This window comes from Verrucosispora sp. ts21, assembly GCF_002879555.1.
Classification (GTDB): Bacteria; Actinomycetota; Actinomycetes; order Mycobacteriales; family Micromonosporaceae; genus Micromonospora; species Micromonospora gifhornensis.
In genome coordinates this window covers 1-55,564 of the sequence record NZ_PNOZ01000016.1, presented here as the reverse complement: position 1 = coordinate 55,564, position 55,564 = coordinate 1, and the positions used below count along the sequence as shown (strand labels likewise).

The following is a 55,564-nucleotide window of genomic DNA, read 5'->3' as shown; positions in this document are numbered from 1 at the left end:
TCCATGCGACGTTGGTGGCAGCGCTACCAACGGCTACCGGCGGCGTTACCAGGAACAGCACGCTCCGGCGCTATCTGCCGTACGGAACAGCCGTTGCCGCCGTTCCCTGTTCCATCGCCATCCGGGTCAGCTTGTTCCCGCTGCCGATCCCTATTCCATCCCGGCTGGTAGCCGCCGGCCAGGCGTACCCGCTGTTCTCCGGTTGCACCGCGAAACGCACAGCGACGGATGCGGCGTTGCCGGCTACCGCTGCCCTGTGTGCGAACGATGAACGGCGGCGCGAACGCAGGGAGCGATCGGAGTCAAGCGGCGGACTCAGAGCACGGTGAACGGAGTCTCCTGCCGGCCATCCTTACCGACCGGTCGGTCGCCGTGGCTGTCCGCGAGAGGACAGCCAGGGAACAAGCAGGCCCCACCGGGCTGGCCCCAATGCACGGAGGGCTCCCGCCTCACCAGGTCAGTTACCTCCTGATCCAGGTTGCTCACCCTCATCGGACCCGGCCGACGACAAGCAGTGCTCGACGGAATGCGGATGACGCGGGTGCCACCAAGGCGACACAACGGGGTTTGGAGCAGGAAGGGCCACCAGATTAGGGAACGGTTCTCGATCCGCCGAACCTCCTGATGGCTACCGGTCGATACGGGCCAGCGAACAGCCCGCGACCAGGATCGGGACGTCCACGCGGTAGCCATCCGGCAGCGCCTGCTTCCGAGCCTTGATCGCGGTGCGGCGGTCAGGGAGAGCCGGCGTCGGCGGAGGTGACGGAACGATGAGGCAGACCGAGGCCAGGGGTGAGTGTTCCGCTGGCGAGTGTCGGGGAACAGGGAGCGGTCTCGACGCGCTGGGTGGTTGGGTGCTCGACGTGGGGGCGCTGATCGCGTTCGCGAAGGCCGACACCTTCGTCGGAGCCATGGTGACCTCGTGCCGTCGACGCGGGCAGACCGTGCTGATCTGCGACACAAGCTTCGCCTTGGCGGCCGAGGCTGTCCCGCAGCACACCGACCGCCTTTTGGATCTCGTTCAGGATGCGAACACGTGGCTCGCCGAACTCGCGGCTGCCGAAGGGGTTGCTGTTGACGCTCTTCTTCCGCGTGCTGGCGGAGACCTCAGTCTTGCCCATCTCGTCTACGAGGCGGCACGGCGGGGGTACGCGGTGCTGTCCGACCGGCGGGCGGATGTTCTGGCGGTCGACGGGAAGCTTCTCGTTGAGGCCGCGTGACTGGCGGATTCCTAGCTTGCTTTACCTGACCGGCACCGACAACTGTTTGGTGCACGTATCCGAGGACGGGCGCGACGGGCCTCGTCGGTTATCCACAGGGCTTCGCTGCCGATGTGGACACAGTTCTGGGCCGTGGAAAGGATCCGGGAATGGACTACATCGCAGCGTTACAGCAGGCCATCGCTCGTCTTGAGGAGCGGGGAGTGACCGACGAGACGGAGGCGCAAGCCGGGCTGCGACTCGCCTGCATGGCCTTCGACTCACCGGATGTGCCGTCTCAGCAGTGGGCACTGCTCGGGTTCGAGTTGCTCAACGCGCTCGCCGAGCTGTACCCCGAACCCGCACCGATCGCCATCACTGCCACCACGGCACGGTCTTCAATCACCTCCACCGCAACGCAACGGACCCTGATCCGTTTCGTCTCCATCCTTGGGGACGGCTACGACCAGGCGAGTCAGCAGCCGGAGGTGTCGGCCCAGCGCTGCTTCGCCTACGCCGCGACAGCCGAGCGGCTGAACGCCGCAGTGCGAGGTCTGGTGTGACGTACGGAGAGTGGCTGTCGCGGGCGCATGACGAGCTGACTCAGGCGCAAGGACGCCTACCATCCGATCCGGCGGTCACCCTCGATGACGTCGGAGCGACCGTCGTAGCCCGACATCGGATCTATGCCCGGCTGGCCAAACTCGTGGAGCTGGTCGTCGGCGGTCAACCGGCTCGCGGCGACATCGACCGCGATACCGTCGAGGTCGCCTTGCGGATGCAGGCAGGGAATCACACGACACGGCTCTACCTGGGACTCACCGCTGCGGCTCGCATCGGCTGGCGGACTGTTTCCTCCACGGTGCCGATCTGCCGAGTCGGCCGCCATCTGGAGTCGGCGGCGGAGGCGGTCGCGGTGGCGGGAGAGATCCTGACCGGCCACGCGCCGCCGGCCCGGGAGCCGCTGACTCCAGAAGGCGTGGCGATTCGTGCCGGTGCCGGAGGGAGAGCCGGCCTGGCCGACATCGCCCGGCTGACCAAGGACATGTTGGCCATCGATGCAGGGCTACCTGAGTGGCTGTCGAACAGCCATCGGCTCGCGTATGGAGCCTTCGCGGCGGTGGCGGATGAGGCCCGCTGGACCAGCAACGGTTACCTGGCCGGGGTCGTGCACCAGGTGATGTCGGACGTGGGCGACGCTCCATCGCTGCTGCACCTGCTCGAACCGCCACCGGTCCTGGCCGGCCACCGGGCGATCAGCGATGGCGCGTCGGCCCTGCGCTCGCTGGTCGCGGTGCGCGACTGGATGCACCGCAACCCCGGCGAGGTGCGTGCCAAGCACTTGGCCAAGGCAACCCAAGCGGCACTCGCGATCAGCGCGCTCGCCTCATCCGGTGCACCTGGAGCGGACTGGCGTTCGTGGAGCGCAGCGGCGCACGCCGCCGGTCAGCTGCATGGCACGCCGCCGCACGGCCCGGCAGTTTATATGGCTCGTGAGCTTGACCTGGTAACGGGATGGGTCCGCCCACGGCCGCCGCGACCAGGCCAGCTCACCGCCCGCGGCTCCCGACTCAACACGATCGACAAGCTAGCCGCGGTGTTGCCGTCACTGTCGGAGGTTCTGAGTGCGGCAACCCAGAGGACAGCTGGAAACGGTCACTTCTTCGTCCTTGGCCGGCGGGAACTCGAACGCCTGCCCAGGTCGCTGGTGTATCACGCGGTGGCGCGGTGGTGCGTTGCGCAGCCAGACGACGAGCAGGTCTACCAGTTGAGGTCGGCGCTCGCCGCTGTGGGTGCGTCCGCACTCGCCTCGGCGTCGCCGCAGGTACCCCGCGCCGCACCACGCCTGGCCAAGCTCGCCTTCGCGGCGACCGCTGGCCACCGTCCCGAGCTCAGGAACCACACAGATGGTGGAACCCATCAGCCGGAAGGGTGGCCCCTTCCTGCCCGACACGAACGCGACCGACCCCAACGTGGGCGCTGAACGTGCCCACCACTGAATGATCAAGCGAAGAGGTGAGCTGAGGAGCCCGGCCGGGTGGTAACGGCTGGTCGCGCTGGCGGCAACCGTTGCCGGCTACCCTGGGCGGTGCGGACCGTCTGGCGGTCGCATCGGGCTCCATCGGGTTGTAGCGGCCCGGAGCCCCGGCGCTGGCCCACTGACCGCTGTCGCGTGGGCCAGCGCCGTCACCGGCATTAGGCCGGCAACTCCATCTCGTGCTGCGAGAGCAGTTGCTGACCGAGCCAGGCCCGGACGCGGTACCGGCGGACGGCCGCCGGGCCGGACAGCAGGGTGGTTTCCACGTCGACGGGCACCAGGGCGTCAACGACGCGGGTGTATGCGGCGACGAATGCGCCCGGAGCGCCGGCGCCGTCGACCAACCGGGCTTGTTCGGCGGCGGCGATGGCGCTGATGCCACCGAACACGGTCCCAGAGGTCGGGGTCTGCGTGGTCAAGATGATGTAGAACGCCTGCTGGCGAGTCGGTGTCAGGTTCTCCGCCGGCACCCACCCGGGGCCGGACACTTGCCGGTTGCCGGGGGCGGTGGTGTCGCCCATGTGCACCTCCTGGGCACGGGCAGCCAGGGCCGGGAGCGGCGCGACGGCCGTTCCCGCCGTGAGCTGCGACTGTCAGGGGTGCCGTCCGGGGCACTCGGCGGTGTGGTGGCGAGGGTCGTCACCGTGGGTGCAGTAGAGACCGTCCTGGTTGGCCTCGGTCAGCCCGTAGGTGTAGACCGGCGGGTAGGCCCGGTCGGTGTCGGCGTAGACCAGGACCCGCAACCGGTCGACGTCCAGCGGGTACGCCTGCCGCAGCGCGACGTCCCGCGCGAGCTGCTGCGCCGGCCCGACGGCCGTGCCGTGGGAGACCGTCTGCCACGCGGTGCGTTCGCGGCCCACCTGCACCGCGTACGCCCGCTCCACCACCGCGTCCTGCGGCGCCGCAGTCTCGGCCGGCACCTGGTTCGGGATGTCGCGGCGGCGGGGGATGCCCCGGTCGTAGGCCAGGCACAGCGCGGTGCCCCACGGCCGCGAGTAGGTGCGGCTGCGGTCCTCGGCGGTCAGGCCGATCACTTTGGCGTACCAGCGGTGGTCACGAGGGTGACCGGGGTGGGTGCACTGGAACGCGGCGATGTCGAGGATGTGTAGGTCGGCACCGTATTCGAGGATGACGTCGCCGACCTGGAGGTCCAACCGGCCGACCATGTCGTAGGTGTAGCCGCCGTGCGTGATCGGCCGGGCGTAGTCGGGGTGCACCCGGGGGCCGTCGGGGTGGAACTGAACCCACCCGCGCGGAGCGTCCTCCGGCAGTACGTCGTTGAGGTGCGCGAAGACGCCCTTGTCGCGCAGTTCCTCGAAGCCGCTGATCGCCAGCCGGCACCAGGTCTCGTCACCGCGGGCGAAGGGACCGGCGACGGCGTCGATGACACCGCGCTGTGCCTCGTCCATCGTGTCGTCGGCGTTCTCGACGCCAGCGGCGACACATGCCCGGAACTCCGGCGTGCTGGCCGTCTGCTCGATCTCCTTCCACCGCTGCACCGAGGTGACCGAGGCCGGTCCCGCGTCCTCGGGGGCCAGCAGGAACGTCTGCGAACCGCTGAGGTTCGGCACGGTGCCGGCGTCGGTGACGACGTCGTAGCGCGTCCGCCGGCCCGCGATGCTGTCGAGGTGGCTGACCGTTGCGGTCGTGGCGCCGGTCTTGACCCGGCTCGGGTGCCACCGGCCGCCGGTGCGCGTGGACGCCTTGCTCAGGTCGTCGATGATGAGGATGCGGTCGCCGGGACGCAGCCTGGCGGTGGTCTTCTTACCCTTCGCGGTCACGATGGGTCCTTCCGTCTGGCGCTTGGTTGGAGGCGGATCCCGGGTGGTAGCGACACCGGGGAACCGCAGGTGGTGCGAGAAGAAGCGGGTGGTAGACGGGGATTGCCGGGGGTGCTCGGGGCCGGGCGAGATGGAACGGCGCTGGTGAGATCACCGTTCGTCGTCCGAGAACGGCGTGTGCCGCCGGCCGACGACGAAGCCCGTGTCCTGGCTGAAGATGCGCCCGCAGGAGGTGCAGACGTTGGTCTGCCCGTCCCAGCCGTGCGATGTCGGCTCCACCGGACGGCCGTCAGCGTCACTCGGCGTGAAGCCGTACATGTGCGGCTCGTTGCCACACAGGCACTCCCACCAGCCCTCGGCGATACCGGCGATCTGTTCCGGCAGAGCAGGAAAGTCAGCAGACGAAGACAGCATGGGCAAGGCCCTCCATTCCGTGTCGTGATGTGCAGGGCGCTGAGTCAGAATCCGGCGAATAAATCGAGTTGCTCGCCGTGGTCGGCCGGACGGCACGCCCTCCAGATGGCCAGCCCGGCGGCGGCGCACGCCTCATCGATGTCCCGCCACTCGACCCCGAACGGCGGTCCGGCGCAGGACCGGCGTCGTTGCATCGCCACGGCGCACTGCTCGATCAGATCCCGGGAGACCGGGCGGGCGAAGAAGACCGCCGCGACCTCCGACCAGGACACCTTCAGCGGCCTGACCAGGTCGCCATCCCTTACCAGCGCACCACCCGTGCGTGAGTAGTCCAGCCAGCGTCCGCGCGGCAGGGAACAGTCGCCGCCATCTCCGGGGCACAGCGCCAACGGATCGCCAGTGCGCGACAACATCAGCGGGCACATCGCGTGCGACGACTCGAACACCCCGACCGCCCACGCCAGCGTCGGACGGTGTGTGCCCTCGTGCGCGGTCGTCAGGATCTCGCGCGCCTGCCCACGAAGCTGCCGGTCAGCGTCCACCGGTCACCTCGCCACGCTCCGGCCCGACCTGAGACACGTCCTGCCAGTCCTGCCCGCCCCAGATCTGCCACGTACCGTCCCGATCCGGCGGCGACTCCCGTACGGCAGCGACCGCGACACCGAGGCGTGCCGACGGGTCGGCCGGAGCCGGGATACCCCGAAAGGCGCTCGGGTAGCGGCTCCGCGAACCCGGTAGCGCCGTGAGCAACCGTGCGGGGATGCAGTTCCACCGGAGGTACCCCCGGACGATGGCCTCGCCGTCGTGCTCGTGGGCCAGGGCTTCCAGGACGGCTTCCACCTCAACCGACTCACCCTCGTCGGTGCGGCATGTCGTCGCGAACGCCCGCAGTTCGCTTTTCCCCGAAGCCCTGGTCGGGCAGTGGGCGGAAGAACGTCTCTCCGCCCTGTCCGTCGTTCTCGATCCGGCCGACCAACTGACCGTCGCGCAGGAGTGTGGCGGTCCACGCCACACCGCCGCCGACGGCCACCTGCTTGAGGCTCGTCGCCCGCAGCCGCCGATCCGGCATCTGGAGGCCACTGTGCGGAAGGCGCACGAGTTTCGACGGATCCGGGCTGGACTCAGGTTCCGGGGCGGGCTTGGCCTCGATGGTCGCGGCCGGAGTGTCCATGACCAGGCGAGACAGATCAGCCCAGGCCGTCCGCATGTAGCCGGTGCCCTCGCCGTTGAGACGGTCGGAACCGTCCTTCTTCACGACGACACCCCGGATCATCGCGGACCGCTCGCCCTCGCGATGGCTGACATCGGTGACGCGCAGCCGGTACTCCGCCCGACGGCCGGGGTCGGCACCCGACGGGACGATGATCAAGTCGTCCGGGACGACGAGGCACAGCCCGATCACGGAACCAACGTGCGCGTTCTGCTCGTGCGTCGGCAGCCCGGCGAGTGGGTTGACGCCGGCCCGGCGACCGTGAGCCGTGACCATGACGACAGGCCACCCGCCTGCCCGCGTGCACCGGTCGACGTACTCGTACACCCGGAAGTACGCCACACGGGCAGCCGAGTGCCCGTCGGTCTCCCAGTCGTGCAGAACACCACGGGTCGTCCGCTGATAGGTCCGAACAGCATCCCGAAACGTCTCCGCCCAACACGCATCGCCCTGTGCGCTGCTGCTGATATCGAGCAGATCGTGATTCTCGGTGAACGCCTGAATCAGGTACTCGGGCATGTGGGTCGCCTCCGGGAACTTAGGGGGTCCGTCGGTGCTTATATAATGATACCCCCAAACAGCGCCAGGAGCTGTTGCTTCTATCACTTCTCATGCGCTTTTAGCGTGATTTTAGATGTCCGGACATCGATTGCTTGACGCCGACGATCGGGTTGAAGGCCCGGATGGGCGGCCTGTCTTGGCTGCCCTCGCTGTGAACGCCGGTGCCCTGTACGGGGCACCGGCGAGACTGCTTATTGAGATGGGCGGCGCAAGAGGAGACTCAATACCTTGCGGGCGGCGCGGCGGCGGTGCGGACTACGGGCCAGGACGGCTACCAGGGCTGTGGTCGTGATGGTGGCGCTGTAGATCAGAGCGGCGGCGCCACCGGCGAGGCCGCCGGCGTGGAGCAGGGTGAGCAAGCTGGGCATTCGCTGGCACCTTCCGGTGGTGTCGGGTTGGTGCCGTTGGTTCTGCTCGTCCGGCCGGTTTCCGGCGATCGGTCGGTTCGGCTACGGTGCCAGAATGTCGAGGTCACGCCGGGTGATAGCGGGCTTTCCGAGCCTCATCCGGTCCGGAACCGGGATCGGAACCGGGGTGGTGCTGTGACGCGAGGAGCCGCAGCCGAACGGTTCGCGGACGAGTTAGGCCGACTACATGAGGCCGCCGGCAGACCACCCTTGAAGTCACTCGTTCACCAAGCTGAACAGCAGCTGCCGCCAGTCAAGCTGACCGACTCCGGAATCAGTGACTGGCTCAATGGTCGTACGGTTCCCAGCAGCAGGGCGGCGTTGCGGTTCCTGATCGGCTACCTCCAGGCCGCTGCACCCCTCGATTACCCACGACACCCGGACACTTGGTGGGAGGCTCGGCGACGCGAGGCGTGGGCGGAGAAGCACCGCAACCGTGGTGGCCGACCTACGGTGAAACGACCAGGTGCTTTCCTGGCCGACGGCAATCCGCCGTTGGGGTCTGTCATCGGCGACCTAGACGAGGCAGCCGCTTTGACCTTGGAGGTCCATCGCGCCGTCGCCACCGACTACACCGATTTGCCGCTGCTGCCGCCGTACCTAACCCGCGCTCACGACGACCTCCTCCGTGCCGAGTTGGCGCGGGCAGAGCAGGGGTCACAGGTGGTGATGCTCATCGGCGCCTCGTCCACGGGAAAGACGCGTGCGTGCTGGGAAGCCATCCGCGCGGTGTTGCCTCGGTGGCGGGTGTGGCAGCCTCTCACCCCTGAGCGTCCGCAGGCCGTCGTTGAAGCACTTGCCGATGGTCGGGTCGCGCCGCGCACGGTGATCTGGCTCAACGAGGCTCAGATGTACCTGCAACCTCCTGGCGTCGGCGCCCAGGTAGCGACCGCGCTGCAACAGCTACTGCACGCCCCCACAGGCCCGATTCTGGTGCTCGGCTCGATGTGGCCACAGTACTGGGCTACGTTGACAGACGTTCGCTTGCAGGAGCACGCCGCCGCCCGGGTACTGCTGGGCCGCGGCGTTGATATCAGCGTTCCCACTGGGTTCTCTGACGCCGACCTCGCCCGCCTCAAAGTGCAGATCGCCGCCGATCCGCGGCTGCGGACCGCTGCCGAACACGGCGGTAGGCGCATCACGCAGCATCTAGCCGGGGTGCCAGAGCTGATCCGCCGTTATGAGCAAGCTGATGATCATGCCCGAGCTGTGCTGTGGGCAGCCATGGACGCCCGTCGCCTCAGCCGCTGGCTTTACCTGCCACGCCAGCTTCTATACCAGGCCGCGCCCGGCTACCTCGACCCAGAGATCTGGGACCAGACCCCAGACGACGAAACGTGGCTTAGTGAAGCCTTGACCTATCTCACCGAACCTTGCCACGGCACGCCCGGGCCGCTCAGGCGTCACAAGCCGCTACCTGGCGATACGACCCTAATCGGCGACGCGTATCGACTCGCCGACTATCTCGAACAAACCGGCCGCACGCAGCGCGCCGAGATCTTCCCACCCGCCACATTCTGGAACGCCGTCACAGCTTGCGCCGACCCTGAAATCCTTGCCGATCTTGCCGACGCCGCTCATTGTCGAGGCCGGCTTCGCCGGGCCGACCAGCTATTCCGACAGGCTGCCGACCATGGCAGCAGAATCGCGCTGCTGAGTTTGGCAAGGCAATGGGAGGACGCTGGCGACCGTGCTGGCGTCGAAGCGCTGTATTGGCAGGCCGCCGACCGTGGCGACACATTGGCGCTGCTGGCACTGGGCCGCATGCGGGAGGAGGTGGGTGATCGTGCGGGCGCCGAGGCGCTGTATTGGCAGGCCGCCGACCTTGGTAACACATGGGCGCTGAAGGACCTGGCCCAGACGCGGGAACACGTCGGTGATCGTGCGGGCGCCGAGGCGCTGTATCGGCAGGCCGCCGACCTTGGTGACATATCGGCGCTGAAGGACCTGGCCCAGATGCGGGAACGCGTCGGCGATCGCGATGGCGCCGAGGCAGCGGCGTCGCAGGCCGCTGATCGTGGGGACACTAGTGCAATGCGTGAGCTGTGCCGGCTACGGGAACGTGGGGGTGATCGTGCTGGCGCAGAGGGGCTGTATTGGCAGGCCGCCGAGCGTGGCGGCACATGGGCGCTGAGGGACTTAGCCAGGATGCGGGAACGTGCGGGTGACCCCGCAGGGGCAGAGGCAGTGGCGGCGGAGGCATCTAACCGTGGCGAGGTAGGCGCGCTGCGGGACTTGGCCCAGCTCCGGGAACAGGCTGGTGACCACGGTGTCGCCGATCGGCTGTACCGGCAGGCTGTAGACCGCGGCGACACGGGTGCGCTGTGGGACCTGGCTCGGATGCGGCAGCAGGTTGGTGATCAGGATGCCGCCGAGCGGCTGTACTTGCAGGCGGCGCACCTCGGTGATACCGCAGCGCTGGGGGTCCTGACGGGATTGCGGGAACGTTCCGGCAACCCTGCTGGAGCGGAAGCTGCCGCAGTCCTCGCCGCCGACCGGGGTGACACCGAGGCGCTGCGGGACCTAGCTGCGCTGCGGGATGAGGCCGGCGACTGCCACGGCGCCGAAGCTACTGCCGCGCTGGCTGCCGAGCGTGGTGACACCGGGGCACTGCGGGACCTGGCTGCGCTGCGGGAGGAGCGTGGCGACCGCGTTGGCGCCGAGGTTCTGTACCGGCAGGCTGCTGACCGGGGCGACAGCGATGCACTCATCGAGTTGGCCGAACTACTTGCGGAGGCCGGTGATCGTGCCGGGGCCGAGGCTCTTTACCGACAGGCCGCCGACGCCGGCGTCAGCGAAGCGCTGTCAGCCCTTGCCCTGCTGTGGAGACGCAGCGGCGACCTGATAGGCGCTAAGCGCCTGCTCCGTCTGGGCTTGACCGACGATGGTAAACCCTGCGAACTCGACTGGACGGGCGGCGACAACGACCAGTCGTCGAACCGGTAGCTCGATTGAGAGGCGGCGGTTGCAGCAAGATATGCCGATTGCTTATCAATCTGCGACCGAGCGCGGTCGCAGATTGGCATTGGGAGCGGCCGGGCGGCCTTCCGGTAGGCCGGCGCCGCTGCGGCGGTAACGCCTCCGAGGCAGGATCCGCAAGGGCGATCCGGTCGGATCAGCTTCAGCTCTCACCTGCCGGCACAACAGGCAGGTATCGATTCGACGGAGCGAGGAGTTGGCGATGCATCGGAGAGACTACGAAGAGGTTGCCATGCCGTCTCGTCGGGAGTTGCTCGGCTAGAAGAAGCGCTGAGCAGCGGTGCGGTCGGACCAATGGACGAGGCGCAGGCCAGACGCATGGTCGCCGTCGTAATCGGTGGTATGGCGGAATACTTCTCCGATCAAAATCTGATTTTCAACTCCGAGGCGTTCTTAATCGCTGCCGGCCTGCGCGATGATGTCATGGCCCTGGCCCCGGATAAGCCCTCACGCCATCCCGGCGGCCCCATCGACTTCGAGCACGTACGCGTTGGTGACTCTCTGTCCTACGTCACGTCTGGTGGTCACCGCCGCATCGGCGATGTCGTGAAGACGAGTGACCTGACCATCACTGTCGACCCTGTGTGGGACCTGGAGTGGGGCGAGAAGGTCCCAGGGGCAACCCGGCTACGGCGGTCTAACTGGTCGCGTCACCACGTGCACCTGGCGGAGCACGCTGACCCGATCGGGGCGGCCAGCCAGCTCGGACAGCGAGGCCCCAATGTTGCAGCCCAAGGGTTCCCAAACCCACCCAGGACAGGCAGCCGCTCACCAGATGCCGAGGCGGTCGCGGCGCAAGATCGGACTTCGTCTGAGGCGGAAAGGCCGGAGCGACCGTTGCGGTAACTGGCTCGTGCGGCAACGCCACGGCTCACGCTCCCGGTAACGCCCCAGACGCAAGGTGGGCGGCGATGGACGAGCACCAGAAGCGTGCAATACCCGCGGCCAGGCACCGCACGCACAGCCGACCGGGTCGCCCTCACGCGATCCTGATTCGGCTCTCAGACGACGAAAAGCGGCTCCTAGAGGTCGCCGCAGAGTCGGCTGGGTTAACCCCGACCGGCTACGCCGCGAAGATGGCTGTCGAGGCCGCAACAGGGCAAGAATCGAACGCCGCCAGCGGGGACCTTCGCGAGCTGCAACGCGAGCTGTTTGCCGCTCGACGGGCAGTCAACATGTTCGGAAGCAACGTCAACCAGGTCGCTGCTGCCTGGCATTCGACGGGCGAGTTGCCTGAGTGGGCGGCTGAGGCGGTCCGGCTGTGCGCGCGGGCTGTTGACCGGCTCGACCAGTTGACCGCGCGGATCCACCGGCGATTGCGATGATCTCGCGGGTCCATCCCCGAGGGCGCCGGGTCGCCGGGCTGCTTCGGTACCTGTATGGGCCGGGGCGGCGTGAGGAGCATCGGAATCCGCGCTTGGTGGCGGCGTGGGACGGCGCCGGGGACCTCCAATCTCTGGAGCCCCGCCGCACCGCTGCGGGTAAGCGGGACTTTCGTCGGCTGGTCACGTTGCTCGAAGAGCCCGTCCGGCGCATCGAGCGTCCGCCGAAGCGGTACGTGTGGCACACCTCGATGCGACTGGCGCCCGAAGACCGCGACCGCACCTTCTCCGATGAAGCGTGGGGGCACATGGCCCGTGAGATGCTGCGCGAGGTCGGCGTGGCGACGCCGGCTGACGACGACGGACTGCGGTGGGTGGTGGTTCGCCACGGCGACGATCACGTGCACATCGTGGCGACGCTGGTACGCGAAGACGGCCGCATCAGCTGGCTGAGGAACGACTACCCGCGCACCGTGGCGGCGACCTACGACGTGGCCCGCCGGTACGGGTTGCGTCGTGCGGTCGCTCCGGCGGACCGTACCGCGCATCGCCGGCCGAGCGCGGCGGAGTTGAACAAGTCCGCCCGGCGTGGCCGGCGTGAGACACCGCGCGACGAGCTGCGGCGGCGGGTCCGGACGGCGGTGGCGGGTGCCGCAACGGAGACCGAGTTCTTCGACCGTCTGCGTGGTGCGGGGCTTCTTCTTCGCCTGCGTCACAGCACGACGGCGTCCGGCCAGGTCACCGGGTATGCCGTCGCGCTGCCTGCGGACCTCACTGCGGACGGCATGCCGGTGTACTACGGCGGCGGCAAGCTGGCGGCGGACCTGGCCCTGCCGAAACTGCGCCGACGGTGGGCAAGCCCGGCATCGACTGACGTGCCGCCGGTCGGCCGGGCCGAACGTACAGCGGCGCTCGCCGACGCGGCACGAGTGACGCGGGCGGCGGCCGACGAGATCCGGCAGGCGGCATACGCCGATCCGGCACGGGCTCAGGCGGCAGCGTTGGCCGCCTCTGACCTGCTCACCGCGCTGGCGTACGCGGTCGAGGGCGATCGGCGGGGCAACCTGACCCTGGTGGCCGAGACGTTCGACCGGGCGGCCCGGGACATCCGGGGCCGGGTGGTACGGCACACCGGTCGGTCGTACGAGCTGCGGGCGATGTCGCGTCTCGTCGCCCTGATGGGGCGCGTATCGGGCGACGACGACATGCTCGCCGCGCTGGCCCTGATGATGGATTTCGCCCGCCTGGCGGATGCCATGGAGCATCTCCGCGACGCTCAACGCCGCCTCCACCAGGCACAAGCCGCTCGATCGGCCACCGTCGCGCTCCGGGAACTCGCCGATAGGCCAGGCATGCCAGCGGGATCAAGCCTTACGCCCACGCCGGCCACCGGCCCGAGCATGGCTACCACCCGCCGCACCGACGTGAGCAGGTGACCCGCCGGGCTGACTACCGCGAACGCAGCGGTAACGCATGAATGTGCCTGGTAACGCCGCCGCTCACGCCACCACCAACGCCTCCTGCTGAGACTCAGCATACCGCCGCTGTGCAGCGGCGGCGGAGCACGGGAGGTGCGGTGCAACCACAGCAGCACGACGATCCGGTAATCGATGTACGTCATCAACTCATCCAAGGGCTCAGCGTGCTGGCGACGCTGGGAGAGGCCGGAGCACGGATGGGAGCAGTCGGCATCCAGCGACGCGCGGCGGAGGCCGAACAGGCCGCCGCCCGCGACCGCGCGACCAATGCCGTTCAGCGTCAGGCGCAGCGCCAGGCCGAAAGGCTGGCGGCGGCCGTGATGGAGGAACGCGAGCGGCTTGCCCGTTCGTTGGATGGATCCTGGCTGACCGAGAAGGCGAGCTTCGTCGAAGCCGCGACGGTATGGCGTACCGCCGCAGCCCACGCTGCCGGCGGCGATCCGGTTGCCGTTGAAGCAGTCCGCCTCGCGCAGGACCGGATCCGCCAGATCCACCCCCCGTTCATGGCCACCTACGACCGGCTACGCGCGACCGGGAAGACCATGGAAGAAGCCATGCGGTCCGCCGCCTACGACGTGTGGGAAACCGAGGCGAAGGCGACGCAGCCCCACCCCGCGGCACGCCCACATGGCACTCGCGAGCGGGAGACCCTGCGTGCAGGCGCGAACGGGCGGGCGTTACCTCCGAGTGGCGCGCGTCTCGACGAGCTTGACGCGGCGGTGCGTGCCGAGGCGGTGAAGCTGGCCGAACACGTCAGCCCCGAGGCGCTGGACCGGCTGCAACGTGCCTACCGGTCCGGCGGCAAAACTCCGGCTGCCGACGCCGCTGGACTCCTCCGCCATTACGCGCGAGACGCGGCGGCAGAGGGCCTGCTTCCTGACGCCGTCGCCGAGGCCACGCGGCGACAACTCGATGCCTACGCGTCCCGGCAGCGCGCCGAAGCCACTACGGCATCCGGAACGGCGGACCTTCCCCGGACCGACCCCGACGAGCACACCGAAGGCCAGGAGAGTGCGGCCGTAGCGAGCGGACGATCCGCGCACGACCAGGCCGGAGCGGAGGCGCAGCGCGCGAGATGGGGCCGCACCTTCGCACCCCTGACCGTCGGCGTACCCACCACGTTGGCGAACAAGCAGCCCGCCAACGCTGCCGCCGCGACCCCGAGGAGGAGCCGATGACCGACACGACGACCCCGGCTACCGCCAACGGCAGCGAAGACTTCCGGCTCATGACACTCGCCGCCCAGGTCGCGCAACTGACCGAGCTGGTGCGCGAGCAGCAGCAGATCAACAAGGAGCGGACCGCTGACGGCGACACCGCAGGGCAGCAGCCTGTGTACGCCACCGTCGAGGAATGGGTCCGGGACTACCTCCTGCCGACCTTCGCCCGCCCCGTCGGCGAGGTCGGCATGATCCGCTGGCACTGGTGCGAACAGTGGTGGCGCCACGACGAGGCCGTCACCCGACTGACCGCACTCTGGTACGGGTGGGAACACGCGCGACTGGAAATGACCGGAATGCTCGGCTGGCTGCGCGAACTGGACCACCACCTGCCGCTACTGTGCGGCGAGGACGGACCCTTCCGCGACTGCGCCGTCGGATCGGGTCTGCACGGCGTCGCCCGACACCAGATGCCCACCATCGCCCCAGTACAGACAGCTCCCTCCAACTGGTGGGACTGGTGGGACTGATCACCAGTCGAGCAGCATGAGCCACGGCGTCGTGAAGCACCTCAGACCGGTCCGTCGTGGCGTGACCGTACGAGCGAGACTTATGATCCGCAAGAAAGTACCTAGTCCGGGATGTTCCAGGCGCTCACTTCGATCGTGGTCGCTCCGTCGTTCGCCACCCCGACCACCTCGACCAGGACCATCCGCCAGTCGTCACCGGCGGCCTTCGCCGCGCGGTAGTTGGTCGTGACGCAGAGCACGCTGCCCTTGCGGGCCGGAATGCGGGCGTTCTGCGCGATGAGTGCCAAGCGGATCTGCGTGGCGCACTCCTGCGGGGTCATGCCGGGTCGCCCGGCCTCGCTCCCCTCCACTCCGTCCATGAGCCGGAACGCCGTGGGTTCGTTGCCGCATCCGGCGATGAACCTCAGTTCGGTACCGGCCGACTCGTTCCTGGCGCGCGGTTCGTCCAGGTCGGCGTACATGGAGCTGCTGCACGTCGCTTTCAGTACCAGCGACTGCTTCTGGTACTTGGGCTGATAGAGGGTCTGTTCGGTCAACTCCGGCACTTCGTCGGGGGACCGCGGCGGCGGGTCACCGGCCGGGACTCCGCTGGTGGCCGGGGCGTCGGTGGCGACTGGGGGTGCGCCGGGATCGGTCGGCGGCGAGGCGGACGACACTCTACCCGGACCGGCGAGCGCGATCGCCTTCGCGTCCTTGGCCTGGTCGATGGCGCGCCAGGCGAACAGGGCCGAGCCGCCGGCGAGCACCAGGGCCAGCACCGCGACGACCAACGCCACCAAAGCGAACCGGCCGCCGGAGGCGGGTCGGCTGGGCGGCGCGACGCCGCGCCCGGCCGGCGGCGGAGCGGGCGGGGTGGCTGCCGGGCCTGGTGGAGGGTTGTTGCCGGGCGACTGGCTCACGGGGTACCTCCAGGCTTGGGTCGACTGTGGAAGACCGCCGGAGATTTATGCCAGAGATTGCCGCGGCCGGCTATCACATAGGCGACAGCTGATCAGACGGGGCGGCGCATCGGCCCGGCCGATGATAGAAATCGACACCTTGTCCGGCACCACACCACAGGAGCGACGTGGCGACGCGTGACAATGCCCCATCGGCGGACACCGACGGCGACAACACCGGCGGACGGCCGGGACGCGGCCGACAGGTCGTGCTGGCGCTGACGGCGCTCGGCGTCCTGATCGGCGGGGTCGCCCTGGCCCGCGACTACTTCGACGTGACCTGGCCCGGCGCGGGGCAGGAGCGGACCGAGGCCGGCCTGCCGTCCGCGCCGCCGCCTGGACCGGGACCGACCGCACCGGCCACTGGAGCGAGCGCCAGCGACAGCACCCCGCCCGCCCCGTCGGGCGTTCCCCTCGACACGCTCCCGGTGCGCGAGGGCGGCGCGAACCTGGTGCCGCTGCCCCGGGCCCTGGCCGACCAGCCCGGCTACGACCGCCCGGTCAGCGTCTCCTGCCCCCACAACACCAGCGCGGACAAGCACCGGGAGGTTGTCTATCCGCTGCTGCGCCGCTACCTCGACCTCACCACCACGGTGCGTCCCTGGTCCCCCGACGACCCGCAGGCGAAGGCGTACGTCACGGTGTTCGTCAACGTCACCCAGGCTGACGGGACGATTCAGCGCCTCAACCGCGCCGTCGGCGGAGGCGACCCGCGCAGTGCCACGCCACTCACGGCGGTCATCGAGGGCGCCGACGAGTTGGTGTTGCGGGTGCAGTGCGACTCGCCGACTGGCATCGTGGTGCTCACCGGCTCCCGGCTTGTCTCGGGCTGACGCCACGACCGCTCGCCCCGGCCACCGACACGGCACGGGCCGCCGGTCACCCCGGCTGCCCGTTCGGGGGATCGACCAGACGCCGACGGGGCGACCAGTCACGTGGGTCTTGACCGCTGCCCTGCGTTGGCCCTTGATCAGCTCGGATCAGCGCAGGTTCTAACAACCACCTTGTGTGCGTCCGATGCGGTCCCGGCGTCCGAAAGGACGTTCGCCTGCTGTGGCGCGCGCATCAGTCCGGTGCGTTGTCCCGACCATCCGAAGTGTCGGAAAGGCCAGGATCGCCGCACTTGGTGACCGGTGGATTGGATGCATCGGTGGGGGGCGGCCAAGGGCAGCTTGTTCGAGCGCGGTGCCGGCGTCGTGGAGGGACCTGTCGACGTGTTCGGCCATCGCGATGGCAACGGTGTCGAGGCCGACTCCGAGCCGTTCGGTGACTCTGGTTGCCAGCTCGGTTGCCTGCGCACCGTTGACTGCGTCGAACAGTAGGGGCACGACCGCTCGGACCGCAGCGCATCGGCCGGCGACGTCCTCAAGGAGCCGTGGGTGTCGGGTGGTGAGCTTGGTGAGGCGGTGGTCGATCACGGCTTGTACGAGCGGGTACGCCCGACCCTGTACTGCGTTCCGTACCGCCGCGCGGCCACCATCGGATCCCAGGAGGTCGGCGGGGTCGCCTCCGGCGAGTTCGGCGGCGAGCAGTGGGCCGGGGGGAACGGCGTTGCGTAGCACTGACCACGCGCGTTCGGTGGCCGTGTGCCCGGCGGGGTCGTCGTCGTAAGCGACGACGATGCCGTTCCCGGCGCCGGGCATGCTGCACAGGATCGTGGCTTGGGCGTGGGTGAGCGTGGTGCCGCAGGAGGCGACACCGATGGCTCCGCTGCGGCCGTGGGACGTGTGGGACAGCCAGATGGCGATGGCGTCGATGGGGCCCTCGACCACGACGGGGCGCCAGCCTGCCTGTAACCGGTCCTGCTGTTCGGCGACACCGAACAGCACCGTGCCCTTGCGGTAGAGGGCGGTTTCGGGAGTGTTCAGGTACTTCGGGACGGCCGGGCCGGCGACGGGGGCGGCCCGGCCGATGAACCCGAGCGGGTGTCCTGCTGGGTCGCGGATGGGAAACATCAGGCGGTCGCGGAAGCGGTCGATGAGTCGTTGGTTGCGGGTTCGCACCGATAGTCCTGCCGTGACGAGTTCCTGATCCGTGAAGCCCTCGGCCCGCAGTTGGTGGGTGAGCGCGGTCCAGGCGCGCGGCGCGTAGCCGACGAGCCACCGCGCCGGACCGTCGTCGCTGTCGTGTCGAGCGAGTGTGGCGAGACCTCGGTTTCTCAGGTAGCCGCGTACGCCGCGGGCGTGCTCTCCGCCGAGCTGTTCGCGGTAGAAGGCCACGGCGGCGCGGTTCGCTGCGCGCAGTCGTCGGGGATCCGGCGGTGCTGGCTGGTCGGGGGTCGGAGTCGGGTGGGCGATGGCCATCGCGACCTCCTCGCGCCAGGTGGTCGATCAGGGGTGGCCGGCGTGGGTCTTGGCCTGTGCGGATGTCTTCATCGCTTCGGTGGAGGCCGCTACCGCTTGCGTCAGCCGGGCGGCGAGGGGGCCTTCAAACCAGGGCTGGAGGGTGATCAGCGCTGCCCGCATGCCGGTGGCCAGCAGTAAGGCGGTGCCTTTGGGCAGGGCGCGTACGTGCGCGGCGTCGAGGATGCGTTGCCGCCGGGTGCTCGTCTGCCACGAGTCGTGCCCGGCGCTGCCCCGGGTTCGGGACGCCACCGCGACGTCGTGGTCACCGACGAGCCGCGACAGGTCTTCGGCGAACCGCGCGTCGTCGATGCCCGCACCGACTAGCTTGCAGGTGGCGGCGCTCCACAGGGCGTCCATGCCGCGTTCGCCCCAGACTCGGGTGCCTTGCCGGTAGGACTGCAAGATCGTGATGGCGACGACGCCCCGACTTCCGAGGTGCGAGTACTGGTCCGGTAGGTCGCGGATCTTGCAGATGTTGGCGGCTTCGTCGAGGCAGGCGATGAGTGGTGGGTCGAGCCGGCCGCCGGCTACCTCGGCTGCTTGCACTGCGGCGCGCAGGATCTGGTCGGTCAGGCCGGCCACCAGCGGTGCGGCGTTGCCGGCGCCGTCTTTGGACAGCAGGTAGACGGTGTCGGAGGTGCGTGCGAATCCGGCGATGTCGAGCGCCGGTATGGGTCGTGTTGGTGGGGTGACCCACGCCATGATCGCGGGGTTGGCCAGGCAGGCGGCGGCGGTGCGGGCGGTTTCGTAGATGCCCTCGCGCGTCTCGGGGGCGCCGGCTTGGCGGCCGGTGAGGGCTCGGGCGGAGGCGAGGTATCCGGCGTCGTGCAGGATTCCGGCGGGGACGCGGCTGGTGGAGTCGGACAGCCAGCGTTGCACGTCGAGCAGCGTCCCGCCGCTGGTGGCGGCGGCGAGGATCAGGGAGGTCAGCAGGTCCAGGGCGCCCATGGACCAGAAGTCGTCGCCTTGGTGTTCGTTGCGGATCTGCTGGATGAAGTGGTCGGCGAGCCGGTGGGCGCTTTCCACGTCGCGGACGACCGTGAGGGGGTTCCACCACCATTCCTGGGCGACGTGGGCGATCTGCTGTGGGTCGAAGACCCACACGCGGCCGTGTTCGGCGCGCAGGGCGGCTGTTGTGGCCCACAGGTCTGATTTGTTGCTGGTGGCGATGGCCGCTCCGGGGGCGTGGAGTACCGCGGGCACCGCGAGCGCGGTCGTCTTCGCGGCGCGGGGCGCCATCACCGCGAGGACGACGTCTTCCCACGAGGCGTAGAGGGCGGGGGGCCGTCCGGTTCGGCGGCGCAGCGTGCCGAGGGCTACGCCGGCCGATTCGGGGTCGATGTGCTTGCCCGCCTCGTGGGCGAGGCTGGGCCGCAGGCGTCGGGCCTTGCTGGTAACGGCTGGCAGCGTCAGCGCCTCGACGTCGCGGGGCGTTGCCAGCGACCGCAGCGGGTCGTCGGCGGAGGGACGTCGGGCGAGCCACCACAGCCAGCCACCGAGGGTGGGGAGTAGGACTACCGCCAGGGTGAGCCCGTAGACGGCCGTGATCAGTGGTGGCGGCACGTCCGGCCACAGCGCGGCCCAGTCGCCCCGCAGCAGCCCTTGCACGAAAGCGCCACCGAACGGCGGCCCGGTGTCCCACGGCCGTCCGGTGAGCACGGCGGCGATCCGTCCGGACAGCCAGGCCAGCCACACCATTCCGATTGCCGCCCAGGCGATTCCTAGCAGGACGTACGGGGTCAACGGGCCACCGGCGTTGCCGCGTGGTTCGACGGGCCGGGTACTCATGGCCGGTCCTCGCGCACGGCGGCGTCGGTGTCGTAGAGGCGCCATTCGTCGCCGACCAGGGTTAGTGACACCGGAAGTCCGGGGCGTTCTCCCGTCTTGACGAGGTATCGGCCCCGGCCGGGGTGGACGCTGCCGGGAATCCAGGCTTCGGGGGCGGCCCAACTGGCGACCAGTTCCCGTTCCGGGCCGGACAGTCGCACGACCTCGTTGACGCGGGCCAGTTCCCGGGGCGGTAGCCCGGCCAGGATCTTGATTGCGGAGCGTTCGATGAAGCCTTGGGCTTTGCTGCGGTCCTCCGTGGTGGGTAGCGCGTCGAGGTCGGCGAGTGAGTGCGTCACCATGACGCTGGCCATGCCGCGTTGCCGGTTCAGGCGGGTCAACGCGTCGGCGTGCTCGACGAGTCCGGACGCGCCGCGCAATGCCCGCCAGAGTTCGTCCATGACGGCGAGGAACTGTCGCCGGGGGGCGAGGCCCTTGTCCGCGAGGACGGCGGCGGCGTCGACCACCCCGAACGCGTACGCCCAGACCGAGAGCATGGCGGCGCTGACGAGTTGGTCACCGGCGGCGGCGACGTGGCTGATGTCGACGGAGACAGCGGGTGCGTCCAGGTCAATGGGCGTGCTCGTCGGGGCGTCGAACACGCCGCGCAGCGATCCCTCCAGCAGCAGGGCGAGGGTGGGGATGAGTTCGTCGACCCGGCGTCGGTACTCGCCCTCGGTGCGGGCGCGGGCGGCAGCGCGCAGCTCGTCGCTGCCGTCTTCGATGAGCTTCAGCACGTCGGGCACGGTCGGGTCGTGGTCGAGGCGTTCGGCGAGAACGTCGATGGCTCTGCCGAGGACGACTTCCTCGGGATTGGTGATCGGTCGCCCGCGGACCAGGGCACACAGGGCGAGCAGCAGCGCCATCCGCCGGCCACGAATTTCGAGCCGGAGTTGCCGTTGTTCGAGGCCGCTCATCCGGGTGAGCGCGGCACCGAGTGGTCCCGAGTCCAACGGGTTCAGTCGGTCCAGGCCCCGGCCGATGGTGATGACCTGGCCGCCCAGGTGTTCCACGAGGGGGGTGTAGTCAGGTTTGGTGTCGCCCAGGATCAGGGCGTGGGTGCCGCAGGCGACCATGCCGGTGATCAGGCGTTTCACGATGGTGCTCTTGCCGGCGCCGGGCTGGCCCAGGACGAACATTCCGGGGTTGGTGATTAGTCCGGCGCGCAGCCACTCCAGCGGGTCGAGGCAGACGACCTCGCCCCACAGCTGGTGCCGGCCGATCGGGACACCCAGCGTCGGTGCGCCGCTGCCGGCAACGTAGGGGTAGAGGCCGCAGAGCTGCACGGTGGTGCCCTGGTACTCCATTCCTGGATGGACGTGGCTGGCGCGGCCGGCGCCCGGGGCGCGTACGCCCCAGGCGGGGGCGAGCCCAGCGGCGTCCCCGACGGCGGTACGGATGCGTGACATCGCAGCGTGCTCCTTCAGACGAGCGGTGGAATCAGCGCGGACAGGGGATCGCCCGCCCCGCCGCGACGGCCGCGACGAGGGCGAGTAGGCGCGACGGTCAGCGGGGCCAGTGACGGGCGAGTTGCGGCGGGCAGATGCCGCACGGCAACGTCGCGGCGAAGCCGGCGGATTGACTGGCCCGTAGCCGCCGGAGTCGGATCTTGGCGGTGTCGGCTCGGCTTTCGATGTCGGCGACGGCGCGGCCGAGCTGCTCGTTGTCCAGGACGGTGACGGTGGTGAAGAGGCTAAAGAAGCCCACGCCGGAGCCGGTGGCCTCTTCACGGGCCGCGCGCAACGCCCGCTCCCGGTCGGCCAGGTCGCGTGCCGACTCGTCGCGGCGCTGGGAGCGGTGGTATGCCTGCCGGAACTGGGCGGCGTTGACCTCGGCTTCGACGATGCGCGCGGCTTCCCCGGCGGGCAGCGGACGGTAGAAGATGGTGACCCGCTTGGGATGCGGGCCGGGCGCGAGCAGCCTCGCCAGCACGTCGGCGTGTACCTGCTGGCGCGGTGCCTCGTGCAGGGCCCAGGACACGGAGACTCCCGAGTCGTGCACGTACCGGTCGAGGTGTTCTTCGGCCATGACAGGTCCGGCGGTTTCCCAGTCCAGCCAGCGACTCATGTCGACGCCCTGCTGGCTGGACAGGCGGGAGACCTCGCCGCGGATCGCGGGGTCGAAAGCGACGCGGACGGTGGCCGCGAGGTGGGCGGCGGTGGCGCGGCCGAGCACCGTGACGCCGCAGCCGCCGAGCGAGTCTTGGAGCCCTGGTAGCGCCCGGCTGATCTCGTCCAACGCCTCGTCAACGGTGCGTGGCTTCGCGGGCGACGCGGCGGGGTTGAACGTGATGGAGAGCCTGGTTTCCACGTCGGCCGCAGCGGCGGGGGAGACCTCCACGAGACGCTGGAGAACGCGACGTGCGCTGGCCGGGGCGTTGGGCGCGATCCGCCGGCTGACGTAGTCGGTCAGCCGGGACCCCGGGTCGGGCGCGGTGTCCACCGTGACCGCCACCCACCGTACAACCGGCAGGTAACCGAGGTTCGCCATCCAGGAGCCCCAGTTCGCGACCCACGTGGCGGTCGTGTCGGGGTCCGCGAGCCAGGTGGACGTCGCCGCACAGCGCAGGGTCACGGTCATCGTGCCGAGCCGCCGGTTGTAGACGACACCGAAGTCACCGCCGTGCTCGTCGGCCACATCGAGCAGGACGGTGGGGGCGAGCAGGCCCGGCAGTTGCCAGGCGTGCTCGCCCGCGACCATCACCCCGGAGCGGTACGAGGTGTAGCCCCGGGTGGTGCCGATCGCCCAGCGCACCCGTTGGGCGATGCCGGCCGACAGCGGCATGCCGTCCCACCGCAGCACGATGAGACCGATGGTGATCAGGCATGGTGCCGCGACGACGGCGAGGATCCGGAGCCCGACGGACCCGGAGATGATCAGGACGGTGATCGCGGCGAGCACGACCCCGGTCTGCATCGGACCGAGCCCGAGCAACCCCATGCCCCGAGACCGGCGCCACCCGCCGTAGGTACGCACGTGCGGCTGGTCGGAGGCCATCTCAGCGTCCTTCCTGCATCGTCGCGCTGGTGGTGTTCGCCGCGGACTTAGCGGCCTGCGTGCCCGCCTGCGCCGCTGCCACTCCGGCGATGACGATCGGCGCTGCCGGACCCGTTGCGGCTCCCGCCGCTGCTGCGCCGCCCGACGCTGCGGTTGTTCCGGCCGGGACGGTCGTCGCCGCGTTGCTGGCGGCGGTGGCGGTGCTGGCGTGCCCGTTGATCACGGTCGGGCCGGGTGAAGGGGGAGGAGACGGCGGGGCGGGCGCCGCGCCGCTCGGGCCGTTACCACCCGATTGGGGAAGGGCGGTGTCGATGTAGCGGGCATGGTCGGACGCGCTGCTGCCACCGACCGCCCGCAGCGACGACGCCGCGTGCAGGCCCGCCGCCACACCGGCGCCGAGCATCCCGATGCTGTTGCCACCGCCGGAGCTGAGCGTGCCGGTGAACAGCTGGAAGAACTTGGCCATGGCCGGCAGAGCGATGATCGACAGCAGCAGCATCGCCAGGCCCATGATGAAGTCGCGGCCGTTGCCGCCCATCATCGTGAACGAGGTGGCGTACACCGTTGCCGCCGCAGCCTTGTACGTCGCGAGCGTCAGTGCCCACGACAGCACCTTGGGCAGCCACGACGAGGTTCCCTGGGTGATCTTGCCGGCCGCCGCGAGTTGCAGGAGGCCGGCGAGAACGACGACGGAACCCTCGCGGAAGACCATCAGGACCGTTTGCAGCAGGGTCGCCAGCAGCACCACCATGCCCACGACGAGCGTGATGAACGGGGCGGTCGCCGCCGCAGGTAGCAGCACCGCGGCCATCGCGGCGCTCATCGCCTCGTTCGGTGGTTGCGCCGAGTCCTTCAGCACCGCCTCGTTCAGCAGCCAATGGGCGTAGCTGTCGCCGGCCTTGAGGACCATGTGGGTGCCGGCGATACCGACGGCACCCCACAGGCCAGCCGTCCAGATACCGCGAACGGCCTGGAGCAGCGGCTCACCCTTGCGCGTGATGGTCATCGTGATCCCCTGCCACACCAGACCGGCCACCAACACCAGGACCGTGATCGGAAACAGGTAGCCACGGAGCTGCTGCGCCGGTCCGGCGGCGGTGTTGCACTGGGCGACCCAGTCGCCGGGAGCAGTACCCGCCGGGCAGAGGTTGGTGCTGGGCACCAGCAGCCACGACGCCAGGACTGTCACCATCCACGTGACAGCCTCCTCGACCGCCCCGGCGAGCCCGCTCACGACCTGGTCGACCATGGAGTCGCGGATCTGTCCCGGAGCGGTGACGACGGCGGCGCCCCCGGCGATCACACCTGGGCAGGTAATCGGCATGAACGGGTTACACATCGCTGACTCACCTGCCGCCCGGGAACACCGTGAACCCGCTGGCGTCGGTGACCAGCCACACGCTGGCGTCGAAGCTGCCACCCGCCGGGGCGATCAGCGCCCAGTCCGACCCGGTCCAGCTCATCTGGACCGCAGACGCGGCCAGAACGCGCCGATCGCTGTCGGTGACCGACTCCGTCAGCAGCTCCACCGACGCCTCACCCGGCGTGTACGCCGTGATCCGGTAGCCGCGCAGCGCCGTGTGTAGTTCCCCGACCGGCCCGCCGTAGCCGGCCTGTTCCTGGCCGCGCAGGTCGTCGTACTCCTGCGACACCCGCGCCCGCATCGCCGCAACGTCCGGCCCGACGACCTGTGCGGCTAGCGTCGGGTTGAAGATGTCCGCGCCGACCTGCGGTGCGACCCGCAGCACGATGTGCACGGCCGCGAGGACCGCGCCGCCGCGGTCGTGGGAGAAGCCACGGGCTAGGCCGGCTGAGGTGTCGGACGGGCCGCCCTGGGTCGAGGCCGGCACGGCGACCCCCGCAACATCAACCCAGCGCAGGTCGTCCGGTAGATCGTTCTCGGCGCTGCTGCTGCCGGTCCGGGGTTGCGACGACTGCGGAGCGGGGGACGCCGGGGGTGCCGGGGTGGGCCGTGCGCGGGAGATGAAGACGACCCCGGCGGCGGCGAGCAGCAGCGTCGCGGTGACGGCACCAACAGCGGTCAGCCGTCGGGCTGTGGTGCGCCGGGTACGGGCGATCACGTCGTCGGTCACGGCTCACATCACCGCCCCAACGATCAGCGCGGCGACGGCGCCGAGGGTGAGGCCACCGAGCACCCACGGAATCCCGGCCGCGCCGTCGGCCGCGAAGGAACTGCGGTTGCGCCGGCCAACGGTCATCATGATCCCGCAGGCCAGCAGGCCGCCGACGCCGCCGACGATCAGGATCCACTTCATCCAGCCGATGAACAGGTTTCCCAGCTCGCCGAGGCCGTCGGGCGCCACGGGGGCGGGGTTCGGGATGGCCGGGTCCGGGGTGGGTGCCGCGACGACGATGTCGGCGGCCAAAGCGAGGTAGTGAGCGAGCACGTCGTCCTCCGAGTCAGTGGTGACGACGCGCGGTGTGCGCGTCTGCCAATGACGCTGATCTCGCGGCGCTGACGGGCAGTTGCCGTCGCAGTTGGCGGCGGCGTTACCGCCACTGCCTGCACGGTTGGCAGCGGTAACGCCACCGGTGGCCGGCGAGCGTCGGGGCATGTATGCGCGAACAGGACACCGAACACGGGCAGCGGCGCTGACGCTCACCCTCGTGTCGCTCGTCGCCGGCTGCGGCCGACAGCCAGCCGAACACCCCGACGACAACCCGGGCACCCAGACCCTGCCCGCACCCATCCGCCCCGCCGTGCCGGTTGCGCCGCCCACGGCCGCCGGATTCGACTACGCCGATCCCGGCCGGGTGTGCCGCGCGTTCGTGGCCGCGTTGTTCAGCGCGGACACCAACCGCGACCCGGGACCAGGCGCGGCCTACCAGCGGGCCACCGCGTTCATGGACGGTGCGCTCGCCGCGCAGAGCCCGGCAGCGCAGCGAGACGGTCGATGGGCAACCTGGGTCGCGCACCACGCCCGGCTGACCGTCGAGCAGACGGAGCACGCCGACATCCACCGGCCCCCGGACAGCAGCGTCGAGGCATACCGCGCCCAGCGGGCCACGGTCACGCCGGTCGGCATCGACGGCTGGCGCGGGTGGACCGAGCACAGCACGGTGTACTGCACGCTGCGTCGTACCGACGCGGGCTGGCGGGTGGCGCACTACGACCTGGTCCCGGCGAGGCCGTGATGTCCGCCAAGACCCGCAGCCTCCTGGTCCTCGCCGTCACCACCTTCGTGCTCGTCCCGCTGGCCCTGGTCGCCGTCACCGCGGTCGTGACGTCGTCGACCCCGGCGTACGCCTGCACCAGCGGCCCTGCCACACCCTCAGCCAGCCCATCCGGGGCGACGCCGGCAGCCACCTCCACACCGCCGGCATGGCCGGCGGAAGGGTCGTGGGACAGCGCGCAGGTCGGCAACGCCGCCGTCATCGTCGACGTCGGCGCGCAGCTCAACGTCCCCAGCTTCGGCTGGGTGATCGCCGTGGCCACCGCGATGCAGGAGTCGTCGCTGCGGAACCTGCCCGGCGGTGACCGCGACTCCCTCGGGCTGTTCCAGCAGCGGCCCAGCCAGGGATGGGGAAGCCCGGAGCAGATTCTCGACCCCCGCTACGCGGCGACGAAGTTCTACGAGAAGCTCGTGCGCGTTCCCGGCTGGCAGGGCATGTCGTTGACCGCCGCCGCGCAGGCCGTGCAGATCTCCGCCTTCCCCGACGCGTACGCCAAGTGGCAATCCGACGCGCAGCGCCTCGTGGCCCTGATCACCGCCCGGCTCGGGATCACCTGCACCGTCGGCGCCAGCGGCCCGTGGCAGCTCCCGCTGCCGAAGGGCAGCTACGCGTTCGTCTCGCCGTACGGAATGCGGTGGGGCCGGATGCACCGTGGTGTCGACCTCGCCGCGCCCACCGGCACCCCGATCCTCGCCGCCGCCGCCGGCACCGTCACAAGCGCCGAATGCACAAGCCCCTACTGCGACCGGCCTGGAAGTCGGAACACACCCGGTTGTGGGCTGACGGTGGAGATCGACCACGGCGGCGGCGTGGGCACCACCTACTGCCACGCCAGCTCCCTCAATGTCCGGGCCGGTGACCGTGTCACCGCTGGCCAGCAGATCGGGCGGGTCGGATCGACCGGCCACTCCAGTGGCCCTCACCTGCATTTCCAGGTGCACCAGCCGGCTCCGCCCATCTCGAACGCCACGACCATCGACCCGGTCCCGTACATGCGTGGCGTTGGTGTGGATCTGCAAGGAACAGGCTGAATCGCAGGCTTTGTGGTGCTTCCCGGTGTCCGGTCGGCCCCCGAGCGCTTCCAGGCCAGCACCTGACCGGGCGATCTCCCACTTCCCCCTCTTCTCCGCACGGCCGGCACCGGTGGTCGAGCGACGTGCTGAAACCCAAGGAGTTTGGCGATGGACGAGCGCACGGCAGCCATAGCGCTGCGGGCGATGGCCCCGCGCCTGATGGGCGCACCGACCGACACGCTCGCGGCAGCGGCGGCATCCGCCTGGAACGCCCACCGCGACGGCACCATCATGCAGGTTCCGGCCATGCGCGCGGTCGTCGACGTGGCCTGGCGGCCGGGCCACCGCGCGGGCGTGCAGCGTGGACAGCAGGTAACCGGCGCTTTCCTGGCCACCGCGATCCTGCGCCGTGCCGAACCGGCCCAGCCGGGGATGACCGGGTTCCACCGCCTTGTCGCCAACTGGCTGCACGCAGCCCGGGTGGAGCCGCAGAGCCTGCGCGATTATCTGACCCGCGCGGGTTGGCAGCAGACCGCGACGAAGCCGGGGGGCGACGTCTTCGCCCGCGAGGCGCGGCACCACGGCAGCCCGCACCGGCCCGAGATCACCGTGCCGCAAGCTCGGCGCGAGGACCACGAGCTGGTGGTGCTCACCGCCGCCACCCTTCTCGCCGGGCTGGAGCAGCGCGAGGTCGCTCAGGTACTCGAAGACCTCGCCCCTACCCAACCGGCTCGCGCGCCGATGAGCCCGCAGGCGCTCGACCTGCTCCGCATGGCGTATCAGGTGACCAAGGAAGCCACCCTCGCCGCCCCCACCGTGCTAGACCAGGGGCCGCACCACAACGACTACCGGGTAGCGCTCGGGGACTGGACCGACGACACCGAGGCCGGCCGCCTCGCAGCGGCCGTCCGGGTGGGATACGTCCACGGCTTCCGCGACGGGCACAGCGACGCGAGCTGGTCGGTGGCGGGCCGGATGCTCACCGCAGTCGACAACCTGGTTCCCGAGCACATCCAGCGTGCTGTCCTCATCGACGGTCGCAGCGGATTCGACTGGTTGCGCGCCGCCGAGGTGGACGCGCGGTGGGCGGCGGAAGCAGACATGCTCGGCCGCGTCTCCAACCCCGGGTACCACAGCCCGCCCGGTGCGGCCCCGCTCATCTCCTTCCCGGCAGCCGCGCCCAGCACCTTCCATGCCGCCGCAGCCACCACACATCGCGCCCCCGCAGCCCGGTTGGCTTTCGGCCCGCTGCGCGTCGATCCGGCAGGGCAGAACCCCACGTCCACCTCCGGGCATCTGCCCGATGCGCCACACCGGCTACCGCCCACCCCGCGGAACGTCCGATGACCAGCCCGTCGAACCACCGAGAAAACCCGGCGACGGATTTGACGGACGGCCCCGACGCCGCGCCACACTATGAGTACGCAGCGGAGGAGCCCAAGGATGCTGAACCTGTACGGAGCCCAGGCCAAGGAGCACTGGACGCAGACCTGGCCGGACCGGGTTCGGGAGATGGAGGACCCGGAGGCGTTCTTCGCCCGACTGGGCCAGGACATCGAGGCGGCGATCGAGACGACGACGCGGACGCTCGCGGGCCCGGCCCCGGCCGGGGAGGGCTACCTGAGCAGGCTCCAGCGGCTCAACACCGCCCGCCACGAGGCGGAGAGCCACGTGATGCGGCGAATGGTCTACCTGGAACCCGACGAGACGCAGTAGACCCGGACCGCCTCCGATTCCGGCCGAACGGGCAGCGTGACCTTGCGCCGTCGGGGGAACGCGAACGGGTCGAGGCCAACCTCGCCGCCGTCCGGATCCTGCGTGCCCTGCGGGCCGAGCAGCGGCCCGCGACGGCGGCCGAGCAGGCACAGCTCGCCCGGTGGTCCGGGTGGGGCGCCACCCCGCAGCTCTTCGACGAGCGGGACAAGTACGCGCACCGGTTCGCCGACGAGCGCGCCGAGCTGCGCGAGCTGCTCGGCGACGACGGCTACCAGGCGGCCAGGACCACGACGCTCAACGCCCACTACACCGACGCGGCCTACGTCGCCGCGATGTGGGATGCCCTGCGCGCCCTCGGCCTGACCAGCGGCAGGGTCCTCGAACCCGGCTGTGGCAGCGGCAACATGATCGGCCTGGCACCTGAGGGCATGCAGATGGTCGGGGTGGAACTGGACCCGACCACCGCGGCGATCGCTCAGGCGTTGTACCCGGACGCCCGGATCCTCGCCGAGTCGTTCGCCGACACCCGCATCAGCGAAGGCGCCTTCGACGCCGCGATCGGAAACGTCCCCTTCGGCAGCCACAAGCCCCACGACCCGCAGTACAACCCGGACCGCCGGCACTCCATCCACAACCACTTCCTGCTCAAGTCACTGCACCTGGTACGGCCCGGTGGCATCGTCGCCCTGATCACCTCCCGCTACACGATGGATGGCACCGACGACGCCCACCAGCAGGCCCGCGCACAGATGGCGGACCTGGCTGACCTCGTCGGCGCCGTCCGGCTACCCGCCACTGCGCACGCCGTGGCGGCCGGCACCGAGGTCGTCACCGACCTACTGATCCTGCGCCGCCGCTCGCCCGAGGCCACCCCCACGCCTGCCACCTGGCTGACCGCCCGTGTGACCGAGTGGCCCGGCGCCCGCGAGGGAATCGCGCCGGCCAGCATCCCGGTCAACGAGTACTTCCTCGCCCACCCCGACCTGGTGCTGGGAGAAACCCTCGTCGACAGCAGCCGGCACGGGCCCGCGCTCACCGTCCGGGGCATCGGGTCGACCGGTCCGGCACTCGTCGAGGCGCTGCGTCACATCACCACCGACGCACGCAGCCGCGGTCTCGTCGCCACCCCCGCTGCCCCGGCTGTCGAGGACCAGCCCGACGTGGTGTTCCACAGCGACCTCCAACAGCAGGAAGGGCTTTTCCAGGATCTCGGCGACGGACGATTCACCCAGATCCGCAACGGCCGCCCGGCCCGCCACGACCCACCCAAGACCCAGATCGCGGAACTGCGGTCGCTGATCCGACTACGCGAAACCGTGGTCGCACTGCTCGACGAAGAGGCCGCGCATCGCGAGGACACCCCCACGATGGCCAGGCTGCGCGCCGACCTTAACCGCTACTACGACACCTACGTCGCCGGCGGTGAGGACTCCATGCTCGCCCGCGAACTGATCGACGACGCCATCACCCGCAACCGGGTTCGACCCGAAGTCCTGCACGCCGACCGGGGCTCGTCGATGACCTCGAAACCCGTCGCCGAACTCCTCGCCGACCTCGACGTCACCCGCTCCTACTCCCGACCACGGGTATCGAACGACAACCCGTACTCCGAAGCGCAGTTCAAGACGTTGAAATACTGCCCCGCGTTCCCCGACCGGTTCACCTCACTCGAACACGCCCGCGAGTTCTGCACCGAGTTCTTCACCTACTACAACCACGAACACCGCCACAACGGGATCGGCCTGCACACCCCCGCCTCAGTGCACTACGACACCGCCGCCGACGTGCACGACCAACGGCAGGCCACCCTCGACACCGCCTGGCACACCCACCCCGACCGGTTCACCCGCCGCCCCCGACCCCCAGCCCTACCGACCACCGTGTGGATCAACAAACCAGCAGCTCAACCCGCAAATCTACAGAACACCTAACCACGAAAACGTCTCACTTGACTTGACAGGTTCCGAGACGGCTCGTGGCGGTCAGTGATTCGGATATCTCGGCGGCGCTCTCGGCCTACCTGGAGTGCTATCCGGACGAAGCGGCGTCACTGTCCGAGCTGGCTAGGCTCCTGGCTCAAGGAACGGGTTTCGCCTCACGACGCAACTTCTCGGTGCACGTAACTGTCGGTGCGCTTTTGGTGCGCGGCGGGGACGTGCTTCTTGTCGATCACCGCGCCTACGGAATCCTCTTGCAGCCTGGTGGACATGTCGAGCCGACTGATTCCGCACTGATCGGTGCGGCCGTGCGGGAGTTGGTGGAGGAGACTGGTGTTGATCCCAGCGGTCTCGTACTAGCCTCTCAGATTCCGGTGTATGTCGAGTACGGGAGGGTTCCGGCGCGGCCGGCGAAGGACGAGCCGGAGCACTTCCATCTTGACCTAGGTTATTCGTTCGTGACAACGCAGGCGGACGTGGGGTGCATCCAGGAGTCGGAGGTGCGAGCCGCAGCCTGGTATCCGCTTTCTGTGGCAGAGCGGCTTGTCGGACATCGCATCGCGCGGGCGGTAACGGTGCCAGCGTGAGGCCTTTGCGCGGGGCCTAGGAGGCGTGTTTCGGGTCGAGCCATGTACCGGCTGCCTGTGTGGACAGGTCCGTTTCACCGTGACAACTGCGCGGGCGCGGTGTTGAAGGACACGCAACGACAAATGACGCGTACTGCTGGTCAGCAGCCACAGCACGTGTACACCTGGCCAAGTGACGGTGCATGAGTCACGGCGACGGCATGAGGTGTATCGACGGCGCACGCGCCTTCTCCGCATACGTGGGCTGCGGGCCAGCAGCCGTTGCCCGCCAACTGCAGGTCCTGGGTGGCGCTGTCGCCGACGATCAGGCAGATTTGCCGCCCGTGTAGGGATCGTCCGACTTCCGTTGCGAACCGGGGATCAGCTTTGCTTACCCCGATCTCACCTGAGATCAGAACCTGCTCGAAAAGCCGTTCCAGCCCGGTTGCTGCGATCTTCATGCGCTGATGGGCGGGCAGCCCGTTGGTCGCAACCCATAGCTGATGCTCGCGCCCGAGCCGCTCCAATCCGGACTCAACGCCCGGCAATAACCGGAGGGCGCGACGACGGAGGGCTCGAAAGGTACGGGCCACCTCAACCGCCTGCCCCGGATCACCTCGCAGCGATTCGATGATCGTTTCCCATACCCGGAGTTCGTGGGTGTGCAGCGAATCCGCGACTGCCGTAGGAAGTCCAGAGCCGGTCGTCGGCAGCCATAGGGCGTCCCACCCACTGACGGAGGTAAGTGGGCCGTGGTGGCGATGGGGGTGACGTGACCATGACTTGCGGATGTGTGACATCGCCTTATCTACTGCCGTGGAGTCGGCAGGCAGGTCTATTGAGCCAAGCGCCTCGGCCAAGGATTCTCGGCTGGCGCGAGTGTCGTCAATGAGCGTGTCATCAAGGTCCAGAACGAGCACATTCATGGCCGGGCTCCCGGGGAGTGTTATCGACTAGTTGTGCCTCGATGGCTGAATCGGTAGTCTTTCACCAATCCACCTTGTTGGTGACCTGGCCTCCAGGTGCCTCCACGCATTAACAAACCAAGTCAGGAGCCTCATGAAAGTAGACATCGTGCATCCGGGGTACCTGCCTGTGCAGCCTTCTGATCTGGAAAACAAGGGCCTGGGGGGCAATGAGACCGCACTCGTTCTTGCTGCTCGCGGACTCGCCGCTAGGGGGCATGAGGTCCGGGTTTTCGCCGACTGTCCCCGAGTTGAGGACCAGGGCGTTAACTGGCACCCCCTGCCAGGCTTGCAGGAAGGCGAATACCGGGATGTGGTGATTTTTTGGGTGCGCACGAAGAGAGTTGAACCCAGAAGGTTTAACGCGCCTGTCAGGGTGGCGAAGCTTGGGTTGAAAACACCGAACGACAGCCTTCTCGATCAGGTCCTGAACGATGAAATCAACGTCCTGATCGCGTTCTCTGATTTTCAGCGACGCCTTTACCTGGACAACTTTGGCTATCCTGAAGCGGCGAACTGGGTCGTCACCGCTGACGGGTTAGACATATCGCACTATGCCCGGAGGTTGCCGAAGGTGCCGGGGAGGTTTTTGCACGCCGCGAACCCGAAGCGAGGGCTGGAGCCGCTGCTCGACATGTGGCCGACCATTCGTGGGGTGTACCCGGGCGCGGAGTTGTTCGTCGCGTCGAGCCACCTGCTGCGAGGGATCACCGCAGACGAGGATGAGCGGCGCGCGGGAGACCTGTACCGGCGCGCGGCTGCGATGTCGGCGGACGGCGTGCGCTTCCTGGGGCGGGTCGCGAAGCCTGACCTGATCGAGTTGCAGCTGACCGCGCAGTTTTACCTGTATCCGACCACGTACCCGGAGACCTGTTGCATCGCGGCGTTGGAGGCCGCAGCTGCGGGTGATGTGATCGTGTGTTCGCCGGCGGGTGCGCTGCCGGACCGGGTGGTGGATGGGGTGACGGGTTTCCTGATCGAGGGGGACCCGGCGGACGCTGCGGTGGCCTGGCGTTTTGCCGACCGGGTCGCGCTGCTGCGCGAGGATCCTTCGCGCCTGGAGAGGATGGCGCAGGCGGCTCGGGATCTTGCTGCGACTCACGACTATGCGCATGTGTTGCCCATCTGGGAGGAGGCGTTCGCGCGGACCATGAAGTCCGCGCGAACGCGGCCGGCCGAGTCTTGAGGGCCGAGGTCAGGCGTAGGGGTTGGCGCTGCTGTAGAGCATCTCTACGCGCTCGTGCTGGGCGGTGAACTCTGCGCGCCGTCGGTCGCGCTGTTTCCACAGGATCGCTAGCCATCGCAGGGCGCAGGTGCGTTGGTTCGCGGCGAACTGGTGTCGGTTGGTGTCGGTGACGCCGAGGTCGGGCAGCAGCTGCGTCCAGATGCTGTCTGGGACCGCGCGGCCGGAGATGTGCTCGATGAGGTCGGCGGCGTCGAAGGCTACAGTGCTGAACCCGGCGTACTCGAAGTCGACGCAGGCCGCAGTGCCGTCGTTGGTCATCATCCAGTTGAGCAGGTTCGCATCACCGCGGGACAGTACCGGTGCGGCTGGCGCCGTGACCAGGTCCGCGTCTCCGCTGCTCTGCCAGACCGCCAGCAGGCGCTGCATGGCGGGGGTGAGGGGGTCGTCGGGCTGGCCGGCCAGCAGCTCCGGCCAAGCCTGCGTCAGTCGGATCATGTAGTGCTCGCCTGTGTCGATCCGGGGAAGTTCGGCCAGTAGACCGGTCAGGGGCACGGCCTGCAGCTGCGTGGTGGTGTGCGCAAGGGCGCGCAGGGCGGAAAGCTGGTCCTCGGCCTCGATCAGCGGCTGGCCGTGGAGCCGGGTCATGCCGATCGCGGGCTCGACCGGTGTCTCGTCGAGCCACAGCGGGGCGGGGACGGTGCCGAGGCCGTGCGGGGCGAGCAAGGTCAGGGCCGCCCATTCCCTCTGCACGCGCTGCCGGTCGGTCTTGACGTACAGCTTGATTACCGCGTCGTCGCTGTGCGGGGATGTCCACAGGTAGAGGTCGTTTTGCATGCCTCCCGTGAGGGGGCGCAGACCCATCGCCGACAGCGCGGCGTCGCGATCGTCGTCGGCACCGGCGCGCACGCGGCGGAGCTCGGCGAGCAGGTCGGCGGGAAGGTCGATGAGCGGCACAGGCATGGGATCTTCGGCTCCAGGTCGATGGAACGAAACGGACTGTAGGGGACCGACGGTAGTGGCTGGGCTCTGGCCCGGGGCGCACGACGCGGGCAGGTCGTCACGAGGTGGCGGACAAGGCGACGGCGGTGACGGGCAGGTCGGTGACGGCGGCGAGTACCGCCTGATGCGTGTCGTCCGTGCCGAGTCCGCTGACGTCAATGACACGTAGGTCGGGGTCGGTCTCGGCGAGGGCGGTGTAGGCGTCGTGGACGTAGCGCAGGAAGGCGCGCTGCTCGTCGGTGTACGGGTGGCCCTGCCGCTGCTCGGCGCGGGCGATGGCGTCGTCGGGGGGAAGGCGCAGCCACAGCGACCGGTCGGCGGCTGGGCCGGTGAGTGTGCCGACTTGCTGTAGCCAGGTGATCGCCTCGGCGGGCGGGGTCTGGTGTTTCTGCAGCAGCGCGGCGAGGCTGTAGGAGTAGAGGGTGTGGAGGCCGCGGTCTTCGATGGCGGCGGTGTCGGCGGCGAGTGCCTCGGCGATGTGGGTGGCGTAGGTGTCGGCGCGGATCGCGGCAGCGAGGTAGGTGTCGGTGAGCACGCTGCTGTGCCGGGAGAACGGGTCGCCGGAGTCGAACAGGTCCAGCAGGGTCCGGCCGAGCGGTTCGGCGTCGCGCGTGAGGTTGTCGGGTAGGTATGCCACGGCGGTGCCGCGCTGGGCCAGGTGCGTGGCGAGGGCGCGGGATTGGGTGGTTTTCCCGGCGCCGGGCAGGCCCTCGAAGGCGATCAGCACGGCGTCCTCCTGTCGTATTGAGTTCCGGTGGTGGCGGTGGCCAGGATGTGCAGGACGGACGCGGTGAGCCCGGGTGCGGTGGCGATCGTGGTGCGCGACCTGCTGTCGTGCGGGCTGCCGTCGGTGTCGGTGACGGCCGCGCCCGCCGCGCGGGCGATCGCGACGCCGGCGGCCATGTCCCAGTCCCGGTTTCCCAGGGTGATGCTGGCGTCGAGGGTGCCGTCCGCGACGAGCGCGAGGTCAACGGCCGCCGAGCCGAGCATGCGGACCTTTCCCGCGACTGGCGCGAGCGCGGTGTGCAGGGCGATGGCGACGGCGTTGCGTTGTGGCGCGTCGTCGCCGGTGCCGTAGTCACCGATCGCGATCATCGCCTCTGGCAGGCCGCTGACGGTGGATGGTGCGATCGGGTTCCCGTTACACCAGGCGCCGATGCCGGGTGCTGCGCAGTAGGTGCGGTCGAGGGCGGGCAGGCTGATCACGCCGAGCAGTGGCCGGATGCCGTCGGTCAGTGCCAGGGAGACGCCGTAGAGCGGCAGGCCGTGGACGAGGTTGAGGGTGCCGTCGATCGGGTCCAGGACCCACCGGTGCGGGGTGGTCGGGTTGCCGCCGGACTCCTCACCGAACCGGTCGATGTCGGGGGTGCGCTCCGCGAGGAAGGCAAGGATCTCGCGTTCGATGGTGTGGTCGAGGTCGGTGGCCACGTCCCTGTCGCCCTTGGCGGTGACCTGCTGGACGGCCTGGGTCTTCAGCCGGCGGGTGCCGTGGTGCACGGCGTCGCGTGCGATGTCCAGCATGACGGTGAGGTTGATCGTCATCTGACGGCTCCTTCCACCCGGGCGGAGGTGGTAGCTATGTCGTGGAGGTAGCCGACGGCGGCGGCGAGGATCCGCTCCACTGCCGTGTCGGTGCGCAGGTGCAGCGCCGGGACGGTGATGGGGTCCGCGGTCGCCTGTAGCCGCCGGTAGAGGGCGAAGCTACGGTCGGCGGCCGGGTGCTGGCCGTGCTGGCAATCGGCGTCGAGGCGGGCTCGCGCGACCGGAGCGGGGCACCAGCACCTGATGAGCGCCAGCGGTTGGTGCAGCCCGGCTGCGAGCTGGACCACGTCGTCGATTTGGTAGCGGCGGGTGCAGGTGCGCTCAAGGATCACGGTGGCGTTCGGCTGCCGGGTTAGGTGTTCGCGGGCGGCCTGGTGCAGCAGAGAGACGACGAAGTCGTCCTGGTCGCGGGTGTAGGTGACCTGGTCGCTGGCCGCGTAGAGCGCGGCGCGGACGTGGTCCTTGTCGAGCACCAGGCAGCCGTGGCCGAGCTGGGCGCGCAGCGCATCGGCCAGCGAGCTCTTGCCCGTGCCGGGCAGCCCGGCCAACTGCACGATCATCGCTGGCCTCCAACTGTGGGCTGGCCAGGAGTGATGCCGCCGGCATCACCGGCTCCTGCCTCGGACAGCGGCGGCCGTTTGGGCAGCTGTGGCCAGCAGGAGCGCAGCAGCTGCCAGCCCGTCTGCGCCGACGTGGGCACCACGGTGGCGGCAGCCGTCGTGGTGGTGGGGTGGGTGCTGTAGCGCAGCGCGTCGGCCAGTGCTGGCCAGCGGCGTTGCGCGGCGACGCGGGCCAGCGTGTGTAGGAACCCGTCATCGCGGCTCAGGATCGGCAACGGTTCCAGATCCGCCGCATGCTGCGGCGCGGATATACGGCGGGCGAGGATCCCCGCGATGTCGGCGGGGTCGCTGGTGTGCGCCAGCCGTGTGCTCAGGTCGAGGGTGAGGCCGGGGACCACCGGATCGTCGAAGTCGCGGTGCAGGGCGGTGGACCGTCGCCCGGTGGCGTAGTAGCCGCAGCCGGTCAGGGCGTTCACGGCGTCGGCGGCGGCCTCGGCGGGGATGAGGATGTCGACGTCGCTGGACTGGCGGGATCCGTCGCCGTGGTAGAGCAGGCTCGCGTGCGCGATCCCGTTGATCGCGGCGGCCGGGATACCGCGGTCGGCGAGGACGGTGATGACGCGGGCGGCCTCCCGGTGGTGCATACGCCAGCGGTGGGTGTTGAGTCGCCGCTGCCCGCGCAAGAACTGCTGCATCGGCCGAGCCAGGCTCGCCGTGTGGCCGTGGCGGTCGAGCCAGTCGGCGAACAGGCAGAGCATCTTGGCGACGATGGTGTACTCCAGCACGTCGCCTAGCGGGCCCCGAATGTCCTCGTCGACGTCGGTTGGGGTGCCGGGGGGTCCGCAGGCGGCGCGTAGCAGCCGGTACGCCCGTGGGCAGTCGGTGGTGTCGGGAAAGAATGTGGCGGGCGCGGCGGTCATCGGGACTCTCCGGCGTCGAGGAGTGCACCGACGGCGGCGGCTAGGGCGGCCGGGTCGGCACCGGCGTGGATGCGGTAGCAGGGCCGCGTGGCCAGGGCGGCGGCGGTGCGGCGGAGGTGGGCGTCGGTGACCTCGTCGGCCGGGCCGGGCACGAGCCACTGGTTGATGTGGGCGCTGGTGCCACGGGCGGGGTCGTGCATGAACATGCGGGTGTCGAGCAACGTCTGGTGGACCTCGTCGGGGTCGACGCGCTCGACGCTGACACCGGTGCGGCTGGGGTCCAGGCGCGGCCAGATCATCACCGACGGGGTCATCTGGCTGGCGACCGTTCCGCCGTGGTGCAGCAGGCCGGAGAAGTCGTCTGGCTCGATGACGACCTTGTCAGGGAAGACCCATTTCTGTTCCGTCGTCAGCGGGCGCTGGCCGGCGGGAAGACGGTGGCGCAGGTGCGGCAGTGCGGCGAGCGTGCCGATCCCGGCGCGCAGCGGCATCGGCCAGGGGTAACCGTGTAGCCGGGTGTCGCTGGCGTGCAGCATCAGCCGGTCGTTGGTCACGTAGTCGCCGCCGAGGTGGTGTAGCCCGGTCAGCAGGGTGGTTGTCTTCCCGCGTCCGCGGTGGCCGGCAATCAGGATGCCGCGCTCGCGCACGGTGAACGCGGCGGCGTGGGCGTAGATCATTCCCTCGGCCAGCAGTTGCCCGGTCATCGCCTGGCGCACCAGTCGCGGTGCCCACGGTCCGATCGCCTCCGTCGTGGCGCACCGGACCACGACCTTCCTTGCCTCCTGGTCGGCGTGCAGCAGCGTGCTCCGGTCGGGCACCCAGAACACGCTGGACGACTCGGCCGCGCGTTCGTAGGCGTAGGTCTGCGGTCCGATGTCGAAGCGTCGCCCGTCGGTCGTGGCGTTCGCGCTGCTGGCCACATCCGGGTCGAGGGTGAGGTAGATGTGCCAGGTCGCGGGTCCGGCGGGTTGCTCGTCGTAGGCGTACAGGATGCGCCGGGCCTCGGCCAGCGCGTAGGCGCTGTCGGTGTGGAGGGTGACGGCGGCGTTGCCACACCGGAACGTCGCGGCGTAGCCGCTGGAGGCGACGGCGGCCGGGCCGGTTGCTGCGGGGTCGGTCATCGGCTCTCCGTTTCGCGTTGGTGCGGCGTGTGCGCGGGCAGATGGCGGTGGGCGAGCCGAATCAGGGCGGTGAACGCGGCCCGGTCCGCGGTGCGGTAGAACTCCGGCAGGGTCACGTCGCCGAGGGCCTGCCGCAACCAGGTGGGCTCGACGGACTGCTGTGCGGTGCCCCACACGGCAAGTCCGGGGCCGGTGAGCTGGAATCCGGCGCGGGCCCGGGCGGCGGTGATCTCGACGGCCGGGGCGCGTTGGTACTTGTCGGCGTCGAGGTGGACCCGATCTGCGGGCGGGTGTCCGGCGGTGGGTAGGTCGGTGTAGAGGTTGAACACTTTGGCCGGGCCGTCGAGCGTGAGGGTGAGGTGCCAGGCGCCGAACGGGATCACGGCCAGTGCGCCGGCGGGGCACTCCTGATAGCGCAGAGCCGGCTGTCCGGTGGCGGTCCGCCAGGCGGTGATGATCAGGGTCCGGCCGGTCAGGGTCTGGAAGACCTCCAGCTGCGCCGGGGTGTTCCAGTGCCCGGTCGAGCGGTGCAGTTCCCCGCCGGGCAGGACGCCGGGCTGGTATTCGACCAGGTCGGCGAACCAGTCGGTGCCGAGCGCATGCCGGCGCGGCAGGACGTCGCGGTGAGCGGTGTAGAGCAGCGGGTCGTCTGCGGTCTCGTGGTGTAGGACGGCGTCGCTGACGAAGACCGTGTTTCCGCCGTCGCGGTGACGGGCCAGGAGGTCGGACAGGCGGAAGTCGGCACCGGCGGAGTGCTCAGGCAGCACGGTCAACGTGGCAGCCGATGCGGTCGTGGTCATCGTGGCTCCGAGCAGGACAGGGCGGCGGCCGGCAGGCAAGTGGCGGACACCGCGTCAACGATTTGGTCGAGAGCGGTGATGGCGAGGACACCAGGTCGGGCCGGCCGGCCGGTCGGCCGGTAGTGCACGGCCCGGCAGCCGGCGTTCAGCGCGCCCCGGACATCGGTGAGCCAGTCGTCGCCGACATGCACCACGTTCTCCGGCGCGGTGTGCGCGCGTTCGGCGACTGTGGCGAAGACCTCCGGTCGTGGTTTCGCGATGCCGAGCTCCGCGGAGAACAGAATGTCGGCGAAGAACGGCGACAGCTCAAGGTCGTCAAGCAGCAGCCGGTGGACCTGGGCAGAGGTCGACAAGGTGTTTGAGGTCAACACGAGCCGCGCACCAGTTGCCACCAGCGCCCGCAACGCGCCTACCGCGCCGTCGACCGGGCGCGGGCATCCGCGCAGACTCGCATGGGTATGCACGACTTCGAGGACCGACAGCATGTCCGCCGTCGCCTGGACGTCGAGTGGGTCGAGGATCCCGGCCAGCAGCTCGCCGACGGTAGGCTGCGTGCCCTCATGGCGCTGCCGGTGAAGGGCAAGGCGATCGGCGGCAGTCACCGCGTGGCGGATCTGGGTCTCGGTTCTGGCGCACCCGAACGCGTCCAGGATCCGGGTGAACTCAGCTACCCGCCACTCCGTCACGGCCGCCCGGTCGCCGTGCACGATCAGGGTGCCCCACAGGTCGAGGCTGACCGTCCAGCCCGACAGGTCAGGTGAGGTGGTCATCGTGGGGCCTGCCTTTCGGGTGATGCCGGCGGCATCGGTTGGTGGGTGCGGATCCATGCGGCGGTGCCGGGCAGGTCGCCGCTGGCCCACAGCAACGATCCGGGGACCACACCGGTGGCGCCGGCAGCGGCAAGCGACGCGACGGTGTCCTGGCGGATGCCGCCGTCGGCAATGATCGGGATATGCCGCTGCTCGGCGTCCAGCAGCCGCCGCATCGCGGTGATCCTGGTCAAGGCGGCGGGATGCATGGTGGTGCCCTTGGTGCCCAGCGGGGTGCCGATCAGGACGATCGCGTCGGCCGCAGGGAGCAGTCCGCGGACGTCCACGGGGTCGGTGTCGAGCATCAGCGCGATCCCCGCCGGTAGCCCGGCGTCGTGGATAGCCCGAACGGCGTCGGCCGCGCCGGTGGCTTCGGCGTGCACCGTGATCAGGTCGGCACCGGCCTCAGCGAACGCGCATGCGAGCCGGGCCGGCCGGTGCGCCATCAGATGCACGTGCAACGGCCGATCGGTGTGCGGTCGGACCGCGCGCACGAGATCGGGGAAGAACAGCGGCTCCGGAACGAACTGGGTGTCGGAGGCGTCGATGTGCAACAGGTCGGCGTGCGGGCTGATCCGGGCGGCCTCGGCCCCGAGCGCGGACAGGTCGGCCGACCACAGAGACACATCCAGCAGCAGCCGATCACGCGGCAACGCGTCGAGCAGCGACGGCATACTCATCTCCTCCCCGGTGCGGTCGTGGACAGCGGTGCGGCCCGCAGCGTGCCGAGCAGCCGGCTGGTGATCTCGTCGGCGACCGCGCCGGCGGTGCGCAGCCCGACCCGCACGCGGACCACCCGGTCGTCGTGGCCGGCGAGGACCTGCCGGTAGGCGGCGGTGTAGCGGGGCAGGAACAGCAGCCGTTCGATCGCTGCGGGATCGCCGCCGCCGCGACCGCGGGCGATCGCGCGTTCCCGGGCCAGCGGCCACGGCGTGTCGAGGAGCACCGGAACGTCGGGCTCGCAGAACCAGGGCGCGACGACGGCACGTAGCCGCCTCAGCGTGTGGGCCGGATCGGTGTCGGGCGCGGTCTCGGTCAGCACTGCCAGAGCCCAGGCGAGCTTGGAGTAGACGCCGTGGTCGACGAGCACCACGTCGTTGACAGCCAGGGCGGGCCGGAAGCAGTGAATGTGGTGATGGGCCTCGCGGCACAGGCGTAGCAGCACATCGACGGTGCTGTGATGCGGCAAGGCGTACCCCCCGAGGCCGGTCCGCGCGCGCAGCGGGGAGCGTTCGAGGAACGCTGACAGCCGGCCGATGCTGCCGGGCTCCCCGCCGTAGTGGACGACCTCGACGGTGAACCCGGCCCGTCGCAGCTTCGCACCGACGAGCTGGGCAGCGGTGGTCTTGCCCGCGCCCCAGACCCCTTCGATCGTGACCAGGCGTCCCCGGGGCGGCGCAAGCTGCCACGACGGCGCGGCCGGCGCGTCGGCTGCTGGGCTGGTGGTGTGTGGCATTCCTGTTTCCGCCCGTGTCATCGGGCCGACCGCAGGGCCGGCAGCCAGCCGTAGTCGACGGCGGGATCACGGGTCGGTTCGTACTCCAGTCCGATCCAGCCGTCGTACCCGATGTCCTGGAGAGCGGCGAAGTAGGCCGGGTAGTCCAGCGCGCCCGAGCCGGGACGGCCCCGGCCAGGGTCGTCGGCGACCTGGACGTGCGCGATGCGGGCCGCGTGCCGGTGCAGCAGCGCGGGCACGTCCTCCCCGGAGCGACCGTGGTGGTAGAGGTCGCAAAGGACAGCGGTGTTGGTCAGGCCGGTCACGGCGTTGACCGCGTCGGCGGCCGTCACCGCCGCGTCGACGTCGCCAAGCGGGTAGTCCGGGGCCTCCTGAACACTGATCGCCTCCAGCACCACGGTGGCGCCGATCGTGGCGGCGGCGGTGGCGGCTGCGGCGAGACTTTCGAGAGCCAGTTGGTCCTGGAAGGCAGGATCGACGTCGGGTTCCCGGTTGCCGTACAGCGCGTTGAGGATCCGGCAGCCGGTGCGTGTGGCGAGCCCCAGGGCGGTGTCGATACCCGCCCGGAAGTCGCCGTGGCGGCGTGGGCTCGACAGCAGCCCGCGGTCACCGGATCGCATGTCACCTTCCACGAGGTTCATAGCGATCAGGCGCACTCCGGCGTCGTTGAGTGCGGCGGCGAAAGCGTCGGTCTCCCGATCGTCGGGCACGGGCCGGGAGAACGGCCACCAACACTCGACGGCGTCGAAGCCATCGGCTGCCGCCGCAGCCGGCCGGTCCAGCAGGGGCAGGTGCCCGTAGAGGATGGATATGTTCGCGGCGAACCGCAGGCCGGAGACGTTCACTGCTGCTCCCAGGTCGTCAGGGGGTCGTCGGATTGGTGATGCCGGCGGCATCGGCCACTGGGTGAGGTGCGATCGGCGGCTCATCGAAGGTGGCTAGGGGAGTGCGCCGACGGTGGCCATCGCGCAGCGGAACTCCTCGACGCGGTGTGGCGGGTAGCCACCACTGGCCATCGCCGGCAGGTAGTAGGTGCGGATCCGGTCCCAGGTCCACGGTGGGGAGGCGAAGTGGCCGGTGATGTCGTTGTTGGTCAGCGCTATCCACCGGCGCAAGCAGCTCGGACACCGGCCGCAGTGCGTGAACGCGGTGCCCGGCGTCGCGCAGGAGAACGTCTGCAACAGGTCGTCGACGGGCAGACCAGCCTTGAGGTACCAGGCCACGATGTCCGATTTCGTCATGTCCCAGAACGGGCTGTCGACCCGGATCGGTCGGCCAGCGAACGTGGTCAGCATCTCGCTCATCCGCGCGAACGCCTCAGAGCTCTTGTCGGCGGTGTGGTCACCCTTGACGCCCACGCACCAGATCACGTCGGCGCGGAACGCGGCGAGCATCGCGAACAGCACGTTCCGGAACGGGATCAAGTCTCCCTGCGGGGTGGCCCGGCCGGACAGGTCAAGCTCGCTGCTGATCTCCAGGTCCATCCCATGTGCGGCAGCGAGCGCCCGCACGGTGTCGATCTCCTGCTGCCGACCGAAGTGTCCGCTGTCGAAGTACAAGGTCCGGGGCTTGCCCAGGTAGTGCCAAGCAGGGAAGGAATCCAGCCCTGCGGAAAAGAGCAGGATCTCGCTCATTGGGTCACTCCTCGTGTCAGGTGCCGCTGCGATGCCGGCGGCATCACCTCGTGACTGGCCGGCACTGGCGGGCCCTGCTCCCGGGTGGGGTGCTCGCGGCTGCCGGCTGACGTCGCAGGTCATGATCTCCATCGGCGGGCCTCCTCCGAGATCGTCTGCGCGTACCCGGTGAGGCGCTGCTCGCTGTCGTGGTCGGTGAGGGCGACGGCGAGAGTCCGGTCGACAACCGCAGCCGCGTGGGGACACGGCGCGGTGGTGAACGGGGCGAGCGCGGGGCGCTGATCGGCGGGGACCAGACCGAACGTGCCGACGCTGTTCGGTACTCCGCGACGGGCAAGGTGCTCGCAGAACGCACGGGGCTGGTCCAGGGTCACAGTTGCCAGGAAGCTGTAGCCGTTCCAGCCCCGACGAGCCGGCACATCGGTCACGTCGATGCCGGGGGTACCGGTCAGCAAATCGGCGAGCAGGCAGACCTGGTGTCGACGGCGGGCGGCCAGCGTGTGGGAGCGGGCAAGGTTGGCGCGGGCGATGAGCGCGAGCGGCTCGGCGAGCCGGTAGTTGTAGCCGACCTCGGCCGGATGACCGTTGCCGGGCGGTGGCGGCTGCTTGTGGGAGCGGAAGGATCGTGCCCGTTGTGCGATGTCGTCACGGTCGGTGAGGAGATATCCGCCCTCTCCGGACCAAAGCACCTTGCCATCTTTGAGACTGAAGCAGCCCACGTCGCCGGTAGTGCCGGCAAGTCGGCCGCCCGCGCAGCTGCCCTGTGCCTGGCAGGCATCCTCCACGACGGCCAGGCCGTGCTCCGCCGCCGTGCGGGCGAGCCGGGCCGGGTCGCCGGGCCGGCCCCACAGGTACACGGGCAGGATCGCCTTGGCCGAGGGCGTGATCTTGCGGTCGAGGTCGTCGTAGTCGAGGTCGGTGCCGGTGGGATCGCAGTCGACGAAGACCGGCTGGGCGCCCGCGTAGATGATCGGGGCGACCGACATGATCACCGACAGCGCCGGGACAAGGACGTCGTCGCCTGGGCCGATGTGTAGCGCGCGTAGCGCGGTGTGCAGCGCTGCGGTACCGGAGGACACCGCGACCGCGTGCCGTACCCCAGCGGTCATGGCCAGTTCCCGTTCCAATGCCTCGGCGTGCGCACTCCCGGCGGGGTCGGGCATCCGGGCGAGCAGCCGCGCAAGGTCCGCGACGATGGCCTGGTCAATTCCGGCGGTGTCCGGCGGCGCAGCGCGACGCAGATTGTCGGGCATCATGACGGCCCACCGGGGGGCAGGAACTGGGCGAAGCCCATCAGCGGCCACATGTTGACGCAGTCGCTGGAGAACAGGTGGCAGTCGGCGCAGGTGCCGCCGGGGCCGAACAGCGCGGCGGCGGTCGCGCTGCGGATCGAGCGCCGACCGTCGCCCGCTGCGGTGGCGCGGATCTTCAACGTGGAGGGACAGTCCCAGACGCTGCCGTCGGGCTCGATGAAGAACAGGTCGGTACCGCCGAAGCAGCCGAGCACGAAGCCGGGACGCTCGGCGGTGACCGCGTCGATGACCTGGCCGGCGTAGCTCGGCGCGGGAAGGTGCACCGGCGGCGCGTCGTACAACTGGGCGAACGCGGCGGTCAGCGCTTTGGTGTCGGACGGTGTGAGCGACAGCTGCTGGTGCAGCGCGTGCTCCGGTTCAAGGGCGATCGGCTGCGGCACGAAGTAGTCGCAGCCGAGCCGAGCGGCCAAGGCCGCGGTCTCGGTGACCGCGTCGATGTTCTGCCGGGTAATCACCGAGTAGATGCCCACGCGTGGCATCCGGTCGGCGCCCCGGGCGGTGATCAGGGCCTGGATGCCGGCCACGACGTCTCGGTGGCCGTGCACACCGTTGCGGGCCGGACGCCACCGGTCGTTGTAGCCGGCGTCGGCGGAGTCGAGCGAGACGGACACGGCGTCGACCCCGGTAGCGAGGATCGCCTCGACAACCTCCGGCCGGTTGAGCGGGATGCCGTTGGTGCACAGCACCACCTGCACCCCGGCGGCCTTGATCCCGGCGACCACGTCCATGATCGGCGGCCAGATGAGCGGCTCGCCCCCGGCGAGAAAGATCCGCTCGACGCGCGATGCGGGCAGGGTCTGCACGAACGCCGCGATGGTAGCCAGGTCCAGATCGGTGCGCGCCAGGTGCGACAGCGCCCCCGGCTGGGCCGGCATGGCGTCCCGGTGCTCCTCAATGGTGCCGAAGTAGCAGTAACGGCAGCCCAGGTTGCACGGCGAACGCAGGGCCCATAACAGGGATACACCGGTCATCCCGTTCTCCCTTCCGAATTGAGTGCCAGCCGGTGTGCTGTGGCCGCCGCGACCGGCCCTCGGCGGTAAGGGCGCCGGGACTGGACGGTCGCCCCGGTCACGGGCGCTCCCACGGGAAGACCACCCAGCCGTCGACGGCGGTCCCGATGTAGGTCAGCGCCTGCTCGGGTTTCTGTGGCCGCCGCCAGTTGCCGACGTTGACCACGAAGATCGCGGTGCGTACCCGGACGGCCCCGGCAGCCACCACCAGTTCCACGGTGCGTGCGATGGTGTCGCCGCTGCCGGCGACATCATCGACGATGAGGACGTTCGCGCCGGTCAGGTCGCCGAGGCTGGCCGCGTTGGCGACCTGCGGGGCGGACGACTTCACCGCGTCGACGCCATCGGCGGTGGTGTGCAGCACCTCCACGGCGCGCAAGGAGCGCACGCCGAGGGCGTGCGCGAGCAGCACGGCCGGGATGACGCCACCGCGCAGCACGCCCACCACGACGTCGGGCACCGTGTGGGCGCGGATCTCGCTCGCGATCCGGTCGGCGGTGGCGGTGATGTCGTCCCAGCCGAGCATCGTGGGGGTGCGGTCATCGGCCACGTTTGTCACCCCAGATCAGCACGTGCTGGCGGGTCGTGAGGTGCCAGCCGTGGGTCAGCGCGACGTCGGCCAGCCACCGCATCCGGTCGATGACCACATCGGCACTGGTGCCCTCCGGGGATAGCCACACCTCCGTGAGCCCGAATTCCTGCTGAAGGTCGGCGATTTCCCGCACGTCATTGGGGCCGGTCACCACGAACTTCCACCGGGCCCGTCCGCTGCTCTGCAGCTGTTCGATGACCTGCGGCTTGATCCGCTTGCCGCGCGGAACCGCGCTGCTTGCCAGCTTCAGGCCGGCGTTGAAGTGCGCGCCTGCTTCGATCAGCGCGGCGCCCGGAGCGATGGTCGCGTTCGTCTCGATCTCCAGGGACCTGCCCGAGGCGGATGCGCGCTGGGCGAGGGCAGTGACGATGTCAGGGTGCAGCAGCGGCTCGCCTCCGGAGACGACGATCAGATCCACCGGTGCCAGGCCTGGGTTGTCGGTGCTCGGGTCGAGCCTCGCCAGTTGGTCCCAGATTTCCGTGGCGCTCATCGTCGGCACGGCTTGCAGGTCGTGCTCGGCCGTGTTCCAGGTGTGCTCGGTGTCGCAGACCATCGCGCCGAGGGCGCTTACCTCCGCCGTGCGAGGCAGCCTCGGATATCCGCAGGTCAGGTTGCACTTCATGAGGCGTACGAACAGGGCGCGGCGGCCGAGATTCACTCCTTCTCCCTGGAAGGAGTAAAAAATCTCGGCGACCCCAACCTGCGTGCCGGTCCGGCCGGTCGCGGAGGTGACCTTGGGTGACAAGATGACGTTCCCTTTCCTATGCAGGGATGTCTTGGCGGTACTCCGCCCAACTGGTCGCGGTTTCCCGCACACGCACGGCCTCGACGAACGCACCGTCCGGCAGGGGGAGATGGGTCACGCACCAGTCGAACAGCAGCCGCGCCAGGTTTTCGCTGGTCGGCTCCACGTCGATGACGTCGTTCAGGAGCCGGTGGTCGAACTCGCCGTCCAGATGCCGCTTCAGCGGGTCGAGCTTCGCGAAATCAACCACGAAGCCGGGTCCGGCCAGCCGCGTCGAGGCGAGTGTGACTTCCACGGTGTACCCGTGCCCGTGCAACCGGCCGCACTTGTGCCCCTCGGGCAGCCCGCCCAGCTGGTGCGCCCCATGGAACTCGAAGGTCTTGCCGATCCGATAGATCCCGGACGCGGTGGCCGTGGCGCCGGCCGAGCCTGTCGACGCGGACTCGCTCATGCGGCCCTGCTCGACCGAAGGGCCAACTGGATGAACTCGGCGCGTGCGCCGTGGTCTTTCTGCAAGCGACCGCGGGTGGCGACCGTGACCGTGTCGGCGCCGGCGGCGCGGACACCTCGGCCGGTCATGCACAGGTGCTCGGCGACGAGCACCACGCCAACGCCGTCGCATGCCAGTTGCTCGTCCAGGAACCTGGCGATCTGCTGCCCGAGGTTCTCCTGCACCTGCAGCCGGGCGGCGAACATCCGCACCGTCCGAGCGATCTTCGACAGGCCGGGCAACTTCTCACCGGGATAGAGGCCGATGTGGGCGTGGCCAGAGAATGGCAGCAGGTGGTGAGCGCACAGTGACGTGAAGGCGATATCGCGCGTCAGGACCAGGTCGTGGTGGCCCTCGTCGTTCGGGAACGTCGTGAACGTCCAGGTCTGAGGAGTGAGCAGCTGCACGAGGGCATCGGTCATGCGTCGCGGGGTGTTGCGGCCGACCTCGGTGTCCGCAGGGACGCCGAGGGCTCGCAGCAACTGCCCCGCCGCCTGTTCGACCTGCTTCCGATTCAGCACGTCCGCGCCAGCGAGCACGGTGTGGACTGAACCGTCGAGGTCGGGGAGGGTGGTTGTCACCAGGTCTCCTTCGGGGTGAGCTCGGACGTCCGGACTGCCATGTGCGATGTCGACCGCCGCACACGCGAGCGCAACGGGTGCTGCCCGTGCGGTTCGCGGTCAGGCGTGCGCCCTGGCGATCCCTGCTTGGAGACGCCATCGGCCGGCGAGTCTGATAGCCAGCACGTCGCGGGCGGTGGATCCCTCGGCCGTTGGAAGCGGCGACCGTGTGACTGAGCGTGGCACCGGGCCTACCGGGTCGACCAGACCGTGAACGGCGCTCAGGAAGGTGCGCGAAAGGTGCGTTCGCCCACTGTCGATGTTTTCGTCGGTACTCTGAGGACGGCCAGCGCCGGTCACCGTATGCGTGTGAGGGACAACGTCATGAGGATGCCGTCACGTATCGTCAACCCGGTCTTGGCGGCGCTGCTCGACGGTAGTGGCTTCACCTCGCTGGATGAGTTCGCCGCTGCGGTCAACACTCTCGGCAACCGTGAGTACGGCCTCCACCTGTCCTACGACCACGTGGGCGTGAAGCGCTGGCTATCCGGCGGGACATGCCGGCAGCCGGAAGTGGTCGCCGAGGTGCTGTCCCGGGCCTGGGGCGTCGACATCCCTGTCGCGGTGATCTGGCCTCAGTCGCGGGGCGGCGCCGCTCCGGCCGCACCGCACCTTGTTCCCTGCGTGGCCCCTCGTACGCTTGATGAGCTGGCCGCCTACATGGGGAGCGACATGCTGACCAGGCGCGCACTTCTGACTGAGGCGATCGCCTTCACTGCGTGCGAGGCGCTGACCGATCCGCTATTGCGGTGGCTTACCGGGCCCGCAGGGCGGCTACCGGACCGGTCCGCGTCGACGTCGCAGCGTCTGACCATGTCGGCCGTCGCACGGATCGAGGCTGCCACCGCCGCGTTCGGCGCCCAAGACGCGGCGATCGGCGGCGGACTGAGCCGCGAGGCCGCGGTCGGGCAACTCAAGCACGCCGTCGATCTGCTGCGCGAAACGTCCTACACCGACGCGGTAGGCAACCGGATGCTCGCCGCGATTGCCGAGCTGGCTGGAATGGCCGGCTGGATGAGCCACGACGTACAGATGGCCGGCCCTGCCCAGCGGTACTTCACCCTCGGACTGCAGGCCGCCCGCGAGTCCACCGACAGGCGATCGACACTGCTCCAGGTCAGCCTCCTCGCGGACATGGCCCGGCAGATGCGCGACCTGGGACACTCGGCCACCGGACTGCAGCTGGTCGACGCGGCCCTGGCGCTGCTGCCACGCGGACGGCATCCGGCCGCCGCGGCGATGCTGTGGAACCTGCGCGCCCGGATGCTCGCTCCGCTCGGGGCCTCCTCGATCACCGAGCTCAAGCACGCGGTCCGGCTGGCTGAGGATCTGCTCGCCGACGCGGACCCTGGCGATCACGATCTGCTGGCATACACCGGCCGAGCCGAACTCGCTGGCAACGCCGCCCTCGCATGGCAGGACGCCGCCGTCCATAACACGAATCTCGCCGCACACGCAGAAGAACAAGCCCTCGCCGCACTCGGTGCCCGTCCGCCTGGCTACTCCCGCTCGACCGTCTTTGATCAGATCAGCCTCAGCGTCGCCCGGTTCACCGGCATCGACCCAGACCAAGCAGCCGCCGACGGCCATCGAGCGATCGACATGGCCGCCGAGGTCGCGACCTCCACCCGTGTGCTCGACAGGCTCAGCTCACTGCTGACCCACTCCGCACCACACGCCACCCGGCCTGCGGTTCGCGCGTTCCGGGAACGGCTGACCCTCACCCTCGATACCGCAGACGCCTGACCACGCTTCCACGCGGCCGTGCCCGTTCTATCCGACTGCGGACCAGCGAACGGTGCGGTCACCCGCACGCAGCGACGCGATCCGCAGCGCAGCCTCGCGAGCATGCGGCGGAGAGAACGGCGCACGACGGATGTGCGCGGCGACGGACCGCAACTCGTAGATGTCCCGGAGGATCCTCCAGCCAGGGTCCGTGGTCGGATCCGCGCCATACGCGCCGAGCATCTGGGGCAGCAGCTGCGGCGATCCACCAAACCGCTCCTCAGCGGTAGCAGGAACCAGATCCCACTCGCGCGGCGCGGTCGCGGCGTTGTCCCAATCAGCGACCAGCGGGCCGGTGCGGGTCGAGATGATGTTGTCCAACTGCGCATCACCGTGCACCAGGCCGACTCCCAGCCGGAACTCGACCGTGTCGAGGCTGTGCTGCAACTCAACCGCCCTCGCGTCGATCCATCGCCGGTCGGACGCTTGCAGCCAGCTGCTGGCCTTAACGGCCGCGACGAGCCGGTCCAGCGGACGGAACACCGGGAGGACAAACGGCGGCCGGAGAGTGTGCAGCCATCGCAACAGCCGGCCCAGTTCTGCGCCCGTGACCGGTTCCGGAGCGGGAACGACGTCGGCCTGTTCCCAGAATGTGACCGGAGATTCGTCCTCCTGGTCGCCGTCGACGATGACCGGCTGCTCGATCCCGGAAACGGGCACCACGCTGGGGAAGCCCTCGCTCACCAGCCAACGGGTAACATCGACCGCCCGCGCGGCCCGTCCCACAGCATCAGCACCTCGGCCGACACGCACGATGATGCAAGCCCGAGGCAGAAGAAACACCGCGTTGCTGTGGAAACGGACCGGGCGCAGCTCGCCAGCGTCGAGGCCCACCAGATGGCACGCCCTCCGCGCCTGCGTCTCGGTCATTCACTACCAGGCCGAATAGCTGCTGCCCGCTGCATATCCACGCTGCTCGCCGTCCTCATTCGCCTCGAACGCTGACCGGTCTGTCGTCACAACCAAGGCGCGAACCAGCGTACTGGTCTTCACGGTGAGCTTCACAGGGTGCTTGGGCTCATGGCGGGATCGATGCCGGCGGCATCATCGCGAAGGGATGATACCGCCGGCATCGCGGTGGGATTGGCGCGTACGGTCGCGGCATGATTGGCACAGAGTGCGGTTGGTGCGGCCGGTACGCGCACATGCAACAGTGGGGTGCCGGAGGGACTTACCGGTGGGAAGAGGTTCCGAGCATCGGCGGCCCCGATCGCCTTGTGTTGACGCTCATGGGGGCGTTCACCTGCGCCGCATGCGGTCGAATCACGCTCGCCCACCTCACCCTTGAGAACCCCCCGTACGACCAGGAGGAAGGGCTGTCGGGCCGAGATGTCTACGAGTTGCTCGGCGAGCGCGACGATCAGCTTCACTGGTTGCCGACGCGCGCTGCCGGGAAGGGCTTCCCGGATGTCCCGGATGCACTCGCGGACACCGCTAGCGAGGCACACAGGGCGATGCAGACAAAGTGCCACCGCGCCGCCGTGCTGCTCGCCCGCTCGGTCATCGAGGCAACTGCGAAGGCGAAGCAGATCACAAGCGGCAGCCTCAACGCCAAGATCGACGCACTAGCCCAAACTGGACTCATTCGTGGGCACATCCAAGAGGCTGCGCACGAAATCCGGCACCTCGGCAATGACATGGCCCACGGTGACTTCACCACTCCCGTGGCTGCCGAGGACGCCGAGTTGATCCTCACGCTGATGGACGAGGTGCTGCTGGAGGTCTTCCAATCGCCGGCCAGAGTTGCGCACGCAAAGGCGAAAAGGCTCGCCCGGACACAGCCGTCGTCAGGGAGTAGCGCCAGCGGTGATACCCACAACCCGGCCCGCACCGACAGTGGCTCTAAGTAGGAGACAAACAGCGAAGCGAAGGGATTCTGCGGCAGTGATGCTGGTAGCATCGCTGCCGCGCCTCCAGCGCATCCCCAGCCTCCATCCCGTATCTGCGGTGCCTATACGGCGAGTATGTCGCCGGTGCAGGGCTAGCTTGCCGTGACGGGCCCACCGCTGTATGTCGGCCCACGACAGCCGTAGTGCGCCCTGGCTGGTGACGATGTGCTGCCAGAGCTGTGTGTGGCCGGTTACGACGTCGGGCATGGGTCGCCGAGCAGCCACTGGCACCACTGGGCGGGACCGGACATGGCCTCGACCGGAATGCCGAGGGCGCCCGGGTACCGACGGTCGTAGGCGGCGCTTATCGCTGCGGCGTCGCGAGGGCAACTGAGCAACCAGGGTGCAGCCACCTGGTGAAGCTCCAAGGTTGCTTGGAAGCCCTTCCCACTGATGCGTCCGATGAGTAACCCACGATTGATCAGGGCACGCCAGAGCGCCGGGGTGGGACCGTGGTGGCGGCCCTCGCCCCACCCGTTGGTGGATGACGCGCTGAAGACGGTGACCCGCAGGGGCAAGGGCTGGACGGTCACCTCGGCGGCGATCAGGGGCACCCCGAGCAGCCGCAGCGCGTGGGTGCGGTGGGTGCCGTTGGTGGTGATCTCATGGATCGGGCCGGCTGGACCTGGGTATTGGGTTAGGTGAACGTGCCCGTCGTCGGTGAGGATCTCGGCCAACGCCCGGCCGGGATCGGGCGCCGTCAGCAGCTTGCCGATGATCAACTGGACCTGTTGGGGACGGTGGCTGGCGAAGTCGTTCCAGCAAGTGGCGTTGCCTCCAACGATCGTGTCGGTTGACACCCAATCGTTGATGGCGACGAGACCGAAGTCGTCGTGACTTCGGTCCTCCGGGCTGTACGACGCCCCTCTCACCAGGGGACTGGCCCGATTCAGTGTGGCCGCCCTGGCGGTGATTTTCTCCTGCAGCTGCATCCGGTCGACCGGCCATTGGTTTCGGCGTTCCTGCAGCAGGGCAGCGAGGCGCGCGAGGATATCGGTGCTGCCGGCAACGAACTCGTGGATCGAGCCGGGCTCCTGGAGATCGTCGTAGTCCATGCGGCGACTACGGGGCACGGTTGGCGGAGCCGTCGTCCAGCCGACCTGCGGTCGTGCGCCAGTGGGAGTAGACAGCCCGGCCAGTAGCTCGCGAACCGCTTCCCCGGAGAGCGCGATCCCCGCCGCGCGGCGGCCGTCCTCGGCGATCGCGCTGAAGCCGTTAGAAGCATGGGTAGTGGCGCTCCACCGCTCGGTGCCCGGTCGAGCCAGGTGCTCGCGGCGGATCAGCACCTCGTACAGACCAGCGGCCCAAGTGGCGCCGTCGTCCGGAGCGTTCTCATCCTCCGCCTGCTCCAGACTCACGCCTCCAGCGACCCTCGGGGTAGGCGCGGCCGTCACTGTCTGGGCCGGCGGCGCCGGCGGGGGAGGGACCGGCACCGCCAGTACCCGCTGGCGGCGCCAGGACAGCGCGGGAATGGACAGCAGCGACCACCAAAGGACGCATATGCCGGCTGCGATCCACCGCCCCGGACCGCCAGAGCCAGCGGCGACCATAGCGGCGCTGCCGGCACCGTACAGCGTCCATCCGATCCGGGCACCGACCGAGCGGAACAGGCTGAAAAGCAGCAGCACCAAACCGGCGGAACACCAGGTCCACCACAGGGAGTTGCCGTTCACAGGCAGCCCGGCGGCATGGCTGGCAAGGTAGTTGCGCACGGGGTCGATGACGATCCTGGCGTACGCGTGGTCTTGCCCCCAGGCCGCCAGGTCAGTGATACGCCCGCCAGTCCACCACAGCAGCACGCGGATTAGCGGAACGATGAGCAGGCCAAGAAACGCTGCAGCCAGCAGGACCGCGAACAAGGGTAGCCACCACGGCGGCCAGCCCTCTCGCTCACGATCGAGCGCCTGTTGCCACATCGACTGTGCCAGCGCAGTCGCTATCGACCGGACCTGCGTTAGGGATGTACTCAAGGTGGAGGCGGACGGGGCTGCCCTGTCTGCCAGGCTGAGATGAGACAGCCTTTCCGGGCGAGCTAGGCTCGACGGGTGACAGGAAGAGGATCATCGTGACACTACCCAACACCCCGGGTGAGCAGGGCGGACGGCCGAAGCGTCGGACGTTCACGGCGGAGTACAAGCTGCGGATCGTGGCGGAGTACGACGCGGCGAAGGCCTCGGGTGAGGGGGCGGCGATTCTGCGTCGGGAGGGCCTGTACCACTCCCACATCTTGGAGTGGCGTGCCGCGCGGGACGCCGGCGCGTTGACCGCCCTGGGCACCCGTAAGAGCCCGGTGGGTGAGAACCGGCGCCGGAGCGCGGAGGCGGTTGAGTTGGAGCGGTTGCGGCGGCGTAACGAGCGTCTGGAAGCGGACCTGGCGCGGACGAAGACCGCGTTGGAGATCATGGGAAAAGCGCACGCGCTCTTGGAGACGCTGTCCGAGAGCGCGGACGACACGCCGCGGCCGGGCAGGAGGCGCTGAACACGGCGTTCGGCAAGCTGCTGCCGCTGGTGGGTGTGGCCGGGGCGTGTCGGTTGACCGGCCGGTCCCGTGCCACGCACTACCGGCACCGGCAGCCGCCGGTGGTGTCCCGGCCACTGCGGCCGAAGACACTCCCGCCGTCGACGCTGAGCGAGGCCGAACGCCGCGCGGTCCTGGATGTGTTGCATCGGGATGAGTACGCGGAGATGTCCGTGGCGCAGGTGTGGGCCCGGGAACTCGACCAGGGCCGTTACTGGTGCTCACAGTCCACGATGTACCGGATCCTGCGCCAAGCGGGTGAGAGTCGGGAACGCCGCCGGCAGGCCACCCACCCGCCGCGGACGATTCCGCAGTTGGCCGCGACCGGGCCGTCGCAGGTGTGGTCATGGGACATCACCCGCCTGAAAACCACCGGGCGGGGCGTGTTCTACCACCTGTACGTGATCATCGACGTGTACTCCCGGTACGTCGTCGGCTGGCACGTCGCCGGCGGTGAGGACTCCATGCTCGCCCGCGAACTGATCGACGACGCCATCACCCGCAACCGGGTTCGACCCGAAGTCCTGCACGCCGACCGGGGCTCGTCGATGACCTCGAAACCCGTCGCCGAACTCCTCGCCGACCTCGACGTCACCCGCTCCTACTCCCGACCACGGGTATCGAACGACAACCCGTACTCCGAAGCGCAGTTCAAGACGTTGAAATACTGCCCCGCGTTCCCCGACCGGTTCACCTCACTCGAACACGCCCGCGAGTTCTGCACCGAGTTCTTCACCTACTACAACCACGAACACCGCCACAACGGGATCGGCCTGCACACCCCCGCCTCAGTGCACTACGACACCGCCGCCGACGTGCACGACCAACGGCAGGCCACCCTCGACACCGCCTGGCACACCCACCCCGACCGGTTCACCCGCCGCCCCCGACCCCCAGCCCTACCGACCACCGTGTGGATCAACAAACCAGCAGCTCAACCCGCAAATCTACAGAACACCTAACCACGAAAACGTCTCACTTGACTTGACAGGTTCCG

Annotated in this window: 58 protein-coding genes; 21 read left to right on the top strand and 37 right to left on the bottom strand. The window is 69.4% G+C overall.

Features of this window, described 5'->3' with window-relative positions; translation table 11 throughout:
- Positions 1-854 precede the first annotated feature (854 nt).
- From C1A38_RS09505 to C1A38_RS09495, 3 genes are all read left to right on the top strand, one after another.
- Positions 855-1,220 (top strand): hypothetical protein, encoded by a 366-nt coding sequence (locus C1A38_RS09505; protein ID WP_102657466.1) that lies wholly within the window; start codon positions 855-857, stop codon positions 1,218-1,220.
- Between the two features lie 149 nt (positions 1,221-1,369).
- Complete coding sequence (locus C1A38_RS09500; protein ID WP_102657465.1) at positions 1,370-1,762, top strand: hypothetical protein; 393 nt, start codon at positions 1,370-1,372, stop codon at positions 1,760-1,762.
- Positions 1,759-3,183 carry a hypothetical protein gene (locus C1A38_RS09495; protein ID WP_233196734.1) on the top strand — a complete coding sequence of 475 codons (1,425 nt, stop codon included), beginning with the start codon at positions 1,759-1,761 and terminating at the stop codon, positions 3,181-3,183. The genes C1A38_RS09500 and C1A38_RS09495 overlap by 4 nt, the downstream gene beginning before the upstream one ends.
- A gap of 212 nt (positions 3,184-3,395) precedes the next feature.
- Here the strand turns inward: C1A38_RS09495 and C1A38_RS09490 are convergent, their stop codons facing one another.
- From C1A38_RS09490 to C1A38_RS09470, 6 genes are all read right to left on the bottom strand, one after another.
- Entirely contained in the window at positions 3,396-3,758 is a 363-nt protein-coding gene (locus C1A38_RS09490; protein ID WP_102657464.1) for a hypothetical protein, read from the bottom strand.
- A gap of 72 nt (positions 3,759-3,830) precedes the next feature.
- Complete coding sequence (locus C1A38_RS31330) at positions 3,831-5,018, bottom strand: hypothetical protein (RefSeq protein ID WP_199180151.1); 1,188 nt, start codon at positions 5,016-5,018, stop codon at positions 3,831-3,833.
- 150 nt (positions 5,019-5,168) lie between these two features.
- On the bottom strand, positions 5,169-5,432 hold the full coding sequence (locus C1A38_RS30755) for a hypothetical protein (RefSeq protein ID WP_146017503.1): 264 nt from the start codon (positions 5,430-5,432) through the stop codon (positions 5,169-5,171).
- A 44-nt stretch (positions 5,433-5,476) separates the two neighbouring features.
- Positions 5,477-5,974, bottom strand: a complete 498-nt coding sequence (locus C1A38_RS09480; protein WP_102657463.1) for a hypothetical protein — start codon at positions 5,972-5,974, stop codon at positions 5,477-5,479.
- The gene (locus C1A38_RS09475) at positions 5,964-6,272 is read right to left on the bottom strand and encodes a hypothetical protein (RefSeq protein ID WP_102657462.1); all 309 of its coding nucleotides are present in this window, start codon (positions 6,270-6,272) and stop codon (positions 5,964-5,966) included. Before C1A38_RS09475 ends, C1A38_RS09480 begins: the two co-directional genes overlap by 11 nt.
- A 10-nt stretch (positions 6,273-6,282) precedes the next feature.
- Positions 6,283-7,161, bottom strand: coding sequence for a hypothetical protein (locus C1A38_RS09470; RefSeq protein ID WP_102657461.1), 879 nt, complete (start codon positions 7,159-7,161; stop codon positions 6,283-6,285).
- A gap of 659 nt (positions 7,162-7,820) precedes the next feature.
- On the opposite strand from C1A38_RS09470, the gene C1A38_RS09465 reads away from it, so the two are divergent.
- From C1A38_RS09465 to C1A38_RS09445, 6 genes are all read left to right on the top strand, one after another.
- Positions 7,821-10,556 (top strand): tetratricopeptide repeat protein, encoded by a 2,736-nt coding sequence (locus tag C1A38_RS09465; protein ID WP_146017502.1) that lies wholly within the window; start codon positions 7,821-7,823, stop codon positions 10,554-10,556.
- A 327-nt stretch (positions 10,557-10,883) separates the two neighbouring features.
- Entirely contained in the window at positions 10,884-11,435 is a 552-nt protein-coding gene (locus C1A38_RS30750; protein ID WP_146017501.1) for a hypothetical protein, read from the top strand.
- A gap of 65 nt (positions 11,436-11,500) precedes the next feature.
- Positions 11,501-11,914 carry a plasmid mobilization protein gene (locus C1A38_RS09460; RefSeq protein ID WP_102657459.1) on the top strand — a complete coding sequence of 138 codons (414 nt, stop codon included), beginning with the start codon at positions 11,501-11,503 and terminating at the stop codon, positions 11,912-11,914.
- Positions 11,915-12,099: 185 nt separating this feature from the next.
- Positions 12,100-13,347, top strand: a complete 1,248-nt coding sequence (locus C1A38_RS09455; protein ID WP_146017500.1) for a relaxase/mobilization nuclease domain-containing protein — start codon at positions 12,100-12,102, stop codon at positions 13,345-13,347.
- 140 nt (positions 13,348-13,487) lie between these two features.
- Entirely contained in the window at positions 13,488-14,567 is a 1,080-nt protein-coding gene (locus C1A38_RS09450; protein WP_146017499.1) for a hypothetical protein, read from the top strand.
- Entirely contained in the window at positions 14,564-15,079 is a 516-nt protein-coding gene (locus C1A38_RS09445) for a DUF4913 domain-containing protein (protein ID WP_102657456.1), read from the top strand. Before C1A38_RS09450 ends, C1A38_RS09445 begins: the two co-directional genes overlap by 4 nt.
- 101 nt (positions 15,080-15,180) lie before the next feature.
- Here C1A38_RS09445 and C1A38_RS09440 read toward each other — a convergent pair whose 3' ends face one another.
- On the bottom strand, positions 15,181-15,978 hold the full coding sequence (locus C1A38_RS09440) for a hypothetical protein (RefSeq protein WP_146017498.1): 798 nt from the start codon (positions 15,976-15,978) through the stop codon (positions 15,181-15,183).
- Positions 15,979-16,145: 167 nt separating this feature from the next.
- Here C1A38_RS09440 and C1A38_RS09435 point away from each other — a divergent pair, with 167 nt between their 5' ends.
- On the top strand, positions 16,146-16,850 hold the full coding sequence (locus tag C1A38_RS09435; RefSeq protein ID WP_102657454.1) for a hypothetical protein: 705 nt from the start codon (positions 16,146-16,148) through the stop codon (positions 16,848-16,850).
- A 159-nt stretch (positions 16,851-17,009) separates the two neighbouring features.
- On the opposite strand, the gene C1A38_RS09430 is transcribed toward C1A38_RS09435, so the two are convergent.
- From C1A38_RS09430 to C1A38_RS31725, 7 genes are all read right to left on the bottom strand, one after another.
- Positions 17,010-18,320 (bottom strand): toprim domain-containing protein, encoded by a 1,311-nt coding sequence (locus tag C1A38_RS09430; RefSeq protein ID WP_102657453.1) that lies wholly within the window; start codon positions 18,318-18,320, stop codon positions 17,010-17,012.
- 27 nt (positions 18,321-18,347) lie between these two features.
- Positions 18,348-20,150, bottom strand: coding sequence for a type IV secretory system conjugative DNA transfer family protein (locus tag C1A38_RS09425; RefSeq protein ID WP_102657452.1), 1,803 nt, complete (start codon positions 20,148-20,150; stop codon positions 18,348-18,350).
- A complete protein-coding gene (locus C1A38_RS09420) occupies positions 20,147-21,598 on the bottom strand; it encodes a TraG/VirB4 family ATPase (protein ID WP_102657451.1) in 1,452 nt (483 codons plus the stop codon). Before C1A38_RS09420 ends, C1A38_RS09425 begins: the two co-directional genes overlap by 4 nt.
- A gap of 97 nt (positions 21,599-21,695) precedes the next feature.
- Positions 21,696-23,186 (bottom strand): SCO6880 family protein, encoded by a 1,491-nt coding sequence (locus C1A38_RS09415; protein WP_102657450.1) that lies wholly within the window; start codon positions 23,184-23,186, stop codon positions 21,696-21,698.
- 1 nt (position 23,187) lies between these two features.
- Positions 23,188-24,222, bottom strand: a complete 1,035-nt coding sequence (locus tag C1A38_RS09410; protein ID WP_146017497.1) for a hypothetical protein — start codon at positions 24,220-24,222, stop codon at positions 23,188-23,190.
- Positions 24,223-24,532: 310 nt separating this feature from the next.
- Positions 24,533-25,279: a DUF8175 domain-containg protein gene (locus C1A38_RS09405; RefSeq protein ID WP_102657448.1), complete on the bottom strand. Its 747-nt coding sequence runs from the start codon at positions 25,277-25,279 to the stop codon at positions 24,533-24,535.
- 3 nt (positions 25,280-25,282) lie between these two features.
- Positions 25,283-25,810, bottom strand: a complete 528-nt coding sequence (locus tag C1A38_RS31725) for a hypothetical protein (protein WP_233196733.1) — start codon at positions 25,808-25,810, stop codon at positions 25,283-25,285.
- A 4-nt stretch (positions 25,811-25,814) separates the two neighbouring features.
- On the opposite strand from C1A38_RS31725, the gene C1A38_RS09395 reads away from it, so the two are divergent.
- The 4 genes from C1A38_RS09395 to C1A38_RS09380 all read left to right on the top strand — a co-directional run bounded on the left by C1A38_RS09395 (position 25,815) and on the right by C1A38_RS09380 (position 29,110).
- On the top strand, positions 25,815-26,342 hold the full coding sequence (locus C1A38_RS09395) for a hypothetical protein (RefSeq protein ID WP_102657447.1): 528 nt from the start codon (positions 25,815-25,817) through the stop codon (positions 26,340-26,342).
- A complete protein-coding gene (locus C1A38_RS09390) occupies positions 26,342-27,412 on the top strand; it encodes a M23 family metallopeptidase (RefSeq protein ID WP_102657446.1) in 1,071 nt (356 codons plus the stop codon). The genes C1A38_RS09395 and C1A38_RS09390 overlap by 1 nt, the downstream gene beginning before the upstream one ends.
- Positions 27,413-27,562: 150 nt before the next feature.
- Positions 27,563-28,741 carry a hypothetical protein gene (locus tag C1A38_RS09385; protein WP_102657445.1) on the top strand — a complete coding sequence of 393 codons (1,179 nt, stop codon included), beginning with the start codon at positions 27,563-27,565 and terminating at the stop codon, positions 28,739-28,741.
- Between the two features lie 96 nt (positions 28,742-28,837).
- The gene (locus C1A38_RS09380) at positions 28,838-29,110 is read left to right on the top strand and encodes a hypothetical protein (RefSeq protein ID WP_102657498.1); all 273 of its coding nucleotides are present in this window, start codon (positions 28,838-28,840) and stop codon (positions 29,108-29,110) included.
- On the opposite strand, the gene C1A38_RS09375 is transcribed toward C1A38_RS09380, so the two are convergent.
- Positions 29,083-29,415: a hypothetical protein gene (locus C1A38_RS09375; protein WP_102657444.1), complete on the bottom strand. Its 333-nt coding sequence runs from the start codon at positions 29,413-29,415 to the stop codon at positions 29,083-29,085. The genes C1A38_RS09380 and C1A38_RS09375 overlap by 28 nt on opposite strands.
- A 27-nt stretch (positions 29,416-29,442) precedes the next feature.
- Here C1A38_RS09375 and C1A38_RS32575 point away from each other — a divergent pair, with 27 nt between their 5' ends.
- Both C1A38_RS32575 and C1A38_RS09365 read left to right on the top strand, forming a co-directional pair.
- A complete protein-coding gene (locus C1A38_RS32575; RefSeq protein WP_102657443.1) occupies positions 29,443-31,041 on the top strand; it encodes an integrase core domain-containing protein in 1,599 nt (532 codons plus the stop codon).
- Positions 31,042-31,085: 44 nt separating this feature from the next.
- On the top strand, positions 31,086-31,634 hold the full coding sequence (locus C1A38_RS09365; protein WP_102657442.1) for an NUDIX hydrolase: 549 nt from the start codon (positions 31,086-31,088) through the stop codon (positions 31,632-31,634).
- Positions 31,635-31,774: 140 nt separating this feature from the next.
- On the opposite strand, the gene C1A38_RS09360 is transcribed toward C1A38_RS09365, so the two are convergent.
- Positions 31,775-32,539: an HAD family hydrolase gene (locus tag C1A38_RS09360; RefSeq protein ID WP_102657441.1), complete on the bottom strand. Its 765-nt coding sequence runs from the start codon at positions 32,537-32,539 to the stop codon at positions 31,775-31,777.
- 133 nt (positions 32,540-32,672) lie between these two features.
- Here C1A38_RS09360 and C1A38_RS09355 point away from each other — a divergent pair, with 133 nt between their 5' ends.
- Positions 32,673-33,764: a glycosyltransferase family 4 protein gene (locus C1A38_RS09355; protein WP_102657440.1), complete on the top strand. Its 1,092-nt coding sequence runs from the start codon at positions 32,673-32,675 to the stop codon at positions 33,762-33,764.
- Positions 33,765-33,773: 9 nt separating this feature from the next.
- Here C1A38_RS09355 and C1A38_RS09350 read toward each other — a convergent pair whose 3' ends face one another.
- The 18 genes from C1A38_RS09350 to folE form a co-directional block, all read right to left on the bottom strand.
- Complete coding sequence (locus C1A38_RS09350) at positions 33,774-34,718, bottom strand: phosphotransferase family protein (RefSeq protein ID WP_233196732.1); 945 nt, start codon at positions 34,716-34,718, stop codon at positions 33,774-33,776.
- Positions 34,719-34,821: 103 nt separating this feature from the next.
- Positions 34,822-35,490 carry a dTMP kinase gene (locus tag C1A38_RS09345; protein ID WP_102657438.1) on the bottom strand — a complete coding sequence of 223 codons (669 nt, stop codon included), beginning with the start codon at positions 35,488-35,490 and terminating at the stop codon, positions 34,822-34,824.
- Complete coding sequence (locus C1A38_RS09340) at positions 35,484-36,305, bottom strand: inositol monophosphatase family protein (RefSeq protein ID WP_102657437.1); 822 nt, start codon at positions 36,303-36,305, stop codon at positions 35,484-35,486. The genes C1A38_RS09345 and C1A38_RS09340 overlap by 7 nt, the downstream gene beginning before the upstream one ends.
- Positions 36,302-36,865: a P-loop nucleotide/nucleoside kinase family protein gene (locus C1A38_RS09335; protein WP_102657436.1), complete on the bottom strand. Its 564-nt coding sequence runs from the start codon at positions 36,863-36,865 to the stop codon at positions 36,302-36,304. The genes C1A38_RS09340 and C1A38_RS09335 overlap by 4 nt, the downstream gene beginning before the upstream one ends.
- The gene (locus C1A38_RS09330; protein WP_102657435.1) at positions 36,862-37,785 is read right to left on the bottom strand and encodes a nucleotidyltransferase family protein; all 924 of its coding nucleotides are present in this window, start codon (positions 37,783-37,785) and stop codon (positions 36,862-36,864) included. The genes C1A38_RS09335 and C1A38_RS09330 overlap by 4 nt, the downstream gene beginning before the upstream one ends.
- On the bottom strand, positions 37,782-38,906 hold the full coding sequence (locus C1A38_RS09325; protein WP_102657434.1) for a hypothetical protein: 1,125 nt from the start codon (positions 38,904-38,906) through the stop codon (positions 37,782-37,784). Before C1A38_RS09325 ends, C1A38_RS09330 begins: the two co-directional genes overlap by 4 nt.
- A complete protein-coding gene (locus C1A38_RS09320; protein ID WP_102657433.1) occupies positions 38,903-39,706 on the bottom strand; it encodes a hypothetical protein in 804 nt (267 codons plus the stop codon). The genes C1A38_RS09325 and C1A38_RS09320 overlap by 4 nt, the downstream gene beginning before the upstream one ends.
- The gene (locus C1A38_RS09315) at positions 39,703-40,476 is read right to left on the bottom strand and encodes an HAD family hydrolase (protein ID WP_102657432.1); all 774 of its coding nucleotides are present in this window, start codon (positions 40,474-40,476) and stop codon (positions 39,703-39,705) included. Before C1A38_RS09315 ends, C1A38_RS09320 begins: the two co-directional genes overlap by 4 nt.
- Positions 40,473-41,195 (bottom strand): ribulose-phosphate 3-epimerase, encoded by a 723-nt coding sequence (locus C1A38_RS09310; RefSeq protein WP_233196731.1) that lies wholly within the window; start codon positions 41,193-41,195, stop codon positions 40,473-40,475. Before C1A38_RS09310 ends, C1A38_RS09315 begins: the two co-directional genes overlap by 4 nt.
- On the bottom strand, positions 41,192-41,971 hold the full coding sequence (locus C1A38_RS09305; RefSeq protein ID WP_102657430.1) for a dTMP kinase: 780 nt from the start codon (positions 41,969-41,971) through the stop codon (positions 41,192-41,194). Before C1A38_RS09305 ends, C1A38_RS09310 begins: the two co-directional genes overlap by 4 nt.
- Positions 41,972-41,988: 17 nt before the next feature.
- Positions 41,989-42,816 (bottom strand): hydroxypyruvate isomerase family protein, encoded by an 828-nt coding sequence (locus C1A38_RS09300; protein WP_102657429.1) that lies wholly within the window; start codon positions 42,814-42,816, stop codon positions 41,989-41,991.
- 93 nt (positions 42,817-42,909) lie between these two features.
- Positions 42,910-43,605, bottom strand: coding sequence for a 7-cyano-7-deazaguanine synthase (locus C1A38_RS09295; protein ID WP_102657428.1), 696 nt, complete (start codon positions 43,603-43,605; stop codon positions 42,910-42,912).
- Between the two features lie 119 nt (positions 43,606-43,724).
- On the bottom strand, positions 43,725-44,861 hold the full coding sequence (locus C1A38_RS09290) for a DegT/DnrJ/EryC1/StrS family aminotransferase (protein WP_233196730.1): 1,137 nt from the start codon (positions 44,859-44,861) through the stop codon (positions 43,725-43,727).
- On the bottom strand, positions 44,858-45,889 hold the full coding sequence (locus C1A38_RS09285) for a radical SAM protein (RefSeq protein WP_102657426.1): 1,032 nt from the start codon (positions 45,887-45,889) through the stop codon (positions 44,858-44,860). Before C1A38_RS09285 ends, C1A38_RS09290 begins: the two co-directional genes overlap by 4 nt.
- Positions 45,890-45,986: 97 nt before the next feature.
- Positions 45,987-46,478 (bottom strand): phosphoribosyltransferase, encoded by a 492-nt coding sequence (locus C1A38_RS09280; protein WP_233196729.1) that lies wholly within the window; start codon positions 46,476-46,478, stop codon positions 45,987-45,989.
- On the bottom strand, positions 46,468-47,073 hold the full coding sequence (locus C1A38_RS09275) for a 7-carboxy-7-deazaguanine synthase QueE (protein ID WP_353505514.1): 606 nt from the start codon (positions 47,071-47,073) through the stop codon (positions 46,468-46,470). The genes C1A38_RS09280 and C1A38_RS09275 overlap by 11 nt, the downstream gene beginning before the upstream one ends.
- 208 nt (positions 47,074-47,281) lie before the next feature.
- On the bottom strand, positions 47,282-47,716 hold the full coding sequence (locus C1A38_RS09270; RefSeq protein ID WP_102657424.1) for a 6-pyruvoyl trahydropterin synthase family protein: 435 nt from the start codon (positions 47,714-47,716) through the stop codon (positions 47,282-47,284).
- Positions 47,713-48,336, bottom strand: a complete 624-nt coding sequence (gene folE, locus C1A38_RS09265) for a GTP cyclohydrolase I (protein WP_102657423.1) — start codon at positions 48,334-48,336, stop codon at positions 47,713-47,715. Before folE ends, C1A38_RS09270 begins: the two co-directional genes overlap by 4 nt.
- Before the next feature lie 396 nt (positions 48,337-48,732).
- On the opposite strand from folE, the gene C1A38_RS09260 reads away from it, so the two are divergent.
- Positions 48,733-50,121, top strand: coding sequence for an NsdA family TPR-like regulatory protein (locus C1A38_RS09260; protein ID WP_233196728.1), 1,389 nt, complete (start codon positions 48,733-48,735; stop codon positions 50,119-50,121).
- A 27-nt stretch (positions 50,122-50,148) separates the two neighbouring features.
- Here C1A38_RS09260 and C1A38_RS09255 read toward each other — a convergent pair whose 3' ends face one another.
- On the bottom strand, positions 50,149-51,030 hold the full coding sequence (locus C1A38_RS09255; protein ID WP_102657421.1) for a phosphotransferase family protein: 882 nt from the start codon (positions 51,028-51,030) through the stop codon (positions 50,149-50,151).
- Between the two features lie 233 nt (positions 51,031-51,263).
- Here C1A38_RS09255 and C1A38_RS31325 point away from each other — a divergent pair, with 233 nt between their 5' ends.
- On the top strand, positions 51,264-52,010 hold the full coding sequence (locus C1A38_RS31325; protein ID WP_199180150.1) for a DUF4145 domain-containing protein: 747 nt from the start codon (positions 51,264-51,266) through the stop codon (positions 52,008-52,010).
- On the opposite strand, the gene C1A38_RS32570 is transcribed toward C1A38_RS31325, so the two are convergent.
- Both C1A38_RS32570 and C1A38_RS09245 read right to left on the bottom strand, forming a co-directional pair.
- A complete protein-coding gene (locus C1A38_RS32570; protein ID WP_502696926.1) occupies positions 51,948-52,256 on the bottom strand; it encodes a hypothetical protein in 309 nt (102 codons plus the stop codon). The genes C1A38_RS31325 and C1A38_RS32570 overlap by 63 nt on opposite strands.
- Positions 52,241-53,908, bottom strand: coding sequence for a hypothetical protein (locus C1A38_RS09245; protein ID WP_146017496.1), 1,668 nt, complete (start codon positions 53,906-53,908; stop codon positions 52,241-52,243). The genes C1A38_RS32570 and C1A38_RS09245 overlap by 16 nt, the downstream gene beginning before the upstream one ends.
- 206 nt (positions 53,909-54,114) lie before the next feature.
- Between C1A38_RS09245 and C1A38_RS30740 the strand changes: the two genes are divergently transcribed.
- Both C1A38_RS30740 and C1A38_RS09230 read left to right on the top strand, forming a co-directional pair.
- Entirely contained in the window at positions 54,115-54,528 is a 414-nt protein-coding gene (locus C1A38_RS30740) for a transposase (protein WP_158244875.1), read from the top strand.
- Positions 54,525-55,529 carry an IS3 family transposase gene (locus C1A38_RS09230; protein ID WP_102657418.1) on the top strand — a complete coding sequence of 335 codons (1,005 nt, stop codon included), beginning with the start codon at positions 54,525-54,527 and terminating at the stop codon, positions 55,527-55,529. The genes C1A38_RS30740 and C1A38_RS09230 overlap by 4 nt, the downstream gene beginning before the upstream one ends.
- The last annotated feature ends 35 nt before the right edge of the window (positions 55,530-55,564 follow it).

Excerpts from the sequence above, each read along its gene's own strand:
- C1A38_RS09500 (WP_102657465.1), top strand. The coding sequence starts at position 1,370 with ATGGACTACATCGCAGCGTTACAGCAGGCCATCGCTCGTCTTGAGGAG.
- C1A38_RS32575 (WP_102657443.1), top strand. The coding sequence starts at position 29,443 with ATGTGGGATGCCCTGCGCGCCCTCGGCCTGACCAGCGGCAGGGTCCTC.
- C1A38_RS09380 (WP_102657498.1), top strand. The coding sequence starts at position 28,838 with ATGCTGAACCTGTACGGAGCCCAGGCCAAGGAGCACTGGACGCAGACC.
- C1A38_RS09330 (WP_102657435.1), bottom strand. The coding sequence starts at position 37,785 with ATGACCGCCGCGCCCGCCACATTCTTTCCCGACACCACCGACTGCCCA.
- C1A38_RS31325 (WP_199180150.1), top strand. The coding sequence starts at position 51,264 with ATGATTGGCACAGAGTGCGGTTGGTGCGGCCGGTACGCGCACATGCAA.
- C1A38_RS09285 (WP_102657426.1), bottom strand. The coding sequence starts at position 45,889 with ATGACCGGTGTATCCCTGTTATGGGCCCTGCGTTCGCCGTGCAACCTG.
- C1A38_RS09275 (WP_353505514.1), bottom strand. The coding sequence starts at position 47,073 with ATGGTCTGCGACACCGAGCACACCTGGAACACGGCCGAGCACGACCTG.
- C1A38_RS09360 (WP_102657441.1), bottom strand. The coding sequence starts at position 32,539 with ATGAATGTGCTCGTTCTGGACCTTGATGACACGCTCATTGACGACACT.
- C1A38_RS09255 (WP_102657421.1), bottom strand. The coding sequence starts at position 51,030 with ATGACCGAGACGCAGGCGCGGAGGGCGTGCCATCTGGTGGGCCTCGAC.
- C1A38_RS09490 (WP_102657464.1), bottom strand. The coding sequence starts at position 3,758 with ATGGGCGACACCACCGCCCCCGGCAACCGGCAAGTGTCCGGCCCCGGG.
- C1A38_RS32570 (WP_502696926.1), bottom strand. The coding sequence starts at position 52,256 with ATGCCCGACGTCGTAACCGGCCACACACAGCTCTGGCAGCACATCGTC.
- C1A38_RS09470 (WP_102657461.1), bottom strand. The coding sequence starts at position 7,161 with ATGCCCGAGTACCTGATTCAGGCGTTCACCGAGAATCACGATCTGCTC.
- C1A38_RS09270 (WP_102657424.1), bottom strand. The coding sequence starts at position 47,716 with ATGAGCGAGTCCGCGTCGACAGGCTCGGCCGGCGCCACGGCCACCGCG.
- C1A38_RS09385 (WP_102657445.1), top strand. The coding sequence starts at position 27,563 with ATGGACGAGCGCACGGCAGCCATAGCGCTGCGGGCGATGGCCCCGCGC.
- C1A38_RS09460 (WP_102657459.1), top strand. The coding sequence starts at position 11,501 with ATGGACGAGCACCAGAAGCGTGCAATACCCGCGGCCAGGCACCGCACG.
- C1A38_RS09290 (WP_233196730.1), bottom strand. The coding sequence starts at position 44,861 with ATGATGCCCGACAATCTGCGTCGCGCTGCGCCGCCGGACACCGCCGGA.
- C1A38_RS09335 (WP_102657436.1), bottom strand. The coding sequence starts at position 36,865 with ATGATCGTGCAGTTGGCCGGGCTGCCCGGCACGGGCAAGAGCTCGCTG.
- C1A38_RS09310 (WP_233196731.1), bottom strand. The coding sequence starts at position 41,195 with ATGAGTATGCCGTCGCTGCTCGACGCGTTGCCGCGTGATCGGCTGCTG.
- C1A38_RS09315 (WP_102657432.1), bottom strand. The coding sequence starts at position 40,476 with ATGACCACCTCACCTGACCTGTCGGGCTGGACGGTCAGCCTCGACCTG.
- C1A38_RS09320 (WP_102657433.1), bottom strand. The coding sequence starts at position 39,706 with ATGACCACGACCGCATCGGCTGCCACGTTGACCGTGCTGCCTGAGCAC.
- C1A38_RS09355 (WP_102657440.1), top strand. The coding sequence starts at position 32,673 with ATGAAAGTAGACATCGTGCATCCGGGGTACCTGCCTGTGCAGCCTTCT.
- C1A38_RS09340 (WP_102657437.1), bottom strand. The coding sequence starts at position 36,305 with ATGACGATCAACCTCACCGTCATGCTGGACATCGCACGCGACGCCGTG.
- C1A38_RS09415 (WP_102657450.1), bottom strand. The coding sequence starts at position 23,186 with ATGGCCTCCGACCAGCCGCACGTGCGTACCTACGGCGGGTGGCGCCGG.
- C1A38_RS09295 (WP_102657428.1), bottom strand. The coding sequence starts at position 43,605 with ATGAGCGAGATCCTGCTCTTTTCCGCAGGGCTGGATTCCTTCCCTGCT.
- C1A38_RS09425 (WP_102657452.1), bottom strand. The coding sequence starts at position 20,150 with ATGAGTACCCGGCCCGTCGAACCACGCGGCAACGCCGGTGGCCCGTTG.
- C1A38_RS09305 (WP_102657430.1), bottom strand. The coding sequence starts at position 41,971 with ATGCCACACACCACCAGCCCAGCAGCCGACGCGCCGGCCGCGCCGTCG.
- C1A38_RS30755 (WP_146017503.1), bottom strand. The coding sequence starts at position 5,432 with ATGCTGTCTTCGTCTGCTGACTTTCCTGCTCTGCCGGAACAGATCGCC.
- C1A38_RS09445 (WP_102657456.1), top strand. The coding sequence starts at position 14,564 with ATGACCGACACGACGACCCCGGCTACCGCCAACGGCAGCGAAGACTTC.
- C1A38_RS30750 (WP_146017501.1), top strand. The coding sequence starts at position 10,884 with ATGGACGAGGCGCAGGCCAGACGCATGGTCGCCGTCGTAATCGGTGGT.
- C1A38_RS09430 (WP_102657453.1), bottom strand. The coding sequence starts at position 18,320 with ATGGCCATCGCCCACCCGACTCCGACCCCCGACCAGCCAGCACCGCCG.
- C1A38_RS09325 (WP_102657434.1), bottom strand. The coding sequence starts at position 38,906 with ATGACCGACCCCGCAGCAACCGGCCCGGCCGCCGTCGCCTCCAGCGGC.
- C1A38_RS09420 (WP_102657451.1), bottom strand. The coding sequence starts at position 21,598 with ATGTCACGCATCCGTACCGCCGTCGGGGACGCCGCTGGGCTCGCCCCC.
- C1A38_RS09390 (WP_102657446.1), top strand. The coding sequence starts at position 26,342 with ATGTCCGCCAAGACCCGCAGCCTCCTGGTCCTCGCCGTCACCACCTTC.